The 56,004-nt window shown below is 70.0% G+C and carries 53 protein-coding genes and 2 pseudogenes (1 of these 55 only partly in view); 26 read left to right on the top strand and 29 right to left on the bottom strand.

All coding sequences use genetic code 11. The annotated features are described in order from the left end of the window. Positions 1-53 carry the beginning of a DUF2238 domain-containing protein gene (locus M8I34_RS34220; protein ID WP_250056360.1) on the bottom strand. 595 nt of this gene lie to the left of the window's left edge, so 53 of the gene's 648 nt are visible here — the first part of the coding sequence; the start codon lies at positions 51-53; the stop codon falls past the left edge of the window. 333 nt (positions 54-386) lie between these two features. Here M8I34_RS34220 and M8I34_RS34215 point away from each other — a divergent pair, with 333 nt between their 5' ends. Continuing rightward, the gene (locus M8I34_RS34215) at positions 387-1,028 is read left to right on the top strand and encodes a hypothetical protein (protein WP_250056358.1); all 642 of its coding nucleotides are present in this window, start codon (positions 387-389) and stop codon (positions 1,026-1,028) included. A gap of 333 nt (positions 1,029-1,361) precedes the next feature. Here the strand turns inward: M8I34_RS34215 and M8I34_RS34210 are convergent, their stop codons facing one another. The 3 genes from M8I34_RS34210 to M8I34_RS34200 form a co-directional block, all read right to left on the bottom strand. Next, a complete protein-coding gene (locus M8I34_RS34210; protein ID WP_250056356.1) occupies positions 1,362-2,108 on the bottom strand; it encodes an alpha/beta hydrolase in 747 nt (248 codons plus the stop codon). 66 nt (positions 2,109-2,174) lie between these two features. Beyond that, a complete protein-coding gene (locus M8I34_RS34205) occupies positions 2,175-2,378 on the bottom strand; it encodes a DUF2180 family protein (RefSeq protein WP_250056354.1) in 204 nt (67 codons plus the stop codon). A 176-nt stretch (positions 2,379-2,554) separates the two neighbouring features. After that, a complete protein-coding gene (locus tag M8I34_RS34200; protein WP_250056352.1) occupies positions 2,555-3,178 on the bottom strand; it encodes a histidine phosphatase family protein in 624 nt (207 codons plus the stop codon). 477 nt (positions 3,179-3,655) lie between these two features. Here M8I34_RS34200 and M8I34_RS34195 point away from each other — a divergent pair, with 477 nt between their 5' ends. Next, the gene (locus M8I34_RS34195) at positions 3,656-4,324 is read left to right on the top strand and encodes a CAP domain-containing protein (protein WP_250056350.1); all 669 of its coding nucleotides are present in this window, start codon (positions 3,656-3,658) and stop codon (positions 4,322-4,324) included. Positions 4,325-4,520: 196 nt separating this feature from the next. Continuing rightward, entirely contained in the window at positions 4,521-4,889 is a 369-nt protein-coding gene (locus M8I34_RS34190) for a VOC family protein (RefSeq protein ID WP_250056348.1), read from the top strand. 149 nt (positions 4,890-5,038) lie between these two features. On the opposite strand, the gene M8I34_RS34185 is transcribed toward M8I34_RS34190, so the two are convergent. Genes M8I34_RS34185 through M8I34_RS34175 form a run of 3 tightly spaced genes read right to left on the bottom strand, consistent with a single transcriptional unit; the run spans position 5,039 to position 8,646 of the window. After that, complete coding sequence (locus M8I34_RS34185) at positions 5,039-7,378, bottom strand: ABC transporter permease (RefSeq protein ID WP_250056346.1); 2,340 nt, start codon at positions 7,376-7,378, stop codon at positions 5,039-5,041. A 3-nt stretch (positions 7,379-7,381) separates the two neighbouring features. Next, a complete protein-coding gene (locus tag M8I34_RS34180) occupies positions 7,382-8,143 on the bottom strand; it encodes an ABC transporter ATP-binding protein (protein WP_250056344.1) in 762 nt (253 codons plus the stop codon). Further along, positions 8,140-8,646, bottom strand: a complete 507-nt coding sequence (locus M8I34_RS34175) for a PadR family transcriptional regulator (protein WP_250056342.1) — start codon at positions 8,644-8,646, stop codon at positions 8,140-8,142. Before M8I34_RS34175 ends, M8I34_RS34180 begins: the two co-directional genes overlap by 4 nt. 172 nt (positions 8,647-8,818) lie before the next feature. On the opposite strand from M8I34_RS34175, the gene M8I34_RS34170 reads away from it, so the two are divergent. The 7 genes from M8I34_RS34170 to M8I34_RS34140 all read left to right on the top strand — a co-directional run bounded on the left by M8I34_RS34170 (position 8,819) and on the right by M8I34_RS34140 (position 17,634). Continuing rightward, complete coding sequence (locus tag M8I34_RS34170) at positions 8,819-10,090, top strand: ABC transporter substrate-binding protein (RefSeq protein WP_250056377.1); 1,272 nt, start codon at positions 8,819-8,821, stop codon at positions 10,088-10,090. A 207-nt stretch (positions 10,091-10,297) separates the two neighbouring features. Next, positions 10,298-12,094, top strand: a complete 1,797-nt coding sequence (locus M8I34_RS34165; protein WP_250056341.1) for a glycoside hydrolase family 13 protein — start codon at positions 10,298-10,300, stop codon at positions 12,092-12,094. Positions 12,095-12,145: 51 nt separating this feature from the next. Continuing rightward, positions 12,146-13,480: an ABC transporter substrate-binding protein gene (locus M8I34_RS34160; RefSeq protein ID WP_250056339.1), complete on the top strand. Its 1,335-nt coding sequence runs from the start codon at positions 12,146-12,148 to the stop codon at positions 13,478-13,480. 18 nt (positions 13,481-13,498) lie between these two features. Beyond that, complete coding sequence (locus M8I34_RS34155) at positions 13,499-14,902, top strand: ABC transporter permease subunit (RefSeq protein ID WP_250056337.1); 1,404 nt, start codon at positions 13,499-13,501, stop codon at positions 14,900-14,902. Then, positions 14,899-15,780, top strand: a complete 882-nt coding sequence (locus tag M8I34_RS34150) for a carbohydrate ABC transporter permease (RefSeq protein ID WP_250056335.1) — start codon at positions 14,899-14,901, stop codon at positions 15,778-15,780. Before M8I34_RS34155 ends, M8I34_RS34150 begins: the two co-directional genes overlap by 4 nt. 327 nt (positions 15,781-16,107) lie before the next feature. Continuing rightward, a complete protein-coding gene (locus M8I34_RS34145) occupies positions 16,108-16,662 on the top strand; it encodes a GNAT family N-acetyltransferase (protein ID WP_250056333.1) in 555 nt (184 codons plus the stop codon). An 87-nt stretch (positions 16,663-16,749) separates the two neighbouring features. Then, on the top strand, positions 16,750-17,634 hold the full coding sequence (locus M8I34_RS34140) for a DUF2268 domain-containing protein (protein ID WP_250056332.1): 885 nt from the start codon (positions 16,750-16,752) through the stop codon (positions 17,632-17,634). Between the two features lie 205 nt (positions 17,635-17,839). Here M8I34_RS34140 and M8I34_RS34135 read toward each other — a convergent pair whose 3' ends face one another. From M8I34_RS34135 to M8I34_RS34125, 3 genes are all read right to left on the bottom strand, one after another. After that, positions 17,840-20,095: an ATP-binding domain-containing protein gene (locus M8I34_RS34135; RefSeq protein WP_250056323.1), complete on the bottom strand. Its 2,256-nt coding sequence runs from the start codon at positions 20,093-20,095 to the stop codon at positions 17,840-17,842. A 215-nt stretch (positions 20,096-20,310) separates the two neighbouring features. Further along, positions 20,311-20,880 carry a hypothetical protein gene (locus M8I34_RS34130; protein ID WP_250056314.1) on the bottom strand — a complete coding sequence of 190 codons (570 nt, stop codon included), beginning with the start codon at positions 20,878-20,880 and terminating at the stop codon, positions 20,311-20,313. A 124-nt stretch (positions 20,881-21,004) separates the two neighbouring features. Then, positions 21,005-21,961 carry an alpha/beta fold hydrolase gene (locus M8I34_RS34125; RefSeq protein ID WP_250056312.1) on the bottom strand — a complete coding sequence of 319 codons (957 nt, stop codon included), beginning with the start codon at positions 21,959-21,961 and terminating at the stop codon, positions 21,005-21,007. A gap of 79 nt (positions 21,962-22,040) precedes the next feature. On the opposite strand from M8I34_RS34125, the gene M8I34_RS34120 reads away from it, so the two are divergent. Next, on the top strand, positions 22,041-22,763 hold the full coding sequence (locus tag M8I34_RS34120; RefSeq protein WP_250056310.1) for a TetR/AcrR family transcriptional regulator: 723 nt from the start codon (positions 22,041-22,043) through the stop codon (positions 22,761-22,763). 51 nt (positions 22,764-22,814) lie between these two features. On the opposite strand, the gene M8I34_RS34115 is transcribed toward M8I34_RS34120, so the two are convergent. Next, a complete protein-coding gene (locus tag M8I34_RS34115) occupies positions 22,815-23,603 on the bottom strand; it encodes a DeoR/GlpR family DNA-binding transcription regulator (protein ID WP_250056308.1) in 789 nt (262 codons plus the stop codon). Between the two features lie 38 nt (positions 23,604-23,641). Further along, the gene (locus M8I34_RS34110) at positions 23,642-24,682 is read right to left on the bottom strand and encodes an NAD(P)-dependent alcohol dehydrogenase (protein ID WP_250056306.1); all 1,041 of its coding nucleotides are present in this window, start codon (positions 24,680-24,682) and stop codon (positions 23,642-23,644) included. A gap of 234 nt (positions 24,683-24,916) precedes the next feature. Here M8I34_RS34110 and M8I34_RS34105 point away from each other — a divergent pair, with 234 nt between their 5' ends. After that, positions 24,917-26,260, top strand: a complete 1,344-nt coding sequence (locus tag M8I34_RS34105; protein WP_250056304.1) for an MFS transporter — start codon at positions 24,917-24,919, stop codon at positions 26,258-26,260. 9 nt (positions 26,261-26,269) lie between these two features. Here M8I34_RS34105 and M8I34_RS34100 read toward each other — a convergent pair whose 3' ends face one another. Beyond that, complete coding sequence (locus M8I34_RS34100; protein ID WP_250056302.1) at positions 26,270-27,664, bottom strand: tetratricopeptide repeat protein; 1,395 nt, start codon at positions 27,662-27,664, stop codon at positions 26,270-26,272. A 255-nt stretch (positions 27,665-27,919) separates the two neighbouring features. Next, positions 27,920-28,984, bottom strand: a complete 1,065-nt coding sequence (locus tag M8I34_RS34095; RefSeq protein WP_250056300.1) for an aldo/keto reductase — start codon at positions 28,982-28,984, stop codon at positions 27,920-27,922. 117 nt (positions 28,985-29,101) lie between these two features. Here M8I34_RS34095 and M8I34_RS34090 point away from each other — a divergent pair, with 117 nt between their 5' ends. From M8I34_RS34090 to M8I34_RS34075, 4 genes are all read left to right on the top strand, one after another. After that, entirely contained in the window at positions 29,102-29,935 is an 834-nt protein-coding gene (locus tag M8I34_RS34090; protein ID WP_250056298.1) for a helix-turn-helix transcriptional regulator, read from the top strand. A 577-nt stretch (positions 29,936-30,512) separates the two neighbouring features. Continuing rightward, complete coding sequence (locus tag M8I34_RS34085) at positions 30,513-32,180, top strand: cytosine permease (protein WP_250056296.1); 1,668 nt, start codon at positions 30,513-30,515, stop codon at positions 32,178-32,180. Positions 32,181-32,377: 197 nt separating this feature from the next. Beyond that, positions 32,378-32,617 carry a chaplin gene (locus M8I34_RS34080; RefSeq protein WP_030983175.1) on the top strand — a complete coding sequence of 80 codons (240 nt, stop codon included), beginning with the start codon at positions 32,378-32,380 and terminating at the stop codon, positions 32,615-32,617. A gap of 148 nt (positions 32,618-32,765) precedes the next feature. Then, the gene (locus M8I34_RS34075; RefSeq protein ID WP_250056293.1) at positions 32,766-33,278 is read left to right on the top strand and encodes a DinB family protein; all 513 of its coding nucleotides are present in this window, start codon (positions 32,766-32,768) and stop codon (positions 33,276-33,278) included. 11 nt (positions 33,279-33,289) lie between these two features. Here M8I34_RS34075 and rho read toward each other — a convergent pair whose 3' ends face one another. Continuing rightward, complete coding sequence (gene rho, locus M8I34_RS34070) at positions 33,290-34,459, bottom strand: transcription termination factor Rho (RefSeq protein ID WP_250056375.1); 1,170 nt, start codon at positions 34,457-34,459, stop codon at positions 33,290-33,292. A 392-nt stretch (positions 34,460-34,851) separates the two neighbouring features. Here rho and M8I34_RS34065 point away from each other — a divergent pair, with 392 nt between their 5' ends. Beyond that, positions 34,852-35,583: a class I SAM-dependent methyltransferase gene (locus M8I34_RS34065; RefSeq protein WP_250056292.1), complete on the top strand. Its 732-nt coding sequence runs from the start codon at positions 34,852-34,854 to the stop codon at positions 35,581-35,583. Positions 35,584-35,598: 15 nt separating this feature from the next. Here the strand turns inward: M8I34_RS34065 and M8I34_RS34060 are convergent, their stop codons facing one another. Beyond that, positions 35,599-36,510 carry an MBL fold metallo-hydrolase gene (locus M8I34_RS34060; RefSeq protein ID WP_250056290.1) on the bottom strand — a complete coding sequence of 304 codons (912 nt, stop codon included), beginning with the start codon at positions 36,508-36,510 and terminating at the stop codon, positions 35,599-35,601. Positions 36,511-36,893: 383 nt separating this feature from the next. Here M8I34_RS34060 and M8I34_RS34055 point away from each other — a divergent pair, with 383 nt between their 5' ends. Beyond that, entirely contained in the window at positions 36,894-38,009 is a 1,116-nt protein-coding gene (locus tag M8I34_RS34055) for an agmatinase family protein (protein ID WP_250056288.1), read from the top strand. A gap of 203 nt (positions 38,010-38,212) precedes the next feature. Then, the gene (locus M8I34_RS34050; RefSeq protein WP_250056286.1) at positions 38,213-38,641 is read left to right on the top strand and encodes a VOC family protein; all 429 of its coding nucleotides are present in this window, start codon (positions 38,213-38,215) and stop codon (positions 38,639-38,641) included. A 16-nt stretch (positions 38,642-38,657) separates the two neighbouring features. Here M8I34_RS34050 and M8I34_RS34045 read toward each other — a convergent pair. From M8I34_RS34045 to M8I34_RS34030, 4 genes and pseudogenes are all read right to left on the bottom strand, one after another. After that, positions 38,658-38,756 (bottom strand): annotated as a pseudogene (locus tag M8I34_RS34045) (IS5/IS1182 family transposase); the annotation flags it as partial. A gap of 8 nt (positions 38,757-38,764) precedes the next feature. Beyond that, positions 38,765-38,925 (bottom strand): annotated as a pseudogene (locus M8I34_RS34040) (IS5/IS1182 family transposase); the annotation flags it as partial. A gap of 109 nt (positions 38,926-39,034) precedes the next feature. Further along, positions 39,035-39,505, bottom strand: coding sequence for an SRPBCC family protein (locus M8I34_RS34035; RefSeq protein WP_250056284.1), 471 nt, complete (start codon positions 39,503-39,505; stop codon positions 39,035-39,037). After that, a complete protein-coding gene (locus M8I34_RS34030) occupies positions 39,502-40,257 on the bottom strand; it encodes an alpha/beta fold hydrolase (RefSeq protein WP_250056282.1) in 756 nt (251 codons plus the stop codon). Before M8I34_RS34030 ends, M8I34_RS34035 begins: the two co-directional genes overlap by 4 nt. Before the next feature lie 62 nt (positions 40,258-40,319). Here M8I34_RS34030 and M8I34_RS34025 point away from each other — a divergent pair, with 62 nt between their 5' ends. From M8I34_RS34025 to M8I34_RS34010, 4 genes are all read left to right on the top strand, one after another. Beyond that, complete coding sequence (locus M8I34_RS34025) at positions 40,320-40,913, top strand: TetR/AcrR family transcriptional regulator (RefSeq protein ID WP_250056280.1); 594 nt, start codon at positions 40,320-40,322, stop codon at positions 40,911-40,913. Between the two features lie 208 nt (positions 40,914-41,121). Further along, positions 41,122-41,796, top strand: coding sequence for a hypothetical protein (locus M8I34_RS34020; protein WP_250056278.1), 675 nt, complete (start codon positions 41,122-41,124; stop codon positions 41,794-41,796). Positions 41,797-41,945: 149 nt separating this feature from the next. Then, a complete protein-coding gene (locus M8I34_RS34015; protein ID WP_250056276.1) occupies positions 41,946-42,101 on the top strand; it encodes a hypothetical protein in 156 nt (51 codons plus the stop codon). A gap of 110 nt (positions 42,102-42,211) precedes the next feature. Continuing rightward, a complete protein-coding gene (locus M8I34_RS34010) occupies positions 42,212-43,021 on the top strand; it encodes an endo alpha-1,4 polygalactosaminidase (protein ID WP_284051126.1) in 810 nt (269 codons plus the stop codon). Positions 43,022-43,132: 111 nt separating this feature from the next. Here the strand turns inward: M8I34_RS34010 and M8I34_RS34005 are convergent, their stop codons facing one another. The 7 genes from M8I34_RS34005 to M8I34_RS33975 all read right to left on the bottom strand — a co-directional run bounded on the left by M8I34_RS34005 (position 43,133) and on the right by M8I34_RS33975 (position 50,137). Next, entirely contained in the window at positions 43,133-43,876 is a 744-nt protein-coding gene (locus M8I34_RS34005) for a class I SAM-dependent methyltransferase (RefSeq protein ID WP_250056272.1), read from the bottom strand. A gap of 155 nt (positions 43,877-44,031) precedes the next feature. After that, complete coding sequence (locus tag M8I34_RS34000; protein WP_250056270.1) at positions 44,032-45,159, bottom strand: cytochrome d ubiquinol oxidase subunit II; 1,128 nt, start codon at positions 45,157-45,159, stop codon at positions 44,032-44,034. Further along, complete coding sequence (locus M8I34_RS33995) at positions 45,156-46,646, bottom strand: cytochrome ubiquinol oxidase subunit I (protein WP_250056268.1); 1,491 nt, start codon at positions 46,644-46,646, stop codon at positions 45,156-45,158. The genes M8I34_RS34000 and M8I34_RS33995 overlap by 4 nt, the downstream gene beginning before the upstream one ends. A gap of 531 nt (positions 46,647-47,177) precedes the next feature. Then, a complete protein-coding gene (locus M8I34_RS33990; RefSeq protein WP_244416843.1) occupies positions 47,178-47,522 on the bottom strand; it encodes a hypothetical protein in 345 nt (114 codons plus the stop codon). A 142-nt stretch (positions 47,523-47,664) separates the two neighbouring features. Further along, complete coding sequence (locus tag M8I34_RS33985; RefSeq protein WP_250056266.1) at positions 47,665-47,913, bottom strand: non-oxidative hydroxyarylic acid decarboxylases subunit D; 249 nt, start codon at positions 47,911-47,913, stop codon at positions 47,665-47,667. 131 nt (positions 47,914-48,044) lie between these two features. Continuing rightward, positions 48,045-49,469 carry a non-oxidative hydroxyarylic acid decarboxylases subunit C gene (locus tag M8I34_RS33980; RefSeq protein WP_250056264.1) on the bottom strand — a complete coding sequence of 475 codons (1,425 nt, stop codon included), beginning with the start codon at positions 49,467-49,469 and terminating at the stop codon, positions 48,045-48,047. A gap of 77 nt (positions 49,470-49,546) precedes the next feature. Next, entirely contained in the window at positions 49,547-50,137 is a 591-nt protein-coding gene (locus tag M8I34_RS33975; RefSeq protein WP_308372739.1) for a non-oxidative hydroxyarylic acid decarboxylases subunit B, read from the bottom strand. A gap of 231 nt (positions 50,138-50,368) precedes the next feature. On the opposite strand from M8I34_RS33975, the gene M8I34_RS33970 reads away from it, so the two are divergent. Next, positions 50,369-51,259, top strand: coding sequence for a helix-turn-helix transcriptional regulator (locus M8I34_RS33970; protein WP_250056262.1), 891 nt, complete (start codon positions 50,369-50,371; stop codon positions 51,257-51,259). 165 nt (positions 51,260-51,424) lie between these two features. On the opposite strand, the gene M8I34_RS33965 is transcribed toward M8I34_RS33970, so the two are convergent. Next, complete coding sequence (locus tag M8I34_RS33965) at positions 51,425-52,684, bottom strand: LuxR C-terminal-related transcriptional regulator (protein WP_250056260.1); 1,260 nt, start codon at positions 52,682-52,684, stop codon at positions 51,425-51,427. Positions 52,685-52,869: 185 nt separating this feature from the next. Between M8I34_RS33965 and M8I34_RS33960 the strand changes: the two genes are divergently transcribed. Continuing rightward, entirely contained in the window at positions 52,870-53,811 is a 942-nt protein-coding gene (locus M8I34_RS33960; RefSeq protein ID WP_250056258.1) for an NADP-dependent oxidoreductase, read from the top strand. A 335-nt stretch (positions 53,812-54,146) separates the two neighbouring features. Beyond that, positions 54,147-55,496: a M64 family metallopeptidase gene (locus tag M8I34_RS33955; RefSeq protein ID WP_250056256.1), complete on the top strand. Its 1,350-nt coding sequence runs from the start codon at positions 54,147-54,149 to the stop codon at positions 55,494-55,496. A 101-nt stretch (positions 55,497-55,597) separates the two neighbouring features. On the opposite strand, the gene M8I34_RS33950 is transcribed toward M8I34_RS33955, so the two are convergent. Continuing rightward, positions 55,598-56,004: CAP domain-containing protein (locus M8I34_RS33950; RefSeq protein WP_250056253.1), on the bottom strand; the 407-nt coding region annotated here is incomplete at its 5' end.

The following is a 56,004-nucleotide window of genomic DNA, read 5'->3' as shown; positions in this document are numbered from 1 at the left end:
GCGACGAGCACCCCCGCGGCCAGAGCCGGGGGAAGCGTGCGGGACGTGGACATGGCCTTCATGGATCAGCCTCGAAGACATCGGGTACGGGTCGGCGCGGCACCGCCGGGGGCGGACGGACAAGCCCCGGCCGTACGGCACACACACCGGCCGAAACCGACACAGCACCGCACAACGGGGCAACTTCTTGACCGCGCCAGGTCATCCGCTCCAGCGTCATGGCCGCCGAAGGGCGCTGTCATGAGTACGGCTACTCAGAACCTTCTTTCCCAAGGCTGAGATCCATGGCCTCAGGCTGAGAACCATGGCCTGACTCCATCGAACCCACCGATGACGTGCACATGGCGCGTACGATCGGATGCCCCCCTACGGGAAAGGCATCCCCCATGAAGAAGACATCCGCTCGCAGAGTCACCTGGCGCATGCTGCTCGCCCTGGGCGGCGTGGCGGCGTTAGCCGTGCCGACCGCGGGAGCCGCCGAGGCCGTACCGCGCGCCGCCGGGGAAGGAGGCCGGGCCGGCGGGTGTGCCGTGGTGTATTTCGACCTCGGTGAAACGCTGGTGCACACGGCCGAGGACAAGAGCGTCCGGTACATGCCGGGAGCCGCCGGATATCTGCGCGCGCTGCGTGCCCGCCACATCCCCGTCGGGCTGATCACCAACGTTCCGTCGTCGTGGGGCTCGACCGACGCGGAGCGGGCGGCGGAGTTGAAGAAGGTGATCGACAAGGACTGGGCGGACACCCGCCCGTTCGCCTGGTCGGACTTCGGCGACCGGATCTTCACGCCCCGAACCGAGGCGGAGAGAAAACCCGCGCCGGCACTGTGGAAGCGCGCCAAGAAGGCATCGGGCCACTGCCGGGTGGTGTACCAGGCAGAGACGGCCGATGAGGTGCAGGCCAGCGTCTCGCTCGGGTACGTCGCCTACCAGGCCGCCCGGCCCCAGTGGCCCGCGTACCTGCCGGTGCCGCTGATCGCCGCCCTCGCCCACCTTCCCCACGGGAACGCGGCGGCCTCCGAACAGCCTTGAGGCGCTCGACTCACCCCGTAGCCCAGCGCTCGACCCACCGCTCAACCGGCCAGGGACCGCACGGCAGCGGAGCGGCCGGGGCAGCGAGGTGGTAGCGACCTGAGTGGTGTCGGAGGTGCCGCGTCGGGCCGTCGCGCGTGCCCGTACGCCTGAGGAGCGACTACGGCGCCTTGGCAGGGAGGGGAAAGGCATGGCTGAGGGAGCGCCTTCCCCCTCCCCCTGAGGTCGCTTCTCTTCGGCCCGGACGGCCCGGACGGCCCGGATGGCCCGGATGGCCCGGACGGCCCGGACGGCCCGGACGGCCCGGACGGCCCGGGCGGCCCGCTGAGACCGTCACCCGGCCGCCGTCCGGCTGTAGCGTTCCAGCCGGTCGGCCAGCTCGGCCGGACGGGACAGCATCGGGAAGTGCCCGCCCTCCATCTCGTCGGGCGCCGCCCCCAGACGCTCCGTCACCACTGTGCGCAGGAACGGTGCCGGGAAGAGGCGGTCCTGACGACACAGCAGAAAGCGGGTCGCCACCGCGGGCCAGGCCGCCATCGGCCAGGGCCGCGAAGCAGGGGTCTCGGACTGCCGCCGCCACCGGACCGCCGCCTCGGCCGCCAGCTCCGGCGGCAGATCCTGGAAGAACGGATCCGCGGCGGATCCCGGCACAGCGGACTCCGGCACCGGCTTGCCCGCCGTATCCGCCCCCGCGTTCTGGGCGGCCCGCCCGGCCCGCCTGATCTGCTCGTCCGGGTGGCGCGTCGCCGCCCACCAGTCCACCGGCGCCTCACCCGGCAAGGGCACCATCGCGGCCAGCAACACCAGCAGATCCACCGGTACCCGCGCGCAGACCAGAGGCGCGGTGAACCCGGCGAACGAGTGCGCCACGAGCGTGAGCCGCCCCCGCCCCTGCCCCTGACCCCGCCCCGCAACCGCGGCGACGACGGCGTCCGCGTACTCGTCCAGGCCTGCCGCGTCGTCGTCGCACGGCAGATCCACGCTCACCACGTCACGGCCCCTGGCCCGCAGCTCCGCGGCCAGCAGATGCCAATGCCACGAGTCACACGCCGCACCTGGAATCAGCACAAAGGTCGTCATCGGCCGCATCATGCCACCGCCCTCCGACGCGCGCCCCTGCCACGACGAGGACGCCGCGGGGCTCGCTCAGATCGACTGTGTCGCTCCCCGGCAGATCTTGCACACGATGCGGCGTGCCGGGTCCGGCAGTGTGCTCTGGCCTACGCCCTGCACCCGGGTCACGGTCTGCGGTGCGGACCAGGCGTGCTGGTGGCACAGCGCGGCACCGCAGTTCCGGCAGATCGCCACCGCGGCGGCGGTTCCGGCCGGCGTGCAGTCATAGCAGTTCATGGCAGATTTCCGATCTCGTGAGGCAGGCCGAGGCGGACCCATCGGCAATGTACGTCGCGACGCATGACGGACGCGGGAAGCACCGTGCCGGGTCGGGGCGACTCACCTGGCCGCCACAAGGAAGACAGACAGCGCCCCGCACAGGGGCACTTCGGCCTGTCAGCGCGACCGTTGACTCAGACGTGGAGTTCGGGCGGGAAGCCGGTCCAGCGGAGCTCCGCGGGGAGGTGCCCCATGTCGTTGTAGAAGAGCAGGGATGCGGGCCGGCCGGGCGCGTAGCGGATGACGGTCAGCGCGGCGTTGGCGTGGTGGAGGCCCATCCAGCGCCACTCGGGCGCGTCGAGGGCGGCTCGGACGAGCCAGCCGATCAGGAAGTTGTGGGTGACGAGAAGCTCGTGACGAGGTGCGCCACCGGCAACCGGTCCGGCGAACCGGGCGAGAGCTTCCCGGGCCAGCTCCGGACCACCTTCACGCTCCTCCGCCGGGAACTGGGCCAGGCGGTGGAGCATGTCGTCGGCCGACTCCGCAGGCAGCTCGTGCCTCTGCGGCAGGTAGGGGACATAGTCCCCGGCCTGTGCCGACGGGCAGAGGGGAACGTCGTCGAGCTTGTCGCAGACCAGCCGGGCAGTCTGCTCCGCGCGCGGGAGTGGCCCGTGATGGCACACGGAGAGCGGGGTGCGCCGGAGCCGCTCACCGAGCAGTACGGCCTGACGGCGACCGCGGTCCGTCAGCTCGGTCTCATCCGGCGAGGCCTCACCGTGCCGTGCGAGGTAGAGGTAGCGCGTAGCCGTTTCCGTCACGGTTCGGGTCCTCCGTAGGCGTTCACGATCTTCGGATGCCCTGGTGGACGCCGGGGTGCGCCGTGCGGTTCCGCCGTCTCGTGACATGCGTCATAGCCCCCTTCCGCACTAACTAAGCCGGATAGTAGATGACGCGCGTGGGACATAAGAGATTTGTCCGTCTTGGCCTATGAATACCCCACGCGGGGATAAGTGACATTCGACCCGCCCCCCATCCCCGCCCGCGCAGTCAGCGCATAACGGCTCCTGACGGGGCAACAGGAATTCGCGAAAGATCGACGAATTCGACAGCACGCCCGCACCGTCATGACAAGAGGCGTCCGGCACTACTAAGCGCAGTAGTACTCAGACTTTGTTGCCTTGTCCGCACGCGGCCCGAAGAATGCGACCCGCAAGGCGTCTCCGCAGCTCAGGCGCGTGAATTGCACAGAGCCAGCCGCGCCAGGGACGCTCCGCAATTACCGATTGAGGTCACGCATGAGGAAACATCGCAGGACGCGGCGCTACCGGCAGATAACCGTCGCCGCCCTGGCCATAGGCGCTGTCGGCGTGCCCTCCGCCGCCATGGCGTGTCTGGGGCAGGAGAATGAGGCCGGCCGCCACCACGGTCATTGGCGGAATGCCGCTTTCGAGCACCGGGCATCGAAGGCGCACGAGTGGTCCAAGACGGCCACCGGGGCAGCTCAGAAGCCCGCCGCGGCTCCTGCCGCTTCGAAGACCACCAGCTCTTCGAAGACCACCAGCTCTTCGAAAACCACTGCCAAGGCTTCCGCCGCCACGGACCGCGTGGTCGAACTCGTCAACGAAGAGCGCAGCAAGGCCGGGTGCTCGAAGCTGACCGTGAATGCGAAACTGACGAAGGCCGCCCAGGACCACAGCAAGGACATGGCGGACCATCGGAATATGTCGCACACGGGCTCCGACGGCTCCTCGCCGGATGACCGGATCACCCGGGCCGGTTACCAGTGGAATTCCTACGGCGAGAACGTCGCCTACGGTTACTCCACGCCCGAGGAGGTCATGAAGGGCTGGATGTCCAGCCCCGGCCACAAGAAGAACATCCTTGACTGCTCGTTCAAGGAGATCGGCGTGGGCCACGCGCAGCCCGACGATTACTGGACGCAGGACTTCGGAACGGCCGGATAACCGGCACCAGGAAACCGGCCGCCACTTCCGCGGCCCCCTTTCCTCGGCGCCCTGTGCAGCGCACGAAGGTCCCCGACCGGAATCCCGGCCGGGGACCTCGGCGTGTGACGACGGAGAAGCAGTCGCGGAGTGTGCAGCTGATCCGTAGGGTGTGACGTTCCTTTTCCGAGAGCGTGAGGGACGTCATGGAGTCGCCATGCCACCGAAGTTGAAGCTGACGGCGATCACACTCGACTGCCCCGATCCCCAGGCACTGGCCGCCTTCTACCGGGAGGTCACCGGGCACGCACTCGCCCCGGGATCCAACGGTGAATTCGCTGGACTCGTCCGCGAGGACGGGCTCGTCATCGGCTTCCAACGGGTGGACGACTACCGGGCTCCGCGCTGGCCCGACCAGGCCGCACCACAACAGTTCCACCTCGACTTCGCGGTCGATGACCTCGACGAGGCCGAGGCCCTGCTGGTGAAGTGCGGCGCGATGAAGCCGGAGCACCAACCGGGCGGGGACAGATGGAGGGTCTTCACCGACCCGGCCGGGCACCCCTTCTGCCTGACCCGAGGCTGACCTCAAGAGCGCAGGCCGGACGCTGCCACTACCGACGACCTCTCTCCCCCACTCGCAGACAGACCTGGCTCACCAGGTCGCAGTGGAGTCCTAAGGGCTGTCCCGTAATCCCTGCCGTCGTGCGCCCGCCAGGGGTTACGGGACAGCCCTTAGAGCTGAGCGCTGGCCGAATCCGCGAGCCGGCGCCGCACCGCGCGGGCGGCCGGCAGGGCCGAGGCTATGGCGGCGATCGTCACCGCGACGGCAATGACCAGCAGCAGGATGCCCGTGGCGGGCCGCTGGGCGATGCCGGTCCCCCAGCCGCTGGTGCGGCCCTGGAGGTTGATCAGCCACTCGGAGGCGAGCAGACCCAGCGCCGTGCCGGCCAGCGCGGCGGCGAGCGTGACGAAGGCGGTGGCCGAGACGATGACCGCGGTGATCTGGCGGGGAGTGAGGCCGACGGCCTTGAGGGCGAGCAGGTCACGACTGCGCTCGCGTACGGCGGCGCCGACCGTCGTCGCCAGTTCCGCCAGCCCGATCAGGATCAGCACCGCGATCAGGCCGATGCTGACGGCACGGACCGCCGACAGCTGGTCGGCGGGGTTGGGGACCTCGCGCACTTCGAGATGGCCGGCGGACGCCTCGGTCAGCGCGTCGCGTACGGCGCCGGGATCGGCACCGTGCTTCAGGACCAGGTTGTAGAAGTCCGGGCGGGACGGGTGGGGGCCGGAGGGTGTTCCGTCGGCGGTGTCGCCGTCGCGCAGGGTGTCCAGGCTGGTGGAGATGACCCGGCCGGCGTCGGCGGTCTCGATGTTGCGGCCGACGATGTGGAGGACGTAGGGGCGGCCGGCGACGGTCATCCGGACCCAGTCGCCGACGTGTGCGTCGAGGAGTTCCAGCAGCCCCTGTCCGGCGACCGCTTCGTCGGGGCCGTGGGCGGCGCGGCCTTCCACGACGGCGAAGGGGTAGGGCTGGGCGTCCGTGCCGAGCCCCCGCAGGGTGATTGTCCCGGTTTGCCCTGGTACGAGTGCCTGTTCCTCGGCGCCGGGGTAGGCCGTCATCCGTGGCCTGGAGGCGAGGAGTTGGCGTAGCTCCCCGTCGCCGAGGGTGTCGGAACGTGCGGTGAGAGCGGCGGGCAGGCCGACGTTCCCGGGGTGGGAGGTGAAGCGGTCCAGGGTGGTCCAGGTGCCCAGCGCGATGGTGATGAGCAGCAGCGGGACGGCCAGCCGTGCCACGGCTGCCGAGGAGCGCAGCGGGCGGTGGAAGGCACCGCGCCAGCCGAGGACCAGGGCCGGTGGGACCCGCAGGCCGAGTGCCCGCCGGGTGAGGCCGGACGTCCGGCTGCCGGTGACGGTGGCGGCACGGGCGACGGGCACCGGTGGTACCCGCCCGGCACGCCAGGCGGCCAGACAGGTCGCCGAGCCGATGAAGACCACCACACCGCCGGAGATCACCAAGGGCAGCCAGGCGTGCTCGGGAAGCCGGTGCCACAGGGCCATCGCTTCGCCGATCCGGCCGGGGACCAGCGTGCCGAGCCCCTGGGTGAGCAGTGCCCCGAGGGCGACGCCCAGCAGCGCCAGACCGAGGTGCAGCGCGAGGAACATCCGGACCACCTGGCCCGGCGTGAACCCGATGGCCTTGAGGACCGAGATGTCCCGCAGATGTCCGCGGATCCGGGTGCTGATGGCGCCGCCCACCGCCAGGGCGGCGGCGAGCAGCGCGCCGAGTCCGAAGAGGCCGAGCAGCCGTCCGAGGAGTTGATTGTCGCCCTCGGCTTCGGCCTTGGCCTGCCGCCAGGTGGAGACATCGGTGATCTGATCGGCGCCGAGCCGGGTGACCGCCCGCTGGACGACGTAGTCGGTGTCCGCGGGGTCGGTGAGCTGGAGGCCTATGGTGCGGCCCCGCTGGTCGCGGCCCGCGTCGGAGGCGGCGAGGGTTTCGGGGAGCACCCAGCCGACTCCCGGGGACTCGCCCGCGCGGAAGGCGACCTCGGCGGTGTCCGCGACGCCCACCACTCGCAGATGTGCCGCGATACCGCTCAGCGCGAGGGTGTCGCCCGGCTTCGCCCACATCGCGCGGGCGACCGAGCTGTCCAGCACGATGCCCTTGGTGGCCCCCGTATCGGCGCCCGCGTCGAGCCAGCGGCCCGCCACGATCTGCGGCGTCGCCGTGGCGGGGCGCTTTGTCGCACCGCGCAGCTCCACGGTCGCCTTGGCGCCGCCGGGCTGGAGGCTCGCGGTGGTGCGGACCGTACGGAACGGTCCTGAGGTGGCCCGTACCTCGTCCAGTTCGGCGAGCGACCCGGCGGCGGTGCCGCCTTGGGTGTGGATCCATACGTGCGCGCCGGAGGACTGGGTGAAGACCCGTTGCCAGGGGTCGGTCGCATAGGCGAACAGCGCGGTGGCCAGCAACAGCGAGATGGTGATCCCGGTGGTGGCCAGCACGATGAGGACCGCGGCCGGCCGGTGTGCCCTCAGGTGCGCCTGTGTCCAGCGTGCCGCTGCTCGCACGGGTCAGCCCTTGAGCTTGAGTACGTCGGCCACACCGGCCGCGGGGCGGTTCCGGCTGCCACCGAGGTGAGCGTCGTCGGCCACCTGGCCGTCGTAGAAGCTGATCACTCGGTCCGCGGCGCTGGCCATTCTGGCGTCATGGGTGACCAGCAAGATCGTCTGGCCGCGCTGGTGGAAGCGGGCGAGCAGCCGCAGCACCTCCCTGGTGCCCTTGCTGTCGAGGCTGCCGGCGGGTTCGTCGGCGAGCAGCAGGCTGGGGGTGTTGACCAGGGCGCGGGCCAGGGCGACGCGCTGCTGTTCGCCGCCGGACAGCTCGCCCGGAGTGGAGTTCTCCTTGCCCGTCAGGCCCAGTTCGTCGAGCAGTTCCGCCCGGTCGGTGCGGGCCTGCCGGGGGGACCTGCCGGCCAGCAGTGCGGGGAGTTCGACGTTGTCGGCGACGCTGAGGTTCGAGACCAGGTTGAAGAACTGGAAGACGATGCCGATGTGGTGGCGGCGCAGCTCCGCCCAGCGTGCCTCGCTGTAGCCGTCGACCTGGCGGCCGTCGAGCCAGAGCGCGCCGCTGTCGGGCCGGTCGAGGCCGCCGAGGAGATGCAGCAGAGTGGATTTGCCGGCTCCCGAGGGCCCGGTGACGGCGACGAACTCACCGCGTTCGATGGACAGGTCGACGCCCCGCACCGCGGGCACGGGGGCGGCGCCTTCCGGCCGGTGGGTCTTGACCAGGCCGGCTGCCCGGACTATCGGGCCGGACGGCTCGTCCCGGTTCATTCCAACTCCTCTTGACAGCGCTCCAGCCAGTCGAGATCCGCCTGTAGATGCAGCATCGCGCCCTCTATCAGCAGTTGCGCGACCCGGTTGTCCCGGTCCTCGCCCGCCGCGAGTTTCGACAGGTCACGCATGGTGTTGAGGTAGTGGCGGCGCTGCTTGTTGATCAGGGTGATCTGGTCTGCGGTCCCGGTGTGGGGGGCCAGGGCGAGCTTCATGAAGAATTCGTCCCGTACCCGTGGTTCGGCGGTGGATTCCTCGAACCAGACGTCCACCGTCTCGCGTCCCGCCTCGGTGATCCGGTAGATGCGCTTGTTCGGGCGGTCCGACTGTTCGACGTCCTCTCCCGCGATCAGGCCCGACTTCTCCAGCCTGCTCAGGGTGACGTAGATCTGGCCGACGTTCGGCTGAGGGTATGCCGCGCCCAGGAGGTTCTCAAGGGCCTGTTTGAGTTCGTAGCCGTGTGCGGGGCCGCTGACCAACAGCGCCAGGAGTGGCAGCCGCACGCTCTCCCTCTCCCTCCCCGCCCTAGTTGACCGTCATCTGGACGCATCCGACTGTGAGCCGGGTCGCCGTCGCATCTTCCTGCTGCATCTAGTATCCCGCATGGCTAACAGGTATACATGGGGCGGGCTGTCGGTCCAGTGTCCCGTCGACGCCTGGTACGAGGAGGAGCCCATGCGGTGGAAGCGTGCCGCGGGAAGGGCTCTGCTGGTCTGCTCCTTGCTGTTCGCGGGCCAGGCCGGTGCGCGGGCCGGGGAGCCGGACGGCGGTCCGGACGGACGCGGCCCGGTCACGCTGGTGACGGGCGGCGACCTCACGGGCTATCTGCGGGGTGTCCTCGACGGCTGGAACGACCGGCACCCACGCGAGAAAGTGACGCTGGTCGAGCTGCCGGACGCGGCCGACGAGGTCCGCGCCCAGATGGTCACGGAGCTGCGCTCCCACAGCGACCGCTTCGATGTGCTGAACATCGACGTGGCATGGACGTCGGAGTTCGCGGCCGCGGGCTGGATCAAGCCCGTGAACAGCGCGCAGTTCCCGCTGAAGCACTTCCTTCCTCCCGTCGTGGACACCGCCACCTTCCGGGGGCGCCTCTACGCGGTCCCGTACGTCACCAACGCCGGGCTGCTCTACTACCGCAAGGACGTGCTCGCCCGTGAAGGTGCGCGGCCGCCCCGCACCTGGGCCGAACTGGAGCGGCTGGCGAAGACGGTTGCGCCCAAGTACGGGATGGACGGTTACGCGGGCCAGTTCCTGCCGTACGAGGGGCTGACCGCCAATGTCGGCGAGGCCGTCCAGTCGGCGGGCGGCTCGGTGCTCGCCGGCGAGGGCGCGCGCGTGACGGTGGACTCCCCCGCGGCCCGCCGTGGCCTGTCCTTCCTGCTCGACGGGGTGCGCGAGGGCTGGATCCCGCAGCGGGCGCTGACCTACAAGGAAGAGGAATCCCGCAAGGCCTTCCAGGACGGCCGGCTGCTGTTCCTGCGGAACTGGCCGTATGCCTACGCGCTGGCCAACGCCCGGTCGTCGAAGGTGGCGGGAAAGTTCGGCGCGGTGCCGCTGCCGGGTCCTGACGGGCCGGGCTCCAGCGCGCTGGGCGGCTCCAATCTTGCGGTCAACGCGCAGTCGCGGCACCAGAAGACGGCCACCGAGCTGATCTCCTATCTGACGACCGAGTCGGTACAGCGCCGGGTGCTCACCGAGGGCGCACTGCCACCGGTGTGGGCCGACCTGTACTCGGATCCGGAACTGGTGCGTCGCTTCCCGTACCTGCCGACGCTCAAGCGGGGCGTCCTGGCGGCCAAGCCGCGCCTCAAGAGCCCGCATTACGACCAGGTGAGCCTGGCGGTTCAGGCGGTCATGCATGACGCGCTGCTCCATCGCCGGAGCACGGATGCCACCGTCGCGCGGCTGACGAGGGAGTTGCGGGCCATCGTCGGCCGCGGCTGACTCCTCACGGCCGTCAGCAGTTCCACCTCCACCTGCCCTAGTTACTTGTTAGGTACAGGCTGGCCACCCAATCTCCCACAAATCCGGGCATCTCACAGCGAGTTTTGACCATTTCGTTGACACTCAAACGACACTCCTACTTAACATGCATGCATAACAGCGATTGCAGCCGCACGGCATGCCCATGCAAGAACGGGATCACGGCAGATGCTCATAGCCACGGCAGGGAACGGCTCCTCCGCCGACTCCGCGCCCTCCCCCTCCCCCACCGGTCCGGCCTCCGCGCTCTCACCGGCCGCCACCGGGACCCCGTCCCAGGACTCGGCACAGCGCTGGTGGCGCGACGCGGTGATCTACCAGGTCTACGTCCGCAGCTTCCTCGACAGCACCGGCGACGGCATCGGCGATCTGGCCGGCGTCCGCACCGGGTTGCCCTACCTCAAGAAGCTCGGGGTGGACGGCATCTGGCTCAGCCCCTTCTACCCCTCCCCCCAGCACGACCACGGCTACGACGTGGCGGACTACCGCGATGTGGACCCCGTATACGGCGACCTCGCCGAGTTCGACCTCCTGGTGGCCGACGCCCACCGGCTGGGTCTGAAGGTGCTCCTGGACATCGTCCCCAACCACTGCTCCAGCGAGCACCCGTGGTTCCGGGCCGCGCTGGCGGACGTTCCGGGCAGCCCGGCACGGTCGCTGTTCCACTTCGCCGACGGGCGCGGGGAGGCCGGTGAACTGCCGCCCAACAACTGGCGGGCGATGTTCGGCGGTCCCGCCTGGTCCCGGATCACGGAGGAGGACGGCACGGAGGGCCAGTGGTACCTCCACATGTTCACGCCCGAGCAGCCCGACCTGAACTGGCGCAACCCCGCCGTGGCCGCCGACTTCGACCAGGTGCTGCGCTTCTGGCTGGACCGCGGTGTCGACGGCTTCCGCATCGACGTGGCCGCCGGGCTGTTCAAGCACCCCGAGCTCCCCGACTCCCCCGACCCGGCGGCCGACGAGCGGACCCGCGACTCGGTCAATCCGCTGGCCTGGAACCAGCCCGAGGTGCACCAGGTGTGGCGCGACTGGCGTGCGCTGTGCGAGGAGTACACGGCGCGCGACGGCCATGACCGGCTGCTGGTCGGCGAGGTCTCCGTACGGACACCGAGCGAGCAGGCCGCGTACGTCCGCTCGGACGAGCTGCACCAGGCGTTCTTCTTCCACCTGCTGACCGCGCTCTGGGACGTCGACACCTTCCGCCGGGTCATCTCCGAGGCGCTGACCGACATCGCGGGCACCGGCTCCACGGTCACCTGGGTGCTCAACAACCACGACCAGGTCCGCACCGTCACCCGGTACGCGACCGAACCGGGCGGCAGGGCCGGGAGCACCGCCCTGGACGCGGCCCCAGCGGCAGCCGGGGAAGAGTCCGAGGGAGGGCTGGGCCCGGCACGCGCCCGCGCGGCCGCCCTGCTGATGCTGGCGCTGCCCGGCGCCGCGTACATCTACCAGGGCGAGGAACTGGGCCTGCCGGAGGTCGTCGACCTGCCCGACGAGGTCCTCACCGACCCGATCTACCACCGCACGGGCAGCCGGGAGCACATCCGCGACGGCTGCCGGGTGCCACTGCCCTGGTCCGGGCACGCCTCCCCGTTCGGCTTCACGTCCGGTACCGACGCGGCGCGGCCCTGGCTGCCGCAGCCCGCGTGGTTCGCCGATCACGCCACGGACCGGGCGCTGGCCGACACCCGGTCGTTCTGGCACCTGTACCGCGAAGGGCTGGCGCTGCGCCGCAGTCTTCCGCAGCTCGGCGAAGGCACCCTGCGCTGGCTGGAGTCGCCGCCCCAGGTCCTGGCGTTCGTCCGTGGCGACGGCCTGGTCTGCGCCGTCAACTTCGGCACCGAACCGGTGCCGGCCCCCGTACCCGGCACCCCGCTGCTGGCGAGCGGTGACTGCCCCGCAGGAACGCTCCCGGGCTCCACCGCCGCCTGGTGGATGCATGCTCCCGCCCCCCGATAGCCCCACCTCTCCACAGCCCCCTCCCCGTCAGTCCTCCGAAGGGAATCCACGATGAGACGACTCGCAGTACGACACACCCGAGCCGCCGTGTCCGGCGCCGCCGTGCTCGGCCTGGCGCTCTGCGCCACCGCATGCGGCGGCAATGTGTCCGCCGGAGGCAAGAAGCAGGAACTCAACGGCCAGACCGTGAGCGTGGCGGGCGTCTGGACCGGCGTGGAACAGCAGAATTTCAAGAAGGTCCTGGACGCGTTCTCCGAGAAGACCGGCGCGAAGGTCACCTTCTCCTCCACCGGCGACAACGTCTCGACGGTCATCGGCAGCCAGGTCGAGGGCGGCAACGCCCCCGATGTCGTGATGGTCCCCCAGGTCGGTGTGCTCCAGCAGTTCGCCAAGAAGGGCTGGCTCGCGCCCCTGTCGGCGGAGGTCGGTGCCGAGGCCGGGAAGAACTTCGCGCAGGTGTGGAAGGACTACGGCACGGTCGACAAGACCTACTACGGCCTGTACTTCAAGGCCTCGCACAAGTCGACGGTCTGGTACAGCCCGGAGGCGTTCACCCAGGCCGGGGTCACGCCCGCGAAGACGTACCAGGAGCTGCTGACCTCGGGCCGTACGCTGTCCGACTCCGGTGTGCCGGCGTTCTCCGTCGCGGGCGAGGCCGGCTGGCCGCTGACCGACTGGTTCGAGAACGTCTACCTCTCCCAGGCCGGTCAGGAGAAGTACGACAAGCTCGCCGCCCACAAGATCCCGTGGACGGACCCCAGCGTGGTCAAGGCGCTCACCGCGCTCGGCAAGCTGTTCAGCGACAAGAGCCTGGTGGCGGGCGGCGGTTCGGGCGCCCTGCGCACCGACTTCCCCGAGTCCGTCCAGCAGGTCTTCGGTCCGGAACCGAAGGCGGCCATGGTCTACGAGGGTGACTTCGTCAGCGCGCTGGTCACCGATGAGCTCCACAAGGAGGTCGGCAAGGACGCCAAGTTCTTCCCCTTCCCTGCGGTCGACGGCGGCAAGGCGCCGGTGGTCAGCGGCGGCGACGCCGCGGTGGTGCTCAAGGCCGGGAAGAACAAGAAGGCCGCGATGGAGCTGGTGAAGTACCTGGCCACTCCCGAGGCGTCCGGCGTCTGGGCCAAGGCGGGCGGCTACATCTCGCCCAACAAGAAGGTGCCCGCCGACGCGTACCACGACGAGGTCGCCCGCAAGGCCGCCACGTCGCTGACCGACGCCGGGAACTCCGTGCGCTTCGACATGTCCGACCAGGCCCCCGCGGCGTTCGGCGGCACCCAGGGAGCCGGCGAGTGGAAGCTGCTCCAGGACTTCCTGCGCGACCCCTCGGACCCCAAGGGCACGGCCCGCAAGCTCGAGGCCGCCGCCGCCAAGGCATACGGAAAGTAAGGACCAAGGGCCCGATCCATGCCTGTCACCACTCCCGCGGTGCCGCCCGCCACGTCGCGCGGCACCGCGTCCCTCCCCCCGGGCGGCACACCCGGCAGGGCACCCGACCCCGTGCGCCGCGCCGCCCGGCGCCGTCGCCGGATCGCCGTGGCCTTCCTGTTTCCCGCGCTGTTGCTGCTGGGTGCCCTGGTCGCGTACCCCATCGTGTTCTCGGTCGTCCGCAGCCTGTACGACGCCTCGGGCGACACCTTCGTCGGCGCCGACAACTACACCGCGATGTTCCAGGACCCCGCCACGCTCCGGGCCATCCGCAACAGCGCGATCTGGGTCGTCTTCGCCCCCGCCCTGCTGACCGGACTCGGCCTGGTCCTCGCCGTCCTGACCGAGAAGATCCGCTGGAAGACGGCGTTCAAGCTGCTGATGTTCATGCCGATGGCGATCTCCTTCCTCGCCGCCGGCATCATCTTCCGCCTCGCCTACGAGCAGGATCCGCAGCGCGGTGTGCTCAACGCGATCACCGTGGGCATCCACGACAAGGTCCAGGGCGAGTCCGTCTCCTTCCCCACCGCCAAGACGCGCATCGGCGACAAGCGTCTGGTCAAGGGGAACGACGGCTCCTACCGCACCGCCCGTAGCGCCGGCCCGGGAAACACCGTCAACCTCGGACTGGTCGGCGTCGCGCCCAAGGACATGCCCCCGCAGGCACGGCCGGCCGCCCCGGCGGCCAAGTCCCCGGCCGGAGACGGGGAACTGCGCGGTGTGGTCTACCTCGACTTCACCCCCCGTGGCGGCGGCACACCCGGCACGGTGGACCGCGACGAGCGCGGACTGCCACAGCTCTCCGTCGAGGCGGTCGACTCGCACGGCAAGGTGGTGGCCACGACCACCACCGCCTCGGACGGCTCCTACCGCCTGCCCCGTCTGGCCCCCGGGTCCTACCAAGTCCAGCTCCCCGCCAAGGATTTCGCCGCCCCCTACGAGGGCATCTCCTGGCTCGGCCCGGCTCTCATCACCCCCGCCATCATCGGCGCCTATATGTGGATCTGGACCGGCTTCGCGCTCGTCCTCATCGGCGCGGGACTCTCCTCGATGCCGCGCGATGTGCTGGAGGCCGCCCGGATGGACGGCGCCAACGAATGGCAGGTCTTCCGCCGGATCACCGTTCCGCTGCTCGGCCCCGTCCTGGGCGTGGTGTTCGTGACGATGGTGATCAATGTGATGAAGGTCTTCGACCTCGTCTACATCATCGCCCCCGGTCCCGTGCAGCAGGACGCCAATGTCCTGGCCCTGCAAATGTGGCTGGTCTCCTTCGGCGGCGGTAACAACCAGGGCCTCGGCAGCGCCCTCGGTGTCCTGCTGCTGCTCCTGGTGGTCCCGGCCATGGCCCTCAACATCCGACGTTTCCGCAGGAGCCAGTCATGACCACCGCCCCCGGAACCGCCGCACCCCGCAGGCGGGCGACGGCGCGGCCGGTGAAGCGTCTCAGCCGCGGCGCGATCCAGCTGTTCCTGCTCCTCGTCGGCCTGGTCTGGGTCACGCCCGCCGCCGGACTCTTCGTCTCCTCGCTGCGTACGGAGGAGAAGAACGCCGGCAGCGGCTGGTGGACCGCGCTCACCGCCCCCGGTCAGCTGTCCCTGGACAACTACACGGCGCTGCTGAAGGAATCAGGCATCGTCCAGGCCTTCTTCAACACCGTGCTGATCTCGGTGCCCACCACCCTCCTCGTGGTCGTGATCGCCGCACTGGCCGGTTACGCCTTCGCCTGGATGGATTTCCCCGGCCGGGACTGGATCTTCCTGGTCGTGGTCGCCATGCTGGTGGTGCCGGTCCAGATCGGACTGCTGCCGGTGGCCCAGATGTTCGGTGCGCTCGGCCTGTTCGGCTCGATCCCCGGCGTGGTCCTCTTCCACACCGCCTACGGGCTTCCGTTCGCCATCTTCCTGCTGCGCAACTACTTCGCGGAGATCCCCAAGGAGATGCTGGAGGCCGCGCGCATGGACGGCGGCGGCGAGTGGCGGATCTTCTCCCAACTGGTCCTGCCGCTGGGCCGCCCCGCCATCGCCAGCCTGGCCATCTTCCAGTTCCTGTGGGTCTGGAACGACATGCTGGTCGCCCTCCTCTTCGCCGACAACACGTCACAGCCGCTGACGGTGGCCCTCCAGTCGCAGATGAGGCAGTTCGGCAGCAACATCGGTGTACTGGCGCCCGGCGCGTTCCTGTCCCTGATCGTGCCGCTGATCGTGTTCTTCGCCTTCCAACGGCATTTCGTGCAGGGAATCATGGCGGGATCGGTCAAGTAGCAACCCCACCGCTGCCGGTGCGATCACCGGGCCCGCCCACGGCGCCATCACGGCGCGGGCGGGCCCGCCTCGCTCTTCGCCCGGCACGCTCTTCGCCCGGCACGCTCTTCGCCCGGCGCGTTATTCGATCGTCCCCTCGGCCTGCGCGGGCTAAGGGCTGTCCCGTAATGCCTGGTGGATCAGCGCACGGCGTCAGATGCGGTGCATCGCAAGGCGGAGGGACGTCCGGATACTGGGCGTATCCGGATGTTCCGACAACGCGGCGAGGTGCCGTAGCTGTCGTCGTGCGCCCGCCAGGGATTACGGGACAGCCCTTAGATTGGCGGGATGTCCGAACTGCGAACCGAGCGTCTGCTGCTGCGCGGCTGGCGGGCGTCCGACCTTGCCCCCTGGGCGGCGATGAATGCCGATCCCGAGGTCCGGGCGCACTTCCCCGAGGTGCTCACCCGCGAGCAGAGCGAGGCGTCCGTCGCCCGCTTCCAGGCGGCTCTCGAGGCGCGCGGCTGGGGGTGGTGGGCGGTCGAGGTGCGTGCCACCGGAGAATTCATCGGACTCACCGGGCTGGATCCCGTGGAGGAGGCCATGCCGTTCACCGGAGTGGAGGCCGGCTGGCGCCTGGCCCGTCCCGCCTGGGGGCACGGCTACGCCACCGAGGCCGCCGAGGCCGCATTGGCCTACGGCTTCACCACCCTCGCCCTGCCGGAAATCCTCGCGCTGACGACCACCACGAACCTCCGCTCGCAGGCCGTGATGCGCCGCATCGGTATGACCCGCAACCCCGCCGACGACTTCGACGACCCCGGCGTGCCCGACGGCCCGCTGCGCCGGAGTGTGATCTACCGGATCTCCGCCGAGAAGCAGCGGACCAAGCGGCACGCGTGAAGCCGGCCGGCGGCGGTGCGGTGCGGTCGGCTGCGCGCAGAAGCCGGGTTTGCTCTTGACGCTGCGTCAACTTCTAGCATCGGGGCCATGTCGATCACCGTTCTTGACACCTGCTCCGCCATGAGGCGGATCCTGCTGGCCCCGGTCGCGGACCGCGTTGACCTGCTGCGTTCGATGCTGGAGCCCACCAAGGGCATGTACCGCTACTACCCCGGCGAGATCGACCTGGTGGCCCTGCACCTCGAAGCATCCGGGTTCCCCATCGACCGCGACGAGAAACGTTGCCTCGACGCGCTCGAAACCCTGGCGGCGGCCGGAGCCTGGGAGCGGATGCAACGCGCCCTCGACGACGCTCTCGCCGTACTGCTGGAAGCGACGCCGGGGCTGGCGACCCCGGACATCACCGTGCAGTTCGTGCTCGGCGATCCGGGTGACGAGCACTTCATGGGTCCCTGCCGAGGAGTGACCGGGTTCGGCGGCATCTCGGGCCACATCGTGATCACGCTCTGGCCCTTCCCCGAGAACGTGGAGCGGCTGGAGGCCACCGCCGTGCACGAACTCCACCACAACCTGCGGTTCGGCCCGGGCGGGGTGGTGTGGGACCCGATGACCGTCACGGTCGGCGACCACCTCGTCTCCGAGGGCCTGGCCGACGCCTTCGCCCGACAGCTCTACGGCAACGAGCTCGGCCCCACCCGTATCGGTGTACCGCACCTGCACGACGACGAGATCTTCGGCAAGGTGCTCACCGGGCTCGACGTGACAGGCATGCAGAACTTCACTGCCTGGGTGCACGGCGACCCCGGCGCCGAGCACTTGGGCGTCACCCCGGTGGGACTGCCGATGGGCGCCGGGTACGCCGCGGGCAACAGGCTGGTCGACACCTACCTGGCGGCGACCGGGCAGACGGCGGCGCAGGCCCTGCACGCCGACAGCTCGGAGATCATCGCCGCCACAGTCCGCCGCGGGTAACACTGGAACGATCGAGTGGACGATCCAGGGTCTCCCGGCTCCAGCGGATCCTGCTCATGCGCCGGCTCGGCATGGGCTTGCCGGCCATCGCCGAGGTCCTGGCCGGCGCGTGAAGGCCGACCCGAGCCGGAGAGACCGTCACTCTGCTCCCCTCACCCCGGGCGCCGCATGTGCCCATTCCATGCGGCGCCCGGGCAGTGCACGGTCACCGCCCGGAGAGGGCGGCGGCCGGTGTGGGCAGTGTCTCCAGTCCGGCCGGCAGGGGCGCGGTGTGTATGACACCCAGTCGTTGCGTGGCCCGGGTGAGTGCGACGTACAGGTCGCTGGCTCCGAGTTCCGCCGGTTCCACCACGATCACCGTGTCGAATTCCAGGCCCTTGGCCTGCCGGGGGTCGATCAGCACCACGGCGCTGGTCAGATCCGGGGAGGCGCCGGCGGAGGCGGCCGGGAGGGCAGCGGCGAGGGCCTCGTGGTGGGAACGCGGGGCGATCACCGCGAGGCGGCCTTCCTCGTCGGTCTCCCGCGCGACGGCCTCGGCGACCGCGCCGGCGAGGTCGTCGGTGCGGTACGCCCAGGGGCGGACGTCGGTGGAGCGGATGGAGCGCGGCGGTTCGAAGGCCGGGTCCGTGGACCGGGGCACCTGCGCCGCCACCTCCATGATCTCGGCCGGGGTCCGGTAGTTGACGCCGAGCCTGACGTGCTGCCAGCGGTCTTCGACGTACGGCGCGAGGATGCTCTCCCACGAGCCGCAGCCACCCGGCTCGGCGGTCTGCGCCGGGTCGCCGACCAGGGTCATGGAGCGGGTGGGACAGCGGCGCATCAGCAAACGCCACATCATCACGGACAGCTCTTGCGCCTCGTCCACGATGATGTGGCCGAACGCCCAGGTCCGGTCGGCCGCGGCGCGTTCGGCGGCGGTGCGGTGGTCGGCCTCCTCGTGCCGGTCGGCGAGCCGTTCCGCGTCCAGCAGGTCGTGCGCGGCCAGCACCTCAGAATCGTCGTCGTCACGGTCCTCGAACTCCTGGGTACGGGAGCCGTAGGAGAGTTCGAGCACGCCCTGGGCGTACTGGATCTGCTCCTGGCGTTCCGCCTCGGCGGCGGCGCGGGCCGCCGAGTCGTCCTCGCCGAGGAGTTCGGCGGCCTCGTCCAGCAGGGGAATGTCGGCGGGGGTCCAGTCGCCGTCCGCCCGGCGGATCGCCTCCGCGTCGGCCTCCGGGAGGTGGGCGGGCGCGGCGAGGAAGTCCGCGACCAGCCGCTGCGGTGTCAGGAGGGGCCACAACTCCTCGATGGCACGGTGCACTTCGGGGCTGAGGGCGATCGCCTTGCCGAGCTGGGCGAGGTCGTCGGGGCCGAGGAAGTTCGGCCCGCCGAAGGGGTCCGCGCCGAGCCGGTCGGCCAGTTGCCCGGTGAGTGCGTCGATGATGCGGAACGCGAAGTGGGGGCGGGCGAGGTTGTGCGGCAGCTTGGTCTCGCGGGCCAGGCGCCTTGCCTCGTGCGTCATGTCCGCGTCCAGCCGCAGTTCGCCGTCCTCGTGGTCGATCTCGATCACGGGGTCGGGCAGGGTCTGCCGGTCCTGTACGAAGCGCGCCAGGGCGTCCGCCATCGCCGCGCCGCCCTTGACCGTGGCGGCTTCGGCGGTGTCGGTTCCGGTCGCGGTCACGCCCGGGAAGAGCTCGGCGGGTGTGGCGAGCAGGACGCCCGTCTCGCCGAGCGAGGGCAGCACTTCCTCGATGTAGCCGAGGAATGCGGGGTTGGGCCCGACGATCAGCACGGCGCGGCGGGCCAGCAGTTCGCGGTGCGCATAGAGCAGGTAGGCGGCGCGGTGCAGCGCGACAACGGTCTTGCCGGTGCCGGGGCCGCCCTCCACGACGAGGACGCCGCGGTGCGGGGCGCGGATGATCCCGTCCTGCTCCGCCTGGATGGTCTGCACGATGTCGTGCATCCGTCCGGTGCGCGCCGCGTCCAGCGCGGCCAGCAGCACGGCGTCCGCGTCGGCGCCCTCGTGCCCGGTGCGCAGGGTGTCGGCGAGGTCGAGGATCTCGTCGTGGAGGGCGGTGACCCGCCGGCCCTCGGACGTGATGTGCCGCCTACGTCGCAGCCCCATCGGGGTGTGTCCGGTGGCGAGGTAGAACGGGCGGGCGACCTCGGCCCGCCAGTCGATGACCAGCGGGGTCCGGTCCGCGTCGTCGCGCCGGATGCCGATGCGGCCGATGTGGTGATCGCGGCCGTCCCGGAAGGCCAGCCGTCCGAAGCACAGGCCGTTCTCGCCGGCATCGAAGGCGGCCAGCAGGCCCGAGTGCTCGGCCACCAGCACATCGCGCTCCAGTCGCGCCTGGGCGTTGGTCCCGCCCAGCGGCAGGGCTTCGTCGACCGCCCTTTCGGCGCCGACCCGCAGTTCGGCGAGGCGTTCATAGAGCAGATCAATGAATTCCTGCTCGTCCTGCCATTCCTCGTTTGACAATTCGACTCCGCTCGGATAAAGTTCGGAATGAAGTTGGGCTTGCTTCCCGCATTCATGAAGACACAGAAGCCCTCAATATACACAGAGAAATACCCCGGCCGTCAATTCGGTCCGGGGTATTTCTCTGTGTACTGCGCGAGCTTTACGCGAGAGCCCGCCCGGTCACCTCACACCTTCCGTCGGAGCGACCGGGCAGACCTCGGCAACGCGTCCGGTCAGCCCTTGTGGGCGACGTCCACGATCAGCTGGTCACCGGACTGGTGCACCCGGAACGGCAGCTTGGTGCGCACGCCCAGGCCGACCTGGGTCTGCCCCTCGAAGCTCGCTCCGAACTTGGTGTCCTTGAACGTCTTGTATCCGGTGATGTTCACCCCCGGCAGCGCCTTGCCGACGGTCCCGGCATAGGTCTGCTTGCCGGTCGCCGGGTCGTGGCTGGGTGCGGAGACAAATATCTGAAGTATGGCGCCACCCTTGACGGGTATCCGGTCGCCCGAGCCGTCCTGGTGGAACGCGTCGACGTAACCGACGTGGTAGCCGACCTTGCCGGTGGCGCCGCTGACGTCGAAGACCATCCGGTCGTAACACGTGCTGTGGCTGGTCTTGATGTTCTTCAACGGCTTGATGTTCGCGTCCGTCGCCGACTTGCTGCCGCTGCCCCAGGCAGTCGAGCAGGCCGTGGTGGCCTTGCCCGCCGGGCCGGTCGCGGCTCCGGCCACCCCGGCCGTGGCCGCCACCCCGGCGCCCGCCAGCACGCACGCCGCGGCCATTGTCGCCAACCGTCGCATGAATTACCTCCAGAGAGCTGAAAACAGTGCGTGCGGTAGGACGGCCGGGGTTGCGGAGGCGTTGTCCGTCCGTCGACTTTCGGCCGATGGCGGGGCCAAGTTGTCGCGAAATCGAAGTTGTTGATCAGTCGGAGCCTTCCGGACGGGGCCCCTCACCGCCACGCTCGGTTCGCCCGATGCCCCCAGTGTCCTTCCGGTCGGCCAGGCGGCGCACCCGCAGGGCGACGTCCTTCCAGACGGGTTCCGGGAGGTCATGGCCGACCCCCGGCAGCGAGACGAACTGCGCACCGGGGATGCGGGCGGCGACGGCGCGGCCCGCGGCCGGTTTGACGAGGGGATCGTCCGCGCCGTGCAGGACCAGTGTCGGCACCTTGATCCGGCTGATGGCGGGACCGTGCCATTGGGCGCCGATCTGACGGCTCTGGCCGTGCCGGTCGTGGCTCCCCGCATCGGCGAGACCGGTGATCATGTCCCTGGTGGCCTGCTCGTCGAGCGGATGGGCGGGTGAGTGCAGGAGGCGGACGAGGGCGAGCCCGGCCTCGATGTTGCCTTCGGGAGTGGCGGGGAAGCGCATCCGGGCGAGCTTGCCGAGCGTCCCCAGCCGGATGTAGCGCAGGGTGCCCAGGCCCGCGACGTCACCGGGAACGGCCGACACCGATGTCAGGGTCCGTACCCGCCGGGGATGACGCAGTGCGATGCGCTGCGCGACCGCGCCCCCGAGCGACTGGCCGAACAGATGGGCCGAGTCCCAACCCAGCGCATCCAGCACGGCGATGGCGTCGTCGGCCATGTCCTCGGCGGTGTAGGACTCGCCGCGTTTGCGGAAGAGCGCGGTGAGGGGGTTGCCGGTCGCGGTCGGCGGCAGGTGGGTCGACTCTCCCCCGTCGCGCTGGTCGTATCGGGCCACCGCGAAGCCCTGCGCGGCCAGCGCCTCGGCGAGGCCGCCGGGCCACCAGAGCCGGGAGACGCCGAGTCCGGTCACCAACAGCAGTGGTTCACCGCCCTGTTGTTCCGTCAACCGGTCGTGGGCCAGCTCGATGTCGCCGTTGCGAGCCCAGCGGACGGGAGTCCAGGTGGTCATGACGCCCCCTCAATACTGCGATCGGTGTTCGCAGTTATTAGCATAGCCGCCGGATGACGGAGAGGCGTAGGTGAGGGCAGTGGCCGAGGAACCCGGGACGGTGTGGGAGCGCCCCGAGCGGGGAGCGCGAGGGCCCGCGCCCGAGCGCAGCCGCGGGCAGATCACTCGCGCCGCGATCCGCCTGGCCGATGCGGACGGGCTGACGGCCGTGTCCGTACGGCAGGTGGCCAAGGAGCTGGGCACCGGCCCGGCGTCCCTCTACCGGTATGTCGCCGGCCGGGACGATCTGGTGGATCTCATGGTGGACGCCGCGACCGGCGGGATCGACCTCACCGTGGCCCTGACCGGGGATCCGGTGACGGACCTGGTGGCGTTGGCCGCCCGTACCCAGCAGGTCCATCTCCGGCATCCCTGGCTGCTGGAGGTGACGCCGGAGGCGATGCGGGTGGGCCCGTGCGGCCTGGACTACCTCGAATACGCCCTCGGCGCCCTGGCTCCGCTACGGATGACGGGCCAGGCCAAACTGGAGGCCGTCGGCGTGCTGAGCGCGCTGGTCGCGATGCTCTCCCGTGCGGCGCTGCACAGCCGCCGGGCACCCACTGCCCGTCAGGCGGCGCAGGCCGCCTACCTCACGACGGCGGCCCGGCGGGGTGCACATCCGCTGCTCGCGGAGGCACTGGCCGGGCAGGCGGCGGCCGACCCGGCGCGGGATGCCCGGGCCCTGTTGGAGCGGGTGGTCCGCCGGGTGCTGGCGGGCCTGCTCGCCCCCGATACGGGGGCGCCGTCGCCGCTGCCGGAGTGAGCCTCGGGGCACGCCCGACGCACTCCCGGCGGGAGGCGCCGCGGCGAGCCGTCAGGCGTCGACCACCTCGACGCTCACGCCCCTGCGGCCCAGTTCGGCCAGCTCCTCGGCCGGCACGCCCCGGTCGGTGACGACCCGGTCGTAGCGGGCGATGTCGCTGTAGGCGTGCGTGGCGGTCTTGCCGAACTTGGTGTGGTCCACCAGCAGCAGCGACCGCTGGGCACAGTCCAGCACGGCTTCCTTGATCTCGGCGTAATCGCGGATCGGGTGGAAGAGCCGGCCGCTGAGGACGGACACCGCCGACATCACCGCGAGGTCGGCGTGGATACGGCCGAGGGCGCGCAGCACGTCGGGGCCGACACAGGAGCCGAACTCACCCCGGTAGCGGCCGCCGAGGAGAGTGACATCGGCCCCCGGTGTCTCGTCGAACAGCCGGGCCACACCGAGGGAGTTGGTGACCACGGTGACCGCTTCGGTCCGCGCGATGCGGGCCGCGAGGGGGAAGACCGTGGTCGAGTCGTCCAGCACGACGGTGCCGCCGGGCCGGATCTCGTCGGCGACGGCGGCACACAGCGCCTCCTTCACCGCGCGGTTCACACCGATCCGGAAGCGGGTGGCGGTCTCCATGGTGAGGGACGGGAACGGCGCGGCCCGGCCGCGTTCCTTGCGCAGCAGCCGGCGTTCGGCGAGCTGGTCCAGGTCGCGGTGCATGGTCGCGAGGCTGACCCCGAAGCGTCTGGCGAGGTCGTCGATGCGCACTTCTCCGTGCTCGACGACATGAGCCAGTACGTCCTGCCGTCGCCGGTCGACCTCGGCCAGCGACGACCGTGTGGAAGCCATCGGGGCCGCCCCTTTCCGGTCGGACAGCGGCGGCGCGCCTACCGCTGCGGATAGATGACGGCCTTCACGGCAGTCACGTCGTGGGTGGCAACGGTCAGTGCGCTCTCAGCCTCGGCAAGACCGTAACCGTGCGAGACCAGGGAGTCGAGCCGGACCGCTCCCGCCTCCACCAGGGCCGTCGCGGCGGGCCAGGTGTGGGCGTAGCGGAAGGTACCGGTGACTTCCAGCTCGTAGTTCTGCACCCGGCTCACGGGCAGGGGCACCTCGGCGCCGCCCATGCCGATGAGCACCACCCGGCCGGCCCGGCCCACGGTACGGATCGCCTCGCCGCTCACCGCGGGAACGCCGGAGCACTCCAGCAGGACGGTGGGCGTGTAGTCCGCCGCGGACAGCGGGGTGCGGGAGACATCGACGGCGGTGGCGCCGGTGGCCCGGGCGAGTTCGAGGCGGTGCGGGACGACGTCGGTGACCAGCACCTCCCGCGCGCCGTAGGCCCGTGCGGTCTGGGCGGCGACCAGGCCGATGGGCCCGGCGCCGGTGATCAGAACGCGGTCTCCGGGGGCGACGCGGGCCTTGCGGCAGGCCCAGACGGCCACGGACAGCGGTTCCAGCAGCGCGGCCTCCTCGACGGTGAGGGAATCGGGGACCTCGTGGGCGAAGTCCTGGTGCACGGCCAGGTATTCGCAGAAGGCGCCGTCGACCGGCGGCGTGGCGAGGAAGCGCATGTCCGGGCACAGGTTGTAGCGGCCCGGACGGCATTCACCGCAGCTGCCGCAGGGTGTGCCGGGTTCGATGGAGACGCGCTTGCCCATCCGGCGGGCGTCGGCCCCCGGCCCGCAGGCGACCACCGTGCCGGCCGCCTCGTGTCCCAGCACGAGCGGCTCCCGTACGACGAAGTCGCCGATGCGTCCGTGCCGGTAGTAGTGCACATCCGAGCCGCAGGTCCCGACCGCCTCGACACGGACCAGGACCTCTCCCGGGCCGGGGGCGGGCACGGGGCGTTCTTCGATGCTCAGCTGCCCGGGTCCGTGCAGTACGGCGGCACGCATGGTGGCGGGAATCCCGGATGTGACGGTCATGGCGGGCTCACGGCTCCCTCGGGGGCGGGGATGGGGCGGGGCGTGGCGCGATCCGGCTCCGGACCGGCGCGCCCTTGGGTTTCAGCACGGTACCGCCTCTTTTTTTATCAGAGGAGTCTTGACTTCGCACAAAATGCGAGAAGACTTTGCGCGGACTCACCGCCAGCCGACGTCTGCGCCGGTGTGTCCCTCCCCTTGCTCACCCGGTTCAAGATCAGCCCCCTTGGAGAGTCCATGCGCAGCTCCACTCACCCCCGACCGGTGCGGCCACCGGTCGCCGCTCCCCCGCCGACCGGCCGCTCGCGCTCCGCCCGTCTGGGCATACCCCCGGCTCTGACCTGGGGATTCGTGGGAGTCCTGCTGTTCATGACGGGCGACGGCGTGGAGACCGGCTTCTTCTCGAAGTATCTGGCCGACCATGGTCTGGCCAAGGCGGACGCGGCAGTGATCATCGCGGTCTACGGCATCACGGTCGCCGTCGGCGCCTGGCTCTCGGGAGCCCTCTCGGACCTGTGGGGGCCACGGCGGGTCATGACGGCCGGCTTCGCCATCTGGCTCGTCTTCCAAGTGCTCATGCTGACCGTGGCACTGCCGGCCATGAACTATTGGCTGCTGCTGCTCATCTACGGACTGCGCGGGTTCGGGTACCCCTTGTTCGCCTACGGGTTCCTGGTGTGGGTCACCGCGGCGACGCCGCCGCACCGGCTGGGTACGGCGGTCGGCTGGTACTGGTTCGCCTTCACGGGCGGCCTGCCCACCCTCGGCTCGCTGGTCGCCGGCACCACGATCCCGCTGGTCGGCACCTACGACACCCTCTGGATCGCCCTCGGCCTGGTGGCACTCGGCGGCCTGCTCGCCCTGCTGCTGGTGCGCGAGCCCACCGGCCGGACCGGACTCGCGCCGGACGGCGGGCGTGCGCTCGCCACGCTGGCGGGCAGCATCTCGATCATGCGGCGGCGCCCGCGGGTGGCCGTCGGCGCCGCGGTGCGCGTCTTCAGCACCGGTTCGCAGTTCGGTTTCCTGGTCTGTCTGCCGTTCTTCTTCACCGAGACGGTCGGCTTCAGCACCTCGGCCTGGCTGCGTCTGCTCAGCGTGATGTTCGCCGCGAACATCTTCGCCAACCTGTTCTTCGGCGCCGTCGGCGACCGCCTCGGATGGCAGCGCACGATGACCTGGTTCGGGGCCGTGGCCTGCGCCGTGACCTGTCTGGCGCTCTACTACGTACCGGTCGTGGCCGGCCCGCACTTCGGCGCAGCGGCGGTGGCCGCCGCGCTCTACGGCATCGCCCTCGCCGGCTACGTACCGATCTCGGCCCTGGTCCCCGCGCTGGCGCCACGGCACAAGGGGCAGGCCATGTCCGCCCTCAACCTGGGCGCCGGAGCGAGCACCTTCGCGGGCCCGGCCATCGTCGCCGTCGCCCTCGGCCCGGTCGGCGTCGAAGGCATCGTGTGGGTCTTCGCCGCCCTGCACCTCGCCACCGCCGTCGCCATCCGCTTCCTCGAACCCGACCCGGAGTTCACCTCGCCCGACGCCTCACCGGCCGTCGATCACGCGGACCTTCTCGTGGGGCGCCACTGAGGGGACCACTCACGTCGACGCCTGTGCGCCGGCGCGTTCGCGGGCGGCCGCGGCGCGGGCCGGGTCGCCGTGCCGTTCCTCGAGCCGGGCCGTGGCCGACCAGTTGTACGGGCAGACCGGGCGCAGCTGGATCCGCTCGCTGAGCAGCGTCCGCGCCAGGTCGGCGCGGTCCGCCCGGATGGCCGCCTCCACGAGGGTCCGCTGGATCGCGTCCCGCTGGGCGTGACTGCCACCGAAGCTGTGCAGGCGGTGACGGACGGGCAGCAGCAGATCGACGGCCCGGCCGTAGTCCTGCCGGCCGTAGGCGATCAGTGCGCGGCAGACGGGCAGCCCGATCTCGGCCGTCATGCCGTGGTTGGACACGCCGGGCTCCGCCGCCACCCAGCCTTCCCGCTCCCGGACCAGGCGCTGTGCCTGGGCGACGCGGCCTGCCCCGACATAGGCCATGACCGCATGTGCGTCGTTGAAGGCGTAGTGCGGACCGTCCTGGCGGCTCTCCCAGGCGTCGGCGAGCCGGGCCCACCGTGCGCTCTGTTCGTCCTCTGCCAGATACAGCCGCCACAACAGGGCCGCGGCGTCCAGCAGTTCCATCGCCACCCCCGCCGAACCCTCGTGGTGCAGCGCGGAGTCATAGATCTCCAGCACCCCGGCGAGGTCTCCCCGTTCCAGTGTGTAGAGGGCGTAGTGCCACCAGTTGTGCACGGTGAGCAGGCTGCCCTGGGCCCAGTCGTCCGTACGGGCGTCGAGGAAGCGGATCCCGTCCGTGAAGCGTCCCCGCATCTCGTAGGTGTGCACCACGCCGTGGATGCCCCATACGTCGCCGGGATGCTGCGCAAGGGCCGCCAGGCCGACCTCCTCCGCCCGTTCGTAATGGCCCGACTCCTCCAGGCCGAACGCATACATGCCGAGCAGTGGTCCGTGGTGCGGGTCGTCCTCGTCCCAGGCGTGCAGTGCTCCGCCGACGCGGTCCCGGAGGCGCTGGGCGTCCCCGGTGAGGAAGTCGTGCTGATGCCCCGCGAAGAGCGCCAGCGCATCGCGCGGGAAGGCGACGGTGAGGTCACCGAGGATGCGGCCGGCACCGTGCAGGTCGCCGTCCAGCCATGCCGTTGCGGCGGCGAGATGCATACGTTCCCGGGGTGTCAGCCCGTCGGCGTCCAGGCCGGAGCGGAAGCGGACGAAGTGCTCCCGGGCCTCGGACGCATCCTTCTCCTCCGTTCCCAGCACCCCCAGATAAGCGGCGAGGGTCTGGCCCATCACCGACCGCGGCGAGGCCGCCAGTACGGACTGTGCGCTCTTTGCGACCTGGGGCCGGAAGAACAGCAGGTCGTCCAGAGCCTGTTCGTAGTGGGTACGGGCCTCGGCGCCGGTTCCGCTCATCAGGTGACCGTGGCGGTCCGCTGTCATGGGTGACTCCTGTCGCGTGAGGAGGGGTTTCGGAGATCGTCCCGCATCGCGGGAACCGCTGCCGGCGGCAGCGGCGGCGGGTGGAAGCCGGTCACATCACCGCGTCGGCCTCCAGCGGTCCTGCGGTGATGCGCAGTTCACGGACGTGGATCGCCTCCTCATCATCTCCTGATCAGGTCGCAGATCCACGGCAGAGGCGTGCCGATGATCGCCCCGAGGGCGACGGTAGCGCCGCCCCCGGCGCTCGATCGGGTATCAGCGGCGGGTTTCGAGCTTCAGATCGCCGCGGGTCACCGTACGGCCGAAGTCGCCGGCGAGCAGATCGTGCGGGATGCCGAGTCCGATCGCACTGGCCTCGTCGAGGCGGGCCAGTTGGGAGGCGGTGAAGTCGACCTCCAGGGCACCCAGATTGTCCTCCAGCTGCGCGGGGGTGCGGGCGCCGATGATCGGTGCCGTCACGCCCGGGTTCTGCAAGGTCCAGGCAAGGCCGACCTGGGCGGGTGTGCGGCCCAGCTCCGTGGCGACCTCCTTCACGACGTCCACGAGGGCGAAGTTACGTTCGGTGAGTGTGCCGTTGACGAGGGTGACACTCCTGCGGGTGCCGTCGTCGGCTGCCCCGTCCGTCGCGGTCAGGTCGTCACGGCTGTACTTGCCGGTGAGCACCCCGCCGGCCAGCGGTGAGTACGGCATCACCCCCAGCCCCATCTCGCGTGCCATGGGGATCAGGTCACGTTCCCCGGTGCGCTCGATCAGGCTGTATTCGATCTGCAACGCGACAAGCGACGACCAGCCGCGCAGGTCGGCGATCGCCTGCATCCGCGACACCTGCCAGGCCGGGACGTTGGACATCGCCACGTACAAGACCTTGCCCTGCCGGACCAGATCGTCCATGCCGCGCAGGATCTCCTCGACCGGAGTCGTGAAATCCCAGACGTGCAGGTAGAGCAGATCGATGTAGTCCGTATGCAGCTGTCGCAGACTGGCCTCCACCGACGCGAACAGGCTCTTGCGGTGAGAGCCCCCGGAATTCGGATCGCCGGGCCGGCGCAGCGTCGTGTACTTCGTCGCCAGCACCAGGCTTTCGCGATGGTCGCGGGTGAATTCGCCCAGCAGGAGCTCGGAGCTGCCATTGGTGTAGGTGCTGGCGGTGTCGATGAAATTGCCGCCGCGCTCGACGTAGAGGTCGAACAGCTTGCGCGCCTCGTCCCGCTCGGCGCCCCAGCCCCACTCGGTGCCGAAGGTCGCCGCGCCCAGCGCCAGCGGTGAGACCCGCAGCCCGGAGCGGCCCAGCAGCCGGTAGGTGTCGAGGGTGAGCGACATCGTGTCCTCCTGTGCTTGTGATCCGGTGTCGACAACAAGCCTGTGACCGCCGCGCGCCCGGGATAAGGGAGAGACGTTCCTGGGAATGCCAGTCCTACCCTGGCTGTTGGATCGCACATGATGACCCGCACCGTGGACGCGACACAGGAGCTGGCCGCGTTCCTGCGGGCCCGGCGCGAACGTCTGGACCCGCACGATTTCGCCCTGCCGTCACGTCAACAGGCCCGGCGCACCCCGGGTTTGCGCCGCGAAGAGGTCGCCGAACTGGCCGGGGTCAGCATCGACTACATCGTGCGGCTGGAACAGGGCCGCGGGCTGCGCCCCTCGGCGAACGTGGTGGAGGCGCTGGCCCGGGCGCTGCGCCTGGCCCCCGACGAACGCGCCTACCTGTTCAACCTGGCCCAGCAGCGCCCCCGCAACGCCGACAAGCCCGCCACCACCGCGGCGCCGCAGCTGGCCCGGCTGGTCACCGACCTGTCGCCGCTGCCGGCCATGCTGATGAACCACCGCTACGACATCCTGGCCTGGAACGGCGAAATGGCGAGGCTGCTCCTGGATTTCGACACCCTGCCGCCGTCGCAGCGCAATGCGATGTGGCTGTGCCTGATGCATCCGGAGATACGTGAGTTCTATGTCGACCGCGAACGCGTCGTACGGGAGGGGATCGCCCACCTGCGCGCCGCGTGGGCCGCGCATCCGGAGGATCGGGCGCTGAGCGACCTCATCGCCGAATTCGCCGCTCGTGACGAGGACTTCGCGCGCTGGTGGGCCGAGCGGGACATCAAGGTCAACGGCCGCGGGCGCAAGGTGCTCCGGCATCCTGAGGCCGGTGTGATCGCGGTGCATTTCGAAGTGCTGATGCCACTTCAAGATCCGGACCAGCGGTTGGTCATCTACCGCGCCGCGGACGAGGAGAGCCAATCGGCATGGGACCGGTTGTGCGCACGGTGATGCCGAACCGCCCCTTCATGCACTGAGCCGAACCAGCACGACGCCGGGCACGACGCCGGGCACGACGCCAACGGCGTATACATCGTGCGGGAAGACCATGTTCCGGAGCAGTTGGCCTTCCAGAAGTTCGAGGAGATCCGGGAGTCCGCTCGCCGGCAGATCGCCGCCCGGCCGTCATGACTCCGGAAGCGGGCGTGCGGAACTGCCCACTGTCCCCGTCCTGAGGCACGAGCACCCGGTCACCGGAGAGACGGCCCAAGAACCCGCTGGTCAGTGCCACGCCCTGGGTCACGAGCCGCGAGACCCCACACTTCCACCGCCTTCCGCACCACCCTCCGGACACCGTGGAAACGTCTGCTTCATCTGGGAAGACGTTGCGGGAAACACGGGCTCCCTACTGTCCCGCCATGGACACAGGCCCCGATCGGGTTGGTCCGGCACCACACCGTACGGGTCCGGTCCCCCTCGTGCGCATCACCGCACTCCCGCTTGCCCACGCCCGCACGCGTGACACGGCCGCCCCTGCCGTGGGCGTGCACGGGCGTCGCGTTCCCACTGCACCCTCAGGAGGTCCGGCATGAGCGTCGAGCCACAACTGACAGTCCCCGACAGCAGCCATCGGCCCCCGCCCGCCGAGGCACCCGTCGGCAAAGCCACCGACGAGACCCTGGAGGACTACACCCTCCGGTTCGCCCCGCGCAGCTACCGCCGTTGGACACCGATGGTCGTGGCGACCACCGCGCTGGGCGGCATCGCGTACATGGCCGACTTCTCGATCGGTGCGGGCATCGGCCTGACGCACGGCACCGGGAACGCACTGGCCGCGATCCTCCTCGCCGCGGTGGTCATCTTCGTCACCGGCTTCCCCCTCGCCTACTACGCGGCGCGCTACAACATCGACCTGGACCTGATCACCCGGGGTTCGGGCTTCGGCTATTACGGCTCGGTCCTGACCAGCGTCATCTTCGCCAGCTTCACCTTCATCTTCTTCGCCCTCGAAGGCTCGATCATGGCGCAGGGCCTGAAGCTGGGCTTCGGGCTGCCCCTGTGGCTGGGCTATGTGCTGTCGACCTGCATGGTGATTCCCCTGGTCATCTTCGGGATGAAGGCGCTGAGCAAGCTTCAGGTCTGGACGACCCCGATCTGGCTGCTGCTGATGGTGGGACCGCTGCTCTATCTGGTCGCCACCGACCCCGGAACGGTGCACACCTTCCTCACGTACAAGGGCTCCCACGGCGACGGCGGGATCAACGCCGCCTCGGTGCTGCTGGGCGCGGGTGTGTGTCTGTCGCTGATCGCGCAGATCGGCGAACAGGTCGACTATCTGCGCTTCATGCCGCCCAGGACCGCGCAGAACCGGCGCGCCTGGTGGACGGCCGTGGTGATGGCGGGCCCCGGATGGGTCGTGCTCGGCGCGCTCAAGCAGGCCATCGGTGTCTTCCTGGCCGTCTACATCCTCGCCGAGGTGGGCGCGGCCTCGGCCACCGAGCCCATCCAGCAGTTCACCGGCGCCTTCACGGCCATGATGCCGTCCTGGCTGGTCGTCCCGCTGGCCGTGGTGCTGGTCGTGATCAGCCAGATCAAGATCAACGTCACCAATGCCTACTCCGGTTCGCTGGCGTGGACGAACTCCTTCACCCGGGTCACCAAGCGCTATCCGGGCCGGATGGTGTTCGTGCTCGCCAATCTGGCGTTCGCACTGACGCTGATGGAGGCGGACATGTTCAGCTTCCTCAACAGCATCCTGGGCTTCTACTCCAATTGCGCCATCGCCTGGATCGTCACCGTCGCCACCGACATCATCGTCAACAAGTACCTCCTCAAACTCTCCCCGCAGGCCCCCGAGTTCCGCCGCGGGATGCTCTACGCGGTCAACCCGGTGGGAGTGGTGGCCTTCACCGCGGCTTCCGGCCTGTCGATCGCCATGTACTTCCACGCCCTGGGTGACACGCTCCAGCCGTACTCACCCGTCGCGGCAGCCCTGATCGCCTTCGTCCTCACCCCGTTGATGGCCGTCCTGACGAAGGGCCGGTTCTATCTGCGGCGCACCACCGACGGCATCGACGCTCCGCTGCTGGACCCGGACGGCAACCCCAGTTCGGCCCTGTACGAGTGCCATGTCTGCCGACAGGAGTTCGAGCGCCCGGACCTCGCCGCCTGTCACCGCCATGCCGCGGTGGTCTGCTCCCTGTGCCTGAGCACCGACAAAACCGGCGCTCACGTCCTGCCGGCGGCGCCTGCTTGATGCAACCGGGAACGACAGTCAACACCGACAGCCATATCACCTAAACGTCTGCTCTTCGTGTCCGCTGTCTCTGGAACGGGAGCCGGTGGGGAACGACAGCCTTGTACGGGCGGCTCACAGCCGTGGCGCAGCGTGCCCCACGGGGGTGTCGCAGCGTCATGTGCCGTAGTTCTTCCACCAGTTAAGGAGACTGATCGATGGCTCACCGGATCAAGACTGCCCTCGCGACCGCGGGCGCCTGCGCCGTCGTCCTCGGCACGGCAGGTATGGCCACCGCCGACAGCGGCGCCCAGTCGGCCGCCGTCAACTCACCCGGCATCGTGTCCGGCAACGTCATCCAGGCACCCATCCATATTCCGGTCCATGTCTGCGGCAACACCATCAGCGTCATCGGGCTCCTCAACCCCGCCTTCGGCAACCCCTGCGTGAGCGACTGACGCCCTCTCGGCGCACGGTAGTTCGGGGCGTCGGACGACTCGCGGCATCTGCCGCCCCGAAGCGGCCCCCGGGTGGCATCCCGGGGGCCGCTTCCACGCCTGAAAACCGCCGTGCGCGGCATCGTAGGCCGGTATAGCGTCAGCGCTTATGCCTCCTTCTCGCCTTCGCCCTCCTTACGACGCTGACGAGCGGACCCAGCTTCTCGGTTGGCTCGGCATGCAGCGCGCGATCATCCACTGGAAATGCGAGGGGTTGTCGGACGCCGACACCCACCGCTCCGTCCTGCCGACCTCACCCCATATGTCGATGGCGGGTCTCGTCTCCCATATGCGGTGGGTCGAACACTGCTGGTTCGAGGTCGTCCTCCTCGGCCGGCCCGCCGTGGGACCGCAATTCGACGACGGTCCCGAGGCCGCCGATATGCGGGTCGACGGGACCCCGCTCCCCCAGCTCCTCGACGAGTACACACGGCAATGCGCGGTATCGGACGAGATCGTTTCCGCGCATTCGCTCGACGATGTGGGCAAGCATCCCGAATTCCGTGATTCTGCCGCGAGTCTGCGGTGGATCATGTTCCATATGATCGAGGAGACCGCCCGCCACGCAGGGCATATGGATGCCATCCGGGAGCTTCTCGACGGCAAGAAGGGCTACTACTGACCGGGCGCCGTTCACCCGCCCGGGGCGGTGAGCTGCACCTGACGCAGAAACGTCGCATTGTCGGGCGTGCGCCGGACCTTGTCGAGCAGAGACTCCAGACTCGTCTGTCCGTCCCCGGTCCGGAAGGCGCGCCGGAGTCGGCGTGTGGCGGTCAACTCGGCTTCCGGAAGCAATAGTTCCTCGCGGCGGGTGCCCGAGGCGGTGACATTGACCGCCGGGTAGAGCCGCTTGCCGGCGAGTGCGCGGTCCAGACGGAGTTCCATATTGCCGGTGCTCTTCAATTCCTCGAAGAAGTAATCGTCGGCCCGGGAACCGGTCTCCACCAGCGCCGTGGCGAGAATGGTCAGCGAACCGCCCTCTTCCGCGAGACGTGCCGCGCCGAAGAGCTTCTTGGGGCCGAGGAGCGCGGCGGCGTCCACACCTCCGCTCAGCGTGCGGCCGCCCGACATGGCGGCGTTGTTGTGCGCCCGGCACAGGCGGGTGAGGGAGTCGAGGAGCAGGACGACGTCCTGGCCCTGCTCGACGAGTCGTTTGGCGCGTTCCACTGCCAGTTCGGCGAGGGCGATGTGCTCTTTCGCCGGCCGGTCGAAGGTCGAGGCGAGCACCTCTCCGCGTACCGAACGGCGCATGTCGGTGACTTCCTCCGGTCGTTCGTCGATCAGCACGACCATCAACGAGGATGCGGGGTGGTTCTCGGCGACGGCGGCCGCGAGTTGTTGCAGCAGGACCGTCTTTCCCGTTTTCGGCGGGGCCACGATCAGCCCCCGTTGTCCCTTGCCGATCGGTGCGATCAGATCGACGACGCGCGGTGTCAGGCCGCCGCTCGGCCTTTCGAGGCGCATACGGTGCCGCGGGTGCAGCGGCGTGAGGTCACGGAAATGCGGCCGCCCGCGCAAGGCGTCCGGCCGGCGTCCGTTGACCGATTCGAGCCGCGCGAGCAAGCGCGGCCGGTTGCACGTCCCTACGACGAAATCGCCTTTGCGCAGGCCCGCACCCCGGATCAACGCCGCGGGCACCCGGACGTCGACGGGCGAGGCAAGGCAGCCCTCCGCGCGAAGAAACCCGAATTCCTGCCGGTCGTTCGCGATATCCAGGACTCCGGCCACCGAGACGGCGGGTTGCGCCGAGGCTGTGGCAGCAGGCTGTTCAAGGGGGACGGCAGCGGAACGGGAAACGTTCATGGTGGGCGTGCCGACATGGGTATCAGTCGTCATGATGTCCTCTCGGGACCTTCCTACAGGGGCCGTTGTGGGAGGGGAATCCGGCAGCAAAGGGCGGTGAGATCACGCCCCGCAGGCGGGCAGAAGGCCCGCGGCCGGAAAGGGAAAGTGGAGCCGCATCGGAACCACATCGGAGCCGCATCACGGAACTGCGGGTGTGGAACTTTCGGTGCTGGATCGCCGGTCGAGAAGGACGGGCGCGACAGCGGTGCGCAAGCAATACGCAATACGCAATACAAGGGAAATTAAGCACCGGCGCCGAAAATGCGGCAAGCACACATGCGTTCCGTTCGCACGGTACCACACGGCGCGGCCGATGCGGCATGGTGCGGACCGGTTCTATGCTGAGGGCAATGTTCGCACCTCAGGGTCCCACCGTCCGTGAACTCGCCGTGCAGGCGCTGTCCTCCGTCGAGCGCGGCTATGACCTGCTCGCGCCGAAATTCGACCACACGCCGTTCCGGACCCCCGAAGCGGTGCTGACGCCCGTGTCTCGGGTGCTGCGGAGGCTCGGGCCGTTCGAGAGGGGCCTCGACCTGTGCTGCGGGACCGGGGCGGGCATGGACGTACTGCGGCAGGTGTGCCGGGAGCGGGTCACCGGGATCGACCTGAGCGCGGGCATGCTCGCCGAGGGCCGCGCCGGTGAGCCGGTGACCGCGGGCGCGCCGCGCACCGAGTGGGTGCGTGCGGACGCCCGGGCGCTTCCCTTCGGGCCGGTCTTCGACCTCGCGGTGAGCTTCGGTGCGTTCGGGCATTTTCTGCCCCGGGAGCGGCCGGGGCTGTTCGCGCAGGTGCACTCCGTTCTGCGGCCCGGTGGCCGGTTCGTCTTCCCGATCGGGGCTCCGCCGCGACCGGGGTCGCGCGGCTACTGGACGCTGCTGGCTTTCGACGTGGCGATGCGGGTCCGCAATGCACTGTGGCGGCCGAGCTTCGTCATGTACTACCGGACGTTCCGCCTCGCCGACGTACGTGCGGAGCTGATGCGTACGGGCTTCGACGTGCAGCTGTACGCCCTGCCGGAGCTCGGCCGGCGCCCCGACGGCAGCCCGCGGTGCCGACTCGTGGTCGCCACGCGGGCTGCCTGAGAAGCGGGTGCGCCGTCACCACCGCAGGGCGGTGAAGTCGACGGGCCGCGGCCGGAGCTCGCGGGTACGCGCCGTCAGCTGTCCGAGGCGGCGCGTCATCTCCCCCGCGGGGAGCCGCTTGCGGTCGCCATGGCCGGGCAGCACCCACTCGAAGCGCAGCTCAGGGGCGGTGCGTGCCAGGGAGGCGGCCAGTTCCACGATCGAGTACCAGGTGACGGAGGCGGCCACCTCCAGGTCGCCTGTGGTGCGCGACCAGTAGAAACTGTCGCCGCTGAAGCAGTAGCGCGTATCGGCGAGGTAGAGCACGCTGCCGCGCGTATGGCCGGGGAGCGGATACGCGGTGACGCCGTCGCCGATCTCGACCGGGTCGGTGCCCCGCATGATGCGGTCCGCGTCCGGAGCGGCGTCGAGATCGCCCTCGTGGATCCACAGCCGGGCCCCGAACCGGTCGGCGTAGCGGCGGCCGTGCGCCGCGTGGTCCCGGTGGGTGAGCAGGACGTCGGTGACCGGGCCCAGCGCCTCGTAGCGGTCGGCCAGACCGCTGCTCCACCGGGGCGTATCGATCATCATCAGGTGTCCGGCGGGCCGGCGCAGCAGATAGGAGTTCGCACCCGCCGTGTGGCGGGAGTTGTGGCCGCAGAGCTGGACGGTGTCGTCCAGCGCGAGGGGGAAGGGGTCGAGGTCGGGGGTGAGGCGCTGGGCGGGGTGCCGGATCGACCGGGTGTGGCAGGCGAAGGCGGCGGCATACAACTGCCGTTCCTCCGCGTCGTTCTGCGGCTGCCGGAACACTTCCGCGCGGCCGTTGGTCTCGCGGATCACCTCGGGAGCGAGCTGTCGGGCGACATCACAGTTGGTACAGCGCGCGTCGACGTACCAGCCTCCGTCGGCCTCCTCCGGTACCCCCGCGGGTAACAGTTTCTCGGTCATGACAGGTCCGTCCCTCCTGGTCCGGGTGGGCAGGTGAATGAGTGGTCAGCGCGCGCCACCAACAGGAGTACCTCGCGGTCAACCGGAAGCGGAAGAGGGGGCGGATCTTGTGCTTTGCGCGGGGAACGTCTCTTCCGGGCGGCCGGCGGATCCGAGGAGATGGGCGCTTTGTGGTGGTATGCCTTGCTGTCGATCGGGATGTCGCGAGCGGCCGCCCCGGCCTCGACGCCTCCTGATCACCAGTCCGAACGACTGACTGTTGCGGTCTGTCCCGCCGAGGTGCGCGGCGAATCACCGCAGGTCGGGTTGAGTGACGGCTGGGTGGCCGGCCCGACGCCATCCGTACCAGGGGGCTGTCCGGACGGGATCGAAAGGAGCCGCTCATGGAAGGTGTGCCGCCGGATGCCTGGAAATGGGAAGTCGACCGCACGTCCGACCCGAGGCGCGAGCCCGGGCCCATCAACTTGCAGCGGTATGCGTTCGTACCGGCCTACGCCGGGATCGCCACGCTCTTCGGGCTGCCGCTCTGCCTCAACCCGGACGACCTGCGTGCCGGCCACGTCGATGTAGCAGTGGTCGGGGCGCCGGTGGACATGTCGACCGGGCACCGGGGGGCTGCCTACGGGCCACGTGCGATCAGGGCCGATGAGCGGATTCTGCCCCACACTCCGCAGATGCTGGTCAATCCCAGCACCCGCATCAAACCGTTCGAGGAGCTGACGGTGGTCGACTACGGCGACGCCGCCGTGGACCCTTTCAGCATCGACAACTCCATGGAACCGATCCGCGCCCTGGTCCGCGAGATCGCCGGAACCGGCGCGATCCCGATCGTCCTCGGCGGAGACCACTCGATCCTGTGGCCGGACGCCGCGGCCGTGGCCGACGTGTACGGGGCGGGCAAGGTCGGCGTGATCCACTTCGACGCCCATCCGGACTGCTCCTCCGACCTGTTCGGCCATCCCACCTCGCACGCCACACCGATCCGCCGGTTGATCGAGGACGAACATGTCCCCGGACGCAACTTCATCCAGATCGGCCTGCGCAGCGCGATCGCGCCCGACGAAGAGCTCTTCGCCTGGATGCGCGCTCACGGACTGCGGGCGCACTTCATGGCCGAGATCGACCGACGCGGATTCGATGCGGTGCTCCAACAGGCCATCGACGAGGCGCTGGACGGGGCGGAATATCTCTTCGTGTCGTTGGACATCGACGTACTGGACCCGGCCTTCGCGCCCGGCACCGGCACACCCGAACCCCCCGGCCTGACCAACCGTGAACTGCTGCCGGCCATCCGCCGGATCTGTCACGAGACGCCCGTCGTGGGCATGGACATCGTCGAGGTCGCACCCCACCTCGATCCCGGCTACACCACCACCATGAACGCCCGCCGAGCCATCTTCGAGGCGCTGACCGGCATCGCCATGCGCCGCAAAGGCCTGCCCGGTCCCGCCTATCTGGACCCGGCGGTCAGCGGACCGCCGCCCGGGCAGCAGACGTAGCCGTCCCCCGAACGGCAAGCAGCCCGAGACGCTTTCGCACCTGGGGGGTGCTTTCCCCAATCGACGTCCAGGGCCCTGGACAAGTTCACCGTCCGGTTTGATCACCTGGTGTCCCAGGCGGCCCAGGGCCCGGCGAGGTTGCGGGCGGATCCCGCTGGGGAAATGAGCGGCAGAGTCTCAAGTCCCCTTGGTACGGTGCACCGATGTCAGCGATCAAGAAGTTCCAAGTCACCTTTGACTGCGCAGAACCTGAGCGTCTCGCTCGTTTCTGGTGCGAGGTGTTGGGGTACGTCGTACCGCCGCCACCACAGGGGTTTGCCACTTGGGATGATTTCCAGCGTGCGCAGCCACCTGAGGAGCGCGATTCATGGTTCGCCTGCATAGACCCCTCAGGTGTGGGCCCGCGACTGTACTTCCAGCGCGTCCCCGAAGGGAAGGCCGTCAAGAACCGGGTGCATCTTGATGTGCGGGTCGGCACCGGACTCGTGGGTAAAGAACGCCTCGCCGTACTTGAGGCCGAATGCGCACGACTGGTCCCGCTCGGCGCAGTACACCTGCAAACGCTGTATGACGGCAATGATGCGTGCATCCCGATGCTGGACATCGAGGGCAACGAGTTCTGTATCGACTGAGCACATGGGGCGGGAGTCATCCCGCGAGGGCGAGGTTGTGCAGCCGGGCGATGCCGAGCATGGCGGTGTGAACGCCGTCTCCTTTCAGGCGGCAGTCGCGAAGGATCTTCCAGGACTACACCGGTAGGCCGCTGCCAGCAGGATCCGGCCCTCCAAGGTCAGGCTCCACGGTCGGCCCTTGCGTACCGGGCTCGTACCTGCGCTCCGAATCGCAGTGACCAGCTTGCCGAACTGCCGCGGGTCAGCCCGGTGAACGGGGCTATCCGCGATGGCTCCGACGCCATGATCAGACCAGGAACGACAAGATCATGCCATCGAGATCAGCTGTTACGGGACAGCCCTCAGCCTGATGAAAGCCCGAGGCTTGGCGCGGACCACCCGCCCCGCGACGCTTCAGGCGGCCGTGCCGCACGTGGCGCGCAGGCGGCGAAGGGTCACCCGCATGCCGAGGCGATTGCGTGCGGCGCGGCGGGCGGCCGGGGTTCCGGTGAAGACCAGTCCCAGCAGTTCGGCGATCCAGCGACGCCATCCGCGGCGGCGGAGGTCGATCCAGTATTCGGTGACCAGGGTGCCGTGCTCCGTCGGGGTCAAGCGATAGCCCCAGCGCGCGACCGGCAGGCCGAACGTGATGTTGTCGAAGGCGAACTCCCGGCCGGGGTCGGCGATGACGATCCGGCAGGTGGCGAACCAGATCCAGCAGGCCTTCCGGTTGACTCCCACGAAGCGGTCTCCGCGGGGCCACACCCCGATGACCTCGGGGCTCCAGTCCTTCATCCGCCGGATGTCCGCGAGGGCCGCGTAGACGGCATGTGGGGGGAGGGAGATTTCCAGGGATTCCTCCACGCTCCATACGCGGGCGCTCACTGCGCGGCCTCGGGCGCCGACGCGCCGCGCATCCCGGCCGTGACGACGGCGGCGGCATCGAGAACGTGCCGGGTGAGGTCCGGCGTATCGGTGAGGCTGGTGATGTGTCCGCAGCCCGGTCGGATGATGAGGCGTCCGTCGCGGCAGGCGTGGAGGAAGAGGCGTTCGTTGCGGCGGAAGTGGTCGCGCTCGCCGTTCACCAGCCAGACCGGCCCTGGATACGCGGAGAGCGACGCCAGCGGATCCATCTCACGGACGGCCTTGACGGCGCTCGGTGTGACCTCGCTGCTCAGTCCGCCGGAGACCATGGCGTGTGCCTGGGGGCGGGGCAGGGCGCGGCGGAACGCGAACGCGCTGAGCCGGTCGGCCTGTCGGGGATGTCCGGCCGCGAGCCGCGCCGCTCCCCGGTAGACGGCACCGAACAGCCCGCGCGGGAGCGCCGTACAGCCCATGGCCACCGCGCCGAGGACGCGGTCCGGATGGGCGCCGGCGGTGGCAAGGGCGACATAGCCGCCCAGGGACAGCCCCACGAGCAGCGCGCGGCCGCCGAGTTCGTCCACGGCGGCGGTCACCGCCGCCACGGCGCCGGGGATGCTGAACGGCTCACCTCTTCGGCCTCCGTGGCCGGGCAGGTCGGGCGCCGCCATCGGATGGCGCTCTCCGATGGTGTGGATCACGGGGCGCCACATCGCACCGCTCACACGCGTGCCGTGCACGAAAACGATGGGCAGACCGGCTTCATTGGACTCCATGCCCGGCACGCTACATCAAATGCAACGCAACGTTGCGTTGTTTTTGATGCTAATCTCGCCCCATGAGTGAGAAGCGGAACGGGGCACGGCGGCAGAGCGGCCGCCCCCGGAAGGCACAGGAAATCTTCGACGCCACGCTGGATCTGCTCGCGGAAAAGGGTTACGAGGGGCTGACCATCGAGGGAGTCGCCCAGCGGTCCGGCGTCAACAAGACCACGATCTACCGCTGGTGGCCTTCCAAGGGAGCCCTCCTGGGCGCCGCGCTCATCGGTGCGCGCCAACTGGAGCTCACGGCCCCCGACACCGGCAGCCTCGAAGGGGACCTGGAGGCCCTGCTGCACACGATAGTGACCCTGCTCACCACGCGACCGGCCTCCGACATCGCCGTCTCCGTACTGGGAGCCGTCACCCACAGCCCGGAACTCGCCGCACATGTGAAGGACTTCCTCGCCGACCGGATCGCCCGCGAGCAGCCCGTTTTCGACCGGGCCGTCGCGCGCGGCGAGATCGCGGCCGACACCGACCGCATGCTGCTGGTGGACCTGCTGGCCGGGGCCGCGTGGGTGCGTGTCGCGCTGCGCCGGCTTCCCCTTGAGAAAGACTTCGCGGCGCGGGCCGTGAACACCGTCCTCAACGGGGCGCGGGCCGCCGGATAACGCCCGGCGACCGGCTCTCCGGAGCTACGGCGGGACCTGATGCTGCCTCCGTTTCGGGCCCTTGTAAAGGGTCTGTTTCACTATCAACTACAACTTTACTAATTCTTGGTGTAGTTGTCACAGATTTCACACCAGTCTCAAACGCAACAGCGACGAATGCCACACGGATTCGTCGCTTCCACAAGGCTGGGCGAGAGGCAACAGCACGATGACGAAAAGCAGAACGATCCGCCACGGAAGCCGGCTGCTGGCGCTGTCCACGGCGTCACTGGGCCTGGTCGCGGCGATGGCCATGCCGGCCGCCGCGGACGACCAACCCACGCGGGACCAGCTCATAGCCGACTGCGCTTCCGGTGAAGGGAAGTGCAGCTTCAACGAGCCGAAGCTCGGCGAGGCATATCTCGGGGACTTCCGCCAGGTCTCCAACTCTCTCTACAACTGCAGTACGTCGGACGCCACGCAGTCGATGGGCTGGGCGGACACCGTGGGCTCCACGGACTCCGCAGGCGTCTCCGTCACAGCCGGCGGCAACATCGCCGGAATCATCGACCTGAGCGTCACGGCGACGTACAGCCACACCTGGACGAGCTCGCACACCGAGAACAGCTCACTGAACATGACGGTCAAGCCCGGCGAGGTGGGCTGGATCTCCCGTGCGCAGGTCATGCAGTCCGTCTCCGGGACCTGGCAGACGCACTACGACAACCAGAAGTGGGGGCACTACTTCTGGTTCGTGCCGGACACGGTCACCGGCCCCGCGCCCAACGGAACCGACGGCAAGAGCAATGCGGTGACCGTCAAGACGCGCAAGATGACCGCGGCGGAGAAGAGCTCCTGCTCGGCCGACGCGAAGAAGGGCCAGGCGTTCGTGGTCAAGCGCTGAGCTGACCACGACGAAGCCGAACGGCCGCATCGGGGGGTTGCCTCGCGCACTCGGGCACGAGGCAGACCATTGCGGCCGTCGGCGACCGTGCCTCCCGGCTCCTACGGGCCGGGAGGCACACTCATCTCAACGCCTCCCCCGCGGTCGCCGTGCCGGGCAGCGAGACCTCCGGCCGCCGGCCCCTGGCCGAGTCCCTGCCCGTATCCCTGGGCGCGACCGTCGTCCTCACCTCCCAGGACGAACTGCTCACCCCTCTGACCGCGCTGCACATCTGCGCCCAGGACATCGGCGCCCGTCTGGTGTGAGCGAAGCGTTCCTGGGGGCGCCCCCACCGGCATCTCCGGGCACCGACCGCACATAGGCTCCGCCTGTGCACTCCTTACGACCCCTCGCCGTCGGCGCCTTCGTCCTGGTCATGGCGCTCAGCACGGCGTGCTCCGCCGCCCGCCCCGGACAATCCACCGGCTCCGGGACACCGGCGCCGCCCGGCGGGACGGCCGCCCCGACCGCGGTACGGCCGCCGGCCGCGAACGCCGTGTTCGACTACCAGCTCGGCGGCGCCTATCCACCGCCCGCCGGGGTCCGGGCCGTCTCCCGCGACCGCACGGCCAAGCCCGCCCCCGGTCTCTACAACGTCTGCTACGTCAACGCCTTCCAGGCGCAGCCCGACGCCGATATCTGGGAGGACCGCCACCCCGAACTCCTGCTGCGGGATGAGCACGGAGAGCCCGTCATCGACGAGGAGTGGGACGAGCCCCTGCTCGACATCTCCACCGGCGCCAAACGCCAAGCCCTCATGGACATCGTCGGTCCCTGGATCGACGGCTGCGCCAAGGCCGGTTACGACGCGGTCGAACCCGACAACCTCGATTCCTACGAGCGTTCCGACGGCAGGCTCACCTCGCGGCACGCCGCGGCCTTCGCCCAGCTCCTGACCCGCCGCGCCCACCAGCGTCATCTGGCCGTCGCGCAGAAGAACACCACCGACCTGCTGCCGCAGCGCCATCACATCGGCTTCGACTTCGCCGTCGTCGAGGAGTGCGCCCGCTACAAGGAGTGCACCGACTTCGGCGACGCCTACGCCGGCAGGGTCTTCGTCATCGAATACCGGAAGAAGGACTTCACCGCCGCCTGCCGCGCGTGGGGCAAGACCCTCTCCCTCTCCCTGCGCGATCGCGATGTCCGCCCTGCCGGTGCCGAGGGCCATGTCTCCGAGCGCTGCTGACAGCCGGGCCGTTGGGGTCGGATCAGCGGTCGTTGGTTCAGGAGTGTGCCGTTGCTCAACGGTCGTCGGGTGGGGGTGGGCGGGCCGTAGTGGGTCTCGCCGGGTGTTCTGTTACGCGGTGCCGTCCGCGCGTTCGTAGACGCTGATGTGGCGCCAACTTGCGGCGGTGTACGGCTCGCCGTTCCACCCGCCCCACCGTTCGCGCAACCGGAGGCCGGCGATGCGGGCCATGAGGTCGAACTCGGGCGGGTGGGCCAGGCGCAGCCTGATGGGAGAGAGTCTGATGCCCCCGCTGCTGATGCGGATGTGGTTCAGGTCGAGGACCTGGGTCAGTGGGTCGTACCGGCCGGCATCGAGGTCGACGTGATCGAGGCCGACCCGCTCGGTGTCGAGGTACTGATGACCGGGGCGTGCGGGCGCGGTGGGGACGCGGCATTCGACGACGAACACACCGTCGTCGGTGAGATGGCCGGCGGCGTTCTGGAAGCATCGGACCTGGTCTTCCTGGGTGAGCAGGTTGCCGATCGTGTTGAAGACCAGGTAGGCCAGCCCGTAGGTGCGGCCGGTGGTGACGCGGGACATGTCGCCCATGGTCACGTCGACTTGATCGCCACCTGGTTTCTCGCGCATCCGGCCGACCATGTCCGTCGACAGCTCGATCCCGTCCACCCGTACCCCCGCCTGCGTCAGGGGGAGCGCGATGCGGCCGGTGCCCACGGCGAGTTCCAGGGCGCTTTGCTGCCCGGCAAGATTGGCCAGGAACGCGACGGTCTCGGCCTCATCGCCGCGTGGCTCGTCGTCGTACCGCTGGGACACCTCGTATCCGAAGCTCGTCCTGGGATCGAATCCCTCCACGGAACGCTCCTCTCATGATCAGCCGAATCGCTCGGCCGAGCCTGACGAAAGCTCGCGTGCGGGCCGGACCCTACCGCCGAAGGTGCGTCCACCTCCACGCATTCAGTGAGCCGTCTTGATGCGGCATTGACGGCTCGGTCCGCACGCGCTGCGCGTCAGTCAGGATCCCTCGGCCCGTCATGGCCCGGGTCGGTCGTGCCGCCATGGACCGGGTCCTTCCGGTCGGTACGGCTCGGGCCGGGCGGGTCATCGCGGCCCGGCTCGGTCCGGTGCAGGTCGGCGTCGGAGAGTGGTTCGAGTTCGCCGTGGGTGTCCAGCCAGTACAGGAAGGCCACGGCCGGGCAGACGACCACGGCGGCCACGAGGGTGACCAGGCCGACCCACCGCAGGCTGCTGGCAGGGCCGGCGCCCTCGGCCACGGTCAGGGAGGTGGGGATGAGGTAGGGGCGTTGGGCGGCCCCCCAGGCGAGGACCGCCGCGGCGACGACGCCGACGGCGGTGAGCCGCGACCAGGCTCCGGACCGGCGCAGCAGGAGCAACCCCGTGGCGAGGGAGCAGACTCCGGCCAGGACGACGAGGCCGAGGCCGACGCCGTGGGTGAGGCCGTGCCATACGTGGGGGGCGTCGCTCCGGGTGACGGTCAGCATGATGCCCGCCAGTACGGCGAGCGCGACGAGACTGCCCAGTGCCCGCCGCCGGAAGTAGCCGACCAGGTCGGGTGCCTCAAAACGGGCGGCGTCGGCGGCCAGGAACACGGCGCCGAGGAAGGCCGTCGAGACGATGGCGATCAGCCCGAAGAGGATGGAGGTCGGGTTGGCCCAGGCATGAGCCGACGCCTCCGTGCCCGGTACCGCCCGTCCCGAGGCGATTCCGCCGACGGCCGCGCCGAGGAAGAACGGGGTGAGCAGCGAGGAGAGGGCGAAGGCGGCGCCGTAGAGGCGGCGCCCCGCGATACGGCGGATGGGCTTGCGCAGTGCGAAGCCGGCGCCGCGCAGGACCAGGCCGATGGCGGCCAGGGCCAGCGGCACCCACATCGCGGAGAACACGGTCTGGAAGAGGATCGGGAACCCGGTCCACATGATGACGAAGATGAAGACCAGCCAGACGTTGTTGACCTCCCATACGGGGGCCATGGCATGGTCGATCAGCCATCTGGGGCGCTTGCCGCGCTCCGCGCCCCCGGCGGTCAGGTCCCAGAATCCGGCTCCGTAGTCGGTGCCGCCGGCACAGGCGTAGGCGGCCACGGCGAGCAGCAGCGCCACGGCGATCACAGCGGCGATCATGGCCGGCCGCCCTCATCCTCAACCGGTGCCGATCCCGTCTCGCCCGGCGGCCGTGGGTCGCCGGCCGGCACCGGCGAGCGCGGCCCGTAGGGCGTGCCGCTCTCCGGTCCCTCGTGCCGCTCCCCCGCCGCCGGTCGCGCGTCGGCGAGCCGCCAGCCGGTACGCATCTTGAGCAGCACGGCGAGCAGCGAGCCGAAGATGAACACATACACCACGATCACCAGGCCGAGCATGATCCACAGACTGGTGGACCGGGTCGCCGTCACCGCCTCGGCGATCCGCATGTGCCGGTAGACGATCCAGGGCTGGCGTCCCACCTCGGCGGTGACCCACCCGCATTCGACGGCGACGACGGAGGCGACACCCGCGCACGCCGCGCCGCGGAAGAACCACGGTGAACGGGGCAGCCGACGGCGTCGCAGCCGGCACCAGCCGTACCAGAGGGCGAGGAGGAGCAGCAGTGAGCCGAGCACGACCATGAGGTCGAAGGCCCAGTGGGCGATGGTGGCCTGGGCGACGGTCGGCCGGTCGCTCGCCGGGACGGAGGTCAGCCCGGTCACCCTGGTATCGGAAGTGAACCCGGCCAGATAGGAGTCGAGTTGGGGGATCTTGATGCCGCCGGAGATGCTGCCGTCGGGGTGCAGACGGCCGAAAATATACTCCGGTACGCGGGTGTCGGTCCGCCAGACCATCTCCGTCGCGGCGAACTTCACCGGTTGCTTCTGAAAGACCGACCGGGCGATGGAGTCACCGAGCAGCATCTGCACCGGGGTGAACACCGCGGCGAGGGTGAAGGGAACGGTGAAGCCGAGCCGGTGGTAGCGGTCGCGGCGGCCGCGCAGCCAGCCGACGGCGTAGACCCCGGCAACGGCGTACCCCGCGGTGACCAGCATCGCCACGACGAAGTGCCAGTACTGGGGGCCGAACATCGGGGTGAAGATGGCCGACCAGATGTGGACGTCCACGGGCTTGCCCTTGGCATCGAGCGTGAATCCTTGGGGCGTGTTCATCCATGAGTTGGCCGCCAGAATCCCGAACGCACCGAGCAGGGCGGCGGCCGGAAGCGGCAGGCCGAGCAGGAAGTGGGTGCCGGGCTTCAGCCTCCGCCAGCCGTAGAGATAGATGGCGATGAGCACCGCTTCGAGGAAGAAGGCCCATGCCTCGACCCCGAATCCGATCCCGAAGACGCCGCCCCAGGTGCCCATCAGTCCCGGCCAGAGCAGGCCGAACTCGAAGGACAGCACGGTGCCGGTGACGACGCCGACCGCGAACTGCACCGCCATGACCGCCGACCAGCGTCGGGCGAGGAGCAGCGCCACGGGGTCGTGGTGACGGAGGCCGCGACAGTGCATCACCAGGGTGATCAGCGGCAGCGCCACGCCGAACGGCACCAGGATGATGTGGGACGCCAAGGTGAAAGCCATCAGCTGCCTGGCCGGGAGCAGTTGGGCCGGGGCGTCCGCCAGCAGGGTGACCGTGGTGTGCATGCCTACGTGCCTTTGCTGCTCGGGACGTTCAGGAGAGGGCCGCCTCGGTGGCGCCGACGGGCGGGCCACGCCGTCGGCCCGGTCCGCCGGGCCGGGCCTCCCGTACCTGCGCCGGCTTCCCCTCTCGTGCTGCGCCGGCGGTGGGGTTCACGATGGCCTGCCTCCTCGGTGCTCGGCCCCGTCCTGCGGACAGCGCCGGGCCCGGTGCTGCGGGACAGCGCCGGTTCGCGCCCGGCTCGTCACGGAACCACCGGCGGGCGCGGGCAGCACGCACCACGGGCCCGCATTGAGCCGTTGGGCCGATGAGCTTCGCCCGGTCGGCCCAGTCGCTAGTCAACGGTGCCTGGGGTGCCCAAGGCCTGCGGTGCCTAAGGAAGGGCAGGGGGTTCGGCAGTCCCGAACTGCCGGACCCCCTGCTCCAGGAGACCAGGACTCACCAGGACACTTCGTCGCCCTCCTCGGCCCGTCGCCGCGCTCGGTCCCTCGTTCCCCTCCTCGGTCCCTCGTCGTCCTCCTCAGTCCGTCGCCGCGCTACGCCGTCTCATGACTGGCGTTGCCGTTGATCTTCTCTATCGCCTGACGGGCCTGCTCCTGAGGAGAACGGGACGGCAGGGGCGACACCGTGGTGGTGGACGCCATGGCGGGCTGCTGCACCCGGTCCTGTGTCACCGTCTTGGCGTGGGTGGCCGGCGGGCGGATGCGTAGCCGCTGGCTGGCGGCCTCATCAAGGGTCACGGGGCGCTTCCAACGGGCAGCCAGCCGGGCGGCGTCCTGACCGAGCGCGGCAACGTCCTCCCACTGCAAACGAACCACCAGAGAAACTTCGGCGTCTCCGTCCGGCAGGGCCTGGAGCTGCGGGATACCAGGGTCAGTCATGGTGCCCTCCTCACATCGTGGACCGGTGCCCCACGGGGCACGGATATGGAGAGATACGCAGCGGCACCCGCCACCGTTCACATCCCGCCACCGGCAAAGATTTTCCGTGGCTTCCAGCAACTCCCCCATGCGGGGCCGCTCTTCATCCGGTGGGCCGCAGGGGCGGGACGGCGGGCACTTCCGGGGCGCTGTCGATGGCGTCGAGGGTCAGCCGGAAGCTCTCCGGGTAAGCGTCGCGCCGGGTGCGGCGGTCGGGCTCGCTGGTGCGCCAGCAATAGAGGCACCGCGCGCACTGCAATACGTGCCAGGCGCCCGGGACGGGTGAGGCGAAGAGCTCCTCGATGGTGGTGTGTGCGCAGCGCGGGCAGCAGGTGGTGGCATCGGCGGTCATGGTGTGCCGGGGTTCCCTTCGTGAAGTGGGGGAAGGACGTGGTGTATCGCACCCGCGGGTGCGGTACGCGAGCGCGATACGCGGATCCGATACGCGGGTCCGATACGCGGGTCCGATACGCGCGTGCGTCGTCAGCGGTGGGCGGCGAGTTGCTGGAGCTTGGTGAGCCAGGCGCCCGTTTCGGGCAGGTCGCGGACCTGGTTGCCGTAGTTGCCGCGGGCGTCGGGGGCGACCGGGGTGGTGGCGTCGATGATGAGCTTGTCGACGATGCCGGGGGGCTGCGCCTGCGGGGCCAGTTCGAGGACGGGCATATGGGGGACCTGGATGAGGTCACCGGCCGGGTTCATCTTGGTGGACAGGGCCCACATCACCTGCGGCAGGTTGAAGGGGTCGACGTCCTCGTCGACGACGATGACGGTGGCGGCGTAGCCGAGGCCGTGCGGGGTGGTCAGCACCCGCATGCCGACCGCCTTGGCGAAGCCTCCGTAGCGCTTCTTCGTCGAGACGATGACGACCAGGCCGTGGGTGTACATGGCGTTGACCGCCTGGACCTCGGGGAAGTCCGTCTTCAGCTGCTGGTACAGCGGCACACAGGTGTTGGCGGCTATCAGGTAGTCGACCTCGGTCCACGGCATACCGAGGTAGAGGTGCTCGAAGACGGGGTCGGTGCGGTAGGAGATCTTGTCGATACGGAGGACGGGCATCTTGCGGCCGCCGGAGTAGTGGCCGGTGAACTCGCCGAAGGGGCCCTCGATTTCGCGCTGACGCCCCTCGATGACGCCCTCGATGACCACTTCCGATCCCCACGGCACCGGCAGGCCGGTCAGCGGGGCCTTCGCGAGCGGTGCCGGGGCGCCGCGCAGGGCTCCGGCCAGCTCGTACTCGTTCTCGTCGTACTTCATCGGTGTGGAGGCGACGATGGAGATCACCGGGTCGTTGCCGAGGGTGAGGGCGACCGGCAGGTCCTCGCCGGACTCCTCGGCCTTGCGCAGATGCTGGGCGATGTCATGCATCGGCACCGGTTGCAGCGCGAGCCTGCGCTTGCCCTTGACCTCGATGCGGTAGATGCCGACGTTCTGCTTGCCGCTGTGGTCAGGGTCCTCGGGGTCCTTCGAGACGACCGCGGCCTTGTCGAGGTAGAAGCCGCCGTCGCCGTCGTTGAGGCGGATCAGCGGGAGCACCTCGAAGATGTCGACCTCGTCGCCGTCCATGGTGTTCACGGCCCACGGCGGGTCCTCCCGCCACTCGGGCGCGACCGGGAACTCCGCCCAGCGGCGGATGAACTCCGCCACCTGCTCCTTGGTGCCGGTCTCCTTCGGCAGTCCCAGCGCGAGGGCGTGGTTGGCCCAGGAACCGTGCACATTCATCGCGATGCGGGCGTCGGTGAAGCCGTGCACGTGGTCGAAGTACAGCGCCGGCGCCGCATCGCCCAGCCTTGGAACCGCGTTGGCGGCCGCGGCGATGTCCGGTTCGGGCATCACCTCTTCGGTGATACGCAGCAGCTGGCCCTCCTTGTCGAGGGTCGCCAGGAAGCTGCGGAGGTCGTCGTATGCCATGTGAACTCTCGGTGCGACGGGTGGGATGGGGGCAGGGGGCGGGGGGACGGGCAGGACGGGTGGGGCGACGGTCGGGGTCAGGCGGCGGGCTTGACCTGGCGGGCGGCGCGCATGCCGTCCCATCGCTTGGCGGCGGGTGCGGGCAGGTCGAACTGGTCGAGGATGCGGGCCGTGAGGTGGTCGACGAGGTCGTCCACCGACCGCGGGTGGTGGTAGAAGGCGGGCATGGGCGGCACCATCTGCACCCCCTTGCGCGCGAGAGCGAGCATGTTCTCCAGATGGATCTCGCTCAGCGGTGTCTCCCGCGGGACGAGCACGAGCGGGCGGCGCTCCTTGAGCACCACGTCCGCCGCCCGCCCCAACAGCCCGTCGGCGTAACCGGACCGGATACCCGCCAGGGTCTTCATCGAGCACGGTGCGATCACCATGCCGTCCGTCCGGAAGGAGCCCGACGAGAGGGTCGCGCCCTGGTCCTCGGGGTGGTGTGTGACATCGGCGAGTGCACTCACCTCGGCGACGGAGCGGCTGGTCTCCAACTCGATCGTGGTCCGTGCCCAGCGGGAGAGGACGAGGTGGGTCTCGACATCCGGCAGCTCGGCCAGGGTCTCCAGCAGCCGGACGCCGAACACGGCTCCCGTCGCTCCCGTCATGCCCACGATGAGTCGCACAGTGGTCAGCTCCTTCGGTTCGTCGGACGGCACGGAGGCCGGTGGAAGGCGGTTGGCGGTTGGCGGTTGGCCGTGGGCGGCATGCGGGCATGCGGGGGCACTGAATGTTTCGGTCACCGCATCGTCACGACGGATTGGTGTCGCGTCCGCCCGCACGTGGCCTGACCGGCCCCGTCACCTCTCACGCTAGGCGCGAGCCAGCCCTTCGAAGCGGTACGCTGAGGACACGCTATGGACAAAAACGGACCCGCTGACGTCACCGAGGTCCCCTTCAGGGCCACCGCGGGAGCCCCTCCCGGCGCGGAGGTCCTCGGCTTCGGCGATCTGCTCGCGCGTGCCCGCGGGCACGACATCGACCCGTACGCCACCAAACGCCTGGCCTTCCACGAGCTGATCGCGGTGCGCACCGGCGCACTGCGCTGCTCCGTGGACTTCACCGAACACGAGCTGACTCCGGGCAGCTGGCTGTGGGTGCGCCCCGGCCAGATCAGCCAGTACCGCTCCGACCTCACCCGGGCCGAGGGCACCATCGTGCTCTTCCTGCCGGGCTTCCTGAGCCCCGCGACCGTGGACGCCGCCCACGTCGACCAGCCCCATTGGCAGCTGCCGCTGACCCCACGGGGTGCGGAGGCGGATGCCGTACGGCATGTCCTGGAGCTCTTGGAGAGCGAGTACCGGCAGCTGGTCGGCCTGCCCCTGGAGGTGCATATCGAGGTGGTGCGCCATCTGCTCGCCGTCCTCGTCCTGCGGCTGGCGCATGTGCGCGGCGCGCAGAGCGGTGACGAGGCCGGCAGTGCGGCATTCCGGAGCTTCCAGCAGGCGGTGGAGCGCGACTTCGCCCGTACGCACCGGGTGGAGGAGTACGCCCGCCGGCTGGGCTACAGCGTCCGCACCCTCACCCGCGCGACCCAGGCCGCCGCCGGGTGCGGCGCCAAGCGCTATCTCGACGACCGGATCCTCCTGGAGGCCAAGCGCCTGCTGGTGCACACCGGTCTCACCGCCACCGCGATCGGCGACCGGCTCGGCTTCCCGGACGCCACGGTCTTCACCAAGTTCTTCCGGCAGCGAGCCGGCGAAACCCCGGCCACCTTCCGCCACCGCGCGCGGGGGAACCGGCCGTGACCCGGCATCGGTGTCCGGCGTCCGGCCCCCGTGGGCGCCGCGGACCGCGCTGTCATCTGCGCCGGGGCAGCCGGGCAGTCAGGCGAAGTCGGACAGCCGAGCAGTCAGTCAGAGCCGGGCAGCCAGGCAGAGCCGGGCAGCCGTACGGTCGGACAACGAAGCCGGCTACGCCACGGTGTGGAAGAGCGCCGCCGCCTCGCCCCGGGACTCGACGCCCAGTTTGGTGAGGATCTTTGCGACATGGAACTTCACCGTCGACTCACTGATGTGCAGCTCCTGCGCGATCGCCCGGTTGCGGTGCCCCAGCGCCAGCCGGGTCAGCACCTGTAGCTCCCGCTCGCCCAGCGCAATGAGGGGGTCGGGGGCCGCGTCCTGGGAGATCCGCAGCGGGATGGTCGCCGACACGGTGGTCCCCCACCCCGGTACGGCGTCGACGTCCAGCCGCCCGTTCAGCACGTCAAGCCGTTCGGTGACCCCGCCGTGCGCCAGGACGCCGTGGGTGAGCGTGCCGGGTCCGTCGTCCCGTACCGTCGCGCGCAGTTCGTCGTCGGTGATCTGCCAGCCGACGTGGACGCGGCCCACCGCCTCCTGTTCCAGCACCTTCAGCAGCAGCGTACGGACGATGGCCCGCGCGGTGTGCGCCACGTCGGCAGCGACGGTCCGTGTGGAGTCCGGAGCGCCCAACTCCAGCCGTACGGGGCTGTACCGCACGAGCGGCCGCAGCACGTCGGCGAGCCGGGCGAAGGCCTGGGCGGCCGGTTCCTCGGCGATCTCCTGGTCCCGTTCCGCCTCCGCACGCAGCTCCACCAGGGCCGTGACCGCAAGGTCCGTGGCGGTGGCGCGGGCCGCCGCATCGTCGAGGGTGCGGCTGCGCAGGACGGCCAGCAGGCCGGTGAGCCCGGCCGAGTAGGCCTCGCCCAGCTCCGCGATCACCTGGGCCCGGGTCCCGGCGGCGGTCCGTGAGCGGGCCAGCGCACCGGGCACGGCCTCCGCCGCCAACCGGTCGAAGTGGCTGGTGACCAGGTCCCAGAGCGCCTGCACGAGGGCGGCGGCGCGGTCGTCGACGGGGGTGGCGTCCGCGTCCCGTACCAGCAGCAGGACCGCGCCCCGGAGAGTGGCGTGGCTCGTCACGGCCAGCACACACCGCTCGGCGCCGGCGAGCGTGAGGGTGCCCTGCCACGGGCGGCCCGGAGTGCCCGAGGCGAGCAGCGGCGCCAGGTCCGCGGTGGACAGCCGGCCGGTGAGCTCCGCGTCGCCGTACGTCTTGAACGGTGAGTGCGCGCAGTGCGTGGACAGTTCCGCGGCGGCCCGGTGCGGCACCACCTCGGCCAGGACGGCGGAGAGCCGGGGCAGGATCTCGCCCAGTGGCTGGCGGATCACCTCGTATGCGGCGGTCAGGGCGGGCACGGAACCGGTCAACTCCATGTGCGTCAGCGTAACCAGCGGCGTCGGGGCAGGCGCTGGCCTTTCGACCAGGTCGGACTGTCCCGATGATCGGCGCCGTCTCCCTTCCCGGGGACGAGGCTGAAGTCATCGATCCAGTGCCGCCGGCACGACAGTCCGGGCATTGCGTACACCCGACATTCCATCCATCGAACGGGGAGACCCACATGCGAGCGATCATCTACAACGAATTCGGCGGCGCGGAGGTGCTCGCACTCGGGCACACCGACAAGCCGGTGCCCGGACCGGGGCAAGTGCGGGTGAAGGTGGTGACGGTCGGCGTCAATCCACTGGATTACAAGCAGCGTTACGGGTGGGTGGAGCAGTTCTACCCGACGACTTTTCCTGCCGTGCCGGGGCTGGAGTTCGCCGGAGTGGTCGACGCGATCGGTGACGCGGAGGGCGACGGCCCCGACGGAGACCCGGCGGACGCCCTCGCCGTCGGCGACGAGGTCTTCGGCTTGACGAGCACCGGTGCCTACGCGGAGTACGCCCTCGCCGCGGACATCGTACGCAAGCCCGCGGCGCTCTCCTTCGAAGCCGCGGCGACCCTCCCGGTGGCCGGTGAGACGGCACAGCGCGTGCTCGACCTGCTGGGTCTGAGGGAGGGCGAGACCCTGCTGTTGCACGGCGCGGCGGGCGCCGTCGGCCAGATCGCGGTACAGCTCGCGGTGGCGCTGGGCGCCTCGGTGGTCGGCACGGCGTCCCCGGCCAACCACGACTTCCTGCGCTCGCTGGGCGCGGTCCCGGTGGCGTACGGAGCGGGCCTTGCCGACCGGGTCAGGGCGGCTGCGCCGCAGGGCGTCGACGCGGTCTTCGACGCGGCGGGCCAGGACGCGCTGCCGGTCTCGATCGCACTGCTCGGCGGAACGACCGACCGGATCATCACTATCGCCGATATGCACGCCGCGGATCACGGCGTGGTCTTCTCGGCGGGCGGTACACCCCCGGAGAAGGTCCGGGCAATCCTGGCCGCGCACGCCCGCCTCGCCGTCGAGGGGAGGCTCGCCGTACCGGTCGTCGAGACCTTCGCTCTCGCGGACGCCGCCAAGGCCCAGGAGCTGAGCGAAGCGGGGCATGTGCGAGGGAAGTTGGTTATCAAGATCTGAAGTGGGTCATCGATATCTGAGGACGGCGCCGGCCGGTGCGTGACGACGTCCGCCTGGAGCGCCGCAACCGGCCACCGCCGCCACTCCCCCCGGTGCGCCACAGGAAGCCGGCCTGTGGCGCACCGCCAAGTGCGGGTGGTGGCTGCCGGGTTGGCGACGGGCCGCCCCCGGTGGCCGCGGGGCTTGGTGCAGGGGGTCGCCGTGGCCTCAACTCATCTTTCCTCTACGCCACTCGGGCCCCGTCCGTTGCCTCAAACCTCCGCAGCCTCTACGTTGAGCGCGCCTGAATTCAGTTCAACCCGCCGCTCGTGCGGCGGGCTTCGGGAGGACCCCCCATGCGCAGACGCACCTCCGGACACACCTCGAAAGACACCTCCAGACGCACCTCCATACGCACCGCCGTGTCGGCCGGCCTTGTCGTGGTGACACTGGCGGCAACAGCCGCCGCGGCCACCGCCCAAGGCACCGCCTCGGCCCCGTCCCCGCACGCACAACGCACCCAGCAGGTCGAGTACTTCACCGGATCGACCGCTCACCCCCGGCACACCACCGTCCCGGCCTCGAAGCCGGTCTCGCCCTCCGACAAGGCCGCGATCGCCGCCGACGGTGACGTCACCTCTGTCGTGCAGAACGGCCCGGTCGGCAGCAAGCTCGACGTGGTCTTCGTCGGTGACGGCTACACCGCGGCCCAGCAGGAGGACTTCCACGCTGACGTCCGCGCCAAGTGGGCCAAGATCTCCGCCGTCGAGCCCTACGCCTCGTACGCCGGCCTGTTCAACGTCTGGGCCGTCGACGCCGTCTCCAACGAGTCCGGTGTCTCCGGGGATCCGACGCAGGACGTGGTCCGCGACACCGCCCTCGACTCCGCCTTCTTCTGCGAGGGCACCGAGCGGCTGCTCTGCGTCGACACCGGCAAGGTCGAGTCCTACGCCTCCAAGGCCCCGGCCGCCGACCTCGTCGTGATGCTCGGCAACTCCACCAAGTACGGCGGTGCGGGCTACAACGACATCTCCTCGCAGGCCGGTTACGACGGGATCGCCACCGCCTCCTCCGACAACGACCGGTCCGACCAGATCGCGGTGCACGAGACCGGTCACTCGCTCGGCAAGCTCGCCGACGAGTACGACTACGGCCAGTCCGGCACCTACACCGGCCCCGAACCCACCGAGGCCAACATCAGCACGCTCTCCGCCGACCAGATGACCGCTCAGCGGCAGAAGTGGTACCGCTGGATGGGCCAGGAGTCGCCGGACGGCGGCGCGGTCGGCGCGTTCGAAGGCGGCGGCTACTACCAGTACGGGCTCAACCGGCCCACCGAGGACTCGATCATGCGGACGCTCGGCCGGGAGTTCAACCTCCCCGGCCGCGAGGCGATGATCGCGGGCTTCTACCGCTATGCGACCGTGCTGAACAGCCCGGTGGCCACCGACCGCGCAGTGGCCCGTAAGGCTCGTCTCCGTGTCACCGTGCCCGCCTCCGCGCAGGTGAAGTGGTATGTCGACGGCCGGGAGCGCAAGGCCGCACGCGGCAGGTCCACGGTCGTGGTGCGGGCCCTCGGGGTTCCTGCCGACGGCCGCAGCCATACGGTCACGGCCAAGGCCACCGACCGTACGGCCGCGGTCCGTGACCCGGCACTGCACAAGCTGCTGTCGGGCTCGCTGAGCTGGCGGGTCTCCCCTAGGTAGCACCTCGCACACCGCCCCCGGTGCCGGGCGTGCCGCGTCAACACGCGCGCCCGGCACCGGGGGTTCGGCCTCTCACGGGCGCCCGCCCCGGCAGGCGAAGGTCAGCGCGGTGCGGCGAGGTCCTGGGTCCACCAGGGCCCGCCCGTGCCCTCGACGACGCCGATGCCGACGGCGGTGAACTTGCAGTCGAGCATGTTGTCGCGGTGCATGGCGTCGCCCATCCAGTCGTTGACCGCCGCGGCGGCGGTGCGCGGACCCCGGTCGAGGTTCTCGCCCCAGCTGCTCCAGCGAAATCCGGCGGCGGTGATCCGGTCGTCGGGGCCGGTGCCGTCCGGAGCGTCGTGCTCGTAGTACTGACGAGCCGCCATGTCGGCGGAGTGGCGCCGCGCCGCGTTGTGCAGTCTCCGGTCGATGCGCAGCGGTCCGCAGCCGGCCTGTGCCCGCCGCTGGTTGATGAGTTCGGTGGCCTGTTCTTCGAGGCTGGGCGGGGTGGCCGACGGGGTGGGCG

The sequence above is a fragment of the Streptomyces sp. MCA2 genome (assembly GCF_023544705.1).
Taxonomy (GTDB): domain Bacteria; phylum Actinomycetota; class Actinomycetes; order Streptomycetales; family Streptomycetaceae; genus Streptomyces; species Streptomyces decoyicus.
This window is presented reverse-complemented; position numbering and strand designations above follow the sequence as displayed.

Bases quoted from the DNA above. Each gene is read 5' to 3' on its own strand.
- M8I34_RS34215 (WP_250056358.1), top strand. From the start codon at position 387: ATGAAGAAGACATCCGCTCGCAGAGTCACCTGGCGCATGCTGCTCGCC.
- M8I34_RS34210 (WP_250056356.1), bottom strand. From the start codon at position 2,108: ATGACGACCTTTGTGCTGATTCCAGGTGCGGCGTGTGACTCGTGGCAT.
- M8I34_RS34205 (WP_250056354.1), bottom strand. From the start codon at position 2,378: ATGAACTGCTATGACTGCACGCCGGCCGGAACCGCCGCCGCGGTGGCG.
- M8I34_RS34195 (WP_250056350.1), top strand. From the start codon at position 3,656: ATGAGGAAACATCGCAGGACGCGGCGCTACCGGCAGATAACCGTCGCC.
- M8I34_RS34190 (WP_250056348.1), top strand. From the start codon at position 4,521: ATGCCACCGAAGTTGAAGCTGACGGCGATCACACTCGACTGCCCCGAT.
- M8I34_RS34180 (WP_250056344.1), bottom strand. From the start codon at position 8,143: ATGAACCGGGACGAGCCGTCCGGCCCGATAGTCCGGGCAGCCGGCCTG.
- M8I34_RS34170 (WP_250056377.1), top strand. From the start codon at position 8,819: ATGCGGTGGAAGCGTGCCGCGGGAAGGGCTCTGCTGGTCTGCTCCTTG.
- M8I34_RS34165 (WP_250056341.1), top strand. From the start codon at position 10,298: ATGCTCATAGCCACGGCAGGGAACGGCTCCTCCGCCGACTCCGCGCCC.
- M8I34_RS34160 (WP_250056339.1), top strand. From the start codon at position 12,146: ATGAGACGACTCGCAGTACGACACACCCGAGCCGCCGTGTCCGGCGCC.
- M8I34_RS34155 (WP_250056337.1), top strand. From the start codon at position 13,499: ATGCCTGTCACCACTCCCGCGGTGCCGCCCGCCACGTCGCGCGGCACC.
- M8I34_RS34150 (WP_250056335.1), top strand. From the start codon at position 14,899: ATGACCACCGCCCCCGGAACCGCCGCACCCCGCAGGCGGGCGACGGCG.
- M8I34_RS34145 (WP_250056333.1), top strand. From the start codon at position 16,108: ATGTCCGAACTGCGAACCGAGCGTCTGCTGCTGCGCGGCTGGCGGGCG.
- M8I34_RS34140 (WP_250056332.1), top strand. From the start codon at position 16,750: ATGTCGATCACCGTTCTTGACACCTGCTCCGCCATGAGGCGGATCCTG.
- M8I34_RS34130 (WP_250056314.1), bottom strand. From the start codon at position 20,880: ATGCGACGGTTGGCGACAATGGCCGCGGCGTGCGTGCTGGCGGGCGCC.
- M8I34_RS34125 (WP_250056312.1), bottom strand. From the start codon at position 21,961: ATGACCACCTGGACTCCCGTCCGCTGGGCTCGCAACGGCGACATCGAG.
- M8I34_RS34115 (WP_250056308.1), bottom strand. From the start codon at position 23,603: ATGGCTTCCACACGGTCGTCGCTGGCCGAGGTCGACCGGCGACGGCAG.
- M8I34_RS34110 (WP_250056306.1), bottom strand. From the start codon at position 24,682: ATGACCGTCACATCCGGGATTCCCGCCACCATGCGTGCCGCCGTACTG.
- M8I34_RS34105 (WP_250056304.1), top strand. From the start codon at position 24,917: ATGCGCAGCTCCACTCACCCCCGACCGGTGCGGCCACCGGTCGCCGCT.
- M8I34_RS34100 (WP_250056302.1), bottom strand. From the start codon at position 27,664: ATGACAGCGGACCGCCACGGTCACCTGATGAGCGGAACCGGCGCCGAG.
- M8I34_RS34095 (WP_250056300.1), bottom strand. From the start codon at position 28,984: ATGTCGCTCACCCTCGACACCTACCGGCTGCTGGGCCGCTCCGGGCTG.
- M8I34_RS34090 (WP_250056298.1), top strand. From the start codon at position 29,102: ATGATGACCCGCACCGTGGACGCGACACAGGAGCTGGCCGCGTTCCTG.
- M8I34_RS34085 (WP_250056296.1), top strand. From the start codon at position 30,513: ATGAGCGTCGAGCCACAACTGACAGTCCCCGACAGCAGCCATCGGCCC.
- M8I34_RS34080 (WP_030983175.1), top strand. From the start codon at position 32,378: ATGGCTCACCGGATCAAGACTGCCCTCGCGACCGCGGGCGCCTGCGCC.
- M8I34_RS34075 (WP_250056293.1), top strand. From the start codon at position 32,766: ATGCCTCCTTCTCGCCTTCGCCCTCCTTACGACGCTGACGAGCGGACC.
- rho (WP_250056375.1), bottom strand. From the start codon at position 34,459: ATGAACGTTTCCCGTTCCGCTGCCGTCCCCCTTGAACAGCCTGCTGCC.
- M8I34_RS34065 (WP_250056292.1), top strand. From the start codon at position 34,852: ATGTTCGCACCTCAGGGTCCCACCGTCCGTGAACTCGCCGTGCAGGCG.
- M8I34_RS34060 (WP_250056290.1), bottom strand. From the start codon at position 36,510: ATGACCGAGAAACTGTTACCCGCGGGGGTACCGGAGGAGGCCGACGGA.
- M8I34_RS34055 (WP_250056288.1), top strand. From the start codon at position 36,894: ATGGAAGGTGTGCCGCCGGATGCCTGGAAATGGGAAGTCGACCGCACG.
- M8I34_RS34050 (WP_250056286.1), top strand. From the start codon at position 38,213: ATGTCAGCGATCAAGAAGTTCCAAGTCACCTTTGACTGCGCAGAACCT.
- M8I34_RS34030 (WP_250056282.1), bottom strand. From the start codon at position 40,257: ATGGAGTCCAATGAAGCCGGTCTGCCCATCGTTTTCGTGCACGGCACG.
- M8I34_RS34025 (WP_250056280.1), top strand. From the start codon at position 40,320: ATGAGTGAGAAGCGGAACGGGGCACGGCGGCAGAGCGGCCGCCCCCGG.
- M8I34_RS34020 (WP_250056278.1), top strand. From the start codon at position 41,122: ATGACGAAAAGCAGAACGATCCGCCACGGAAGCCGGCTGCTGGCGCTG.
- M8I34_RS34010 (WP_284051126.1), top strand. From the start codon at position 42,212: ATGGCGCTCAGCACGGCGTGCTCCGCCGCCCGCCCCGGACAATCCACC.
- M8I34_RS34000 (WP_250056270.1), bottom strand. From the start codon at position 45,159: ATGATCGCCGCTGTGATCGCCGTGGCGCTGCTGCTCGCCGTGGCCGCC.
- M8I34_RS33995 (WP_250056268.1), bottom strand. From the start codon at position 46,646: ATGCACACCACGGTCACCCTGCTGGCGGACGCCCCGGCCCAACTGCTC.
- M8I34_RS33990 (WP_244416843.1), bottom strand. From the start codon at position 47,522: ATGACTGACCCTGGTATCCCGCAGCTCCAGGCCCTGCCGGACGGAGAC.
- M8I34_RS33985 (WP_250056266.1), bottom strand. From the start codon at position 47,913: ATGACCGCCGATGCCACCACCTGCTGCCCGCGCTGCGCACACACCACC.
- M8I34_RS33980 (WP_250056264.1), bottom strand. From the start codon at position 49,469: ATGGCATACGACGACCTCCGCAGCTTCCTGGCGACCCTCGACAAGGAG.
- M8I34_RS33970 (WP_250056262.1), top strand. From the start codon at position 50,369: ATGGACAAAAACGGACCCGCTGACGTCACCGAGGTCCCCTTCAGGGCC.
- M8I34_RS33965 (WP_250056260.1), bottom strand. From the start codon at position 52,684: ATGGAGTTGACCGGTTCCGTGCCCGCCCTGACCGCCGCATACGAGGTG.
- M8I34_RS33960 (WP_250056258.1), top strand. From the start codon at position 52,870: ATGCGAGCGATCATCTACAACGAATTCGGCGGCGCGGAGGTGCTCGCA.
- M8I34_RS33955 (WP_250056256.1), top strand. From the start codon at position 54,147: ATGCGCAGACGCACCTCCGGACACACCTCGAAAGACACCTCCAGACGC.